General features: G+C 47.3%; 49 protein-coding genes (2 of these 49 cut by a window edge). 28 read left to right on the plus strand and 21 right to left on the minus strand.

The window, feature by feature from the left end:
• From HRI96_RS04420 to HRI96_RS04445, 6 genes are all read right to left on the minus strand, one after another.
• Positions 1-357, minus strand: the 5' end (the start) of a protein-coding gene (locus tag HRI96_RS04420) for an ABC transporter ATP-binding protein (protein WP_210118312.1). It extends 720 nt beyond the left edge of the window; only the first 357 of its 1077 coding nucleotides appear in the window; its start codon is at positions 355-357; its stop codon lies beyond the left edge, outside the window.
• A gap of 126 nt (positions 358-483) precedes the next feature.
• The gene (locus HRI96_RS04425; RefSeq protein WP_210118313.1) at positions 484-2220 is read right to left on the minus strand and encodes an ABC transporter permease; all 1737 of its coding nucleotides are present in this window, start codon (positions 2218-2220) and stop codon (positions 484-486) included.
• 73 nt (positions 2221-2293) lie between these two features.
• Entirely contained in the window at positions 2294-3334 is a 1041-nt protein-coding gene (locus tag HRI96_RS04430) for an ABC transporter substrate-binding protein (RefSeq protein WP_210118314.1), read from the minus strand.
• Between the two features lie 264 nt (positions 3335-3598).
• Complete coding sequence (locus tag HRI96_RS04435; protein WP_210118315.1) at positions 3599-4384, minus strand: response regulator; 786 nt, start codon at positions 4382-4384, stop codon at positions 3599-3601.
• Entirely contained in the window at positions 4381-6069 is a 1689-nt protein-coding gene (locus HRI96_RS04440) for a histidine kinase (RefSeq protein ID WP_210118316.1), read from the minus strand. Before HRI96_RS04440 ends, HRI96_RS04435 begins: the two co-directional genes overlap by 4 nt.
• Entirely contained in the window at positions 6062-7090 is a 1029-nt protein-coding gene (locus HRI96_RS04445; RefSeq protein WP_210118317.1) for an extracellular solute-binding protein, read from the minus strand. The genes HRI96_RS04440 and HRI96_RS04445 overlap by 8 nt, the downstream gene beginning before the upstream one ends.
• A 724-nt stretch (positions 7091-7814) precedes the next feature.
• Here HRI96_RS04445 and HRI96_RS04450 point away from each other — a divergent pair.
• Entirely contained in the window at positions 7815-10100 is a 2286-nt protein-coding gene (locus HRI96_RS04450; RefSeq protein ID WP_210118318.1) for an InlB B-repeat-containing protein, read from the plus strand.
• A 168-nt stretch (positions 10101-10268) separates the two neighbouring features.
• Here HRI96_RS04450 and HRI96_RS04455 read toward each other — a convergent pair whose 3' ends face one another.
• From HRI96_RS04455 to HRI96_RS04475, 5 genes are all read right to left on the minus strand, one after another.
• Positions 10269-10424 (minus strand): hypothetical protein, encoded by a 156-nt coding sequence (locus tag HRI96_RS04455; protein WP_210118319.1) that lies wholly within the window; start codon positions 10422-10424, stop codon positions 10269-10271.
• A gap of 8 nt (positions 10425-10432) precedes the next feature.
• Positions 10433-11128, minus strand: a complete 696-nt coding sequence (locus HRI96_RS04460) for an MgtC/SapB family protein (RefSeq protein WP_256729295.1) — start codon at positions 11126-11128, stop codon at positions 10433-10435.
• 2 nt (positions 11129-11130) lie between these two features.
• Positions 11131-12651: a tripartite tricarboxylate transporter permease gene (locus tag HRI96_RS04465; protein ID WP_210118320.1), complete on the minus strand. Its 1521-nt coding sequence runs from the start codon at positions 12649-12651 to the stop codon at positions 11131-11133.
• Between the two features lie 17 nt (positions 12652-12668).
• Positions 12669-13115 carry a tripartite tricarboxylate transporter TctB family protein gene (locus HRI96_RS04470; RefSeq protein WP_205074296.1) on the minus strand — a complete coding sequence of 149 codons (447 nt, stop codon included), beginning with the start codon at positions 13113-13115 and terminating at the stop codon, positions 12669-12671.
• Between the two features lie 117 nt (positions 13116-13232).
• Entirely contained in the window at positions 13233-14216 is a 984-nt protein-coding gene (locus tag HRI96_RS04475) for a tripartite tricarboxylate transporter substrate binding protein (protein WP_210118321.1), read from the minus strand.
• A gap of 327 nt (positions 14217-14543) precedes the next feature.
• Here HRI96_RS04475 and HRI96_RS04480 point away from each other — a divergent pair, with 327 nt between their 5' ends.
• From HRI96_RS04480 to HRI96_RS04490, 3 genes are read left to right on the plus strand one after another with little or no spacing between them, the layout of a single operon-like run.
• A complete protein-coding gene (locus HRI96_RS04480; RefSeq protein WP_210118322.1) occupies positions 14544-16049 on the plus strand; it encodes a DUF1538 domain-containing protein in 1506 nt (501 codons plus the stop codon).
• Positions 16046-16690, plus strand: coding sequence for a P-II family nitrogen regulator (locus HRI96_RS04485; RefSeq protein ID WP_210118323.1), 645 nt, complete (start codon positions 16046-16048; stop codon positions 16688-16690). The genes HRI96_RS04480 and HRI96_RS04485 overlap by 4 nt, the downstream gene beginning before the upstream one ends.
• Before the next feature lies 1 nt (position 16691).
• Positions 16692-17558, plus strand: a complete 867-nt coding sequence (locus HRI96_RS04490) for an SIR2 family NAD-dependent protein deacylase (protein ID WP_210118324.1) — start codon at positions 16692-16694, stop codon at positions 17556-17558.
• A gap of 199 nt (positions 17559-17757) precedes the next feature.
• On the opposite strand, the gene HRI96_RS04495 is transcribed toward HRI96_RS04490, so the two are convergent.
• Together HRI96_RS04495 and HRI96_RS04500 are read right to left on the minus strand one after the other, a co-directional pair.
• On the minus strand, positions 17758-18603 hold the full coding sequence (locus HRI96_RS04495; RefSeq protein ID WP_256729320.1) for an AraC family transcriptional regulator: 846 nt from the start codon (positions 18601-18603) through the stop codon (positions 17758-17760).
• A 21-nt stretch (positions 18604-18624) separates the two neighbouring features.
• Positions 18625-18903 (minus strand): hypothetical protein, encoded by a 279-nt coding sequence (locus HRI96_RS04500; RefSeq protein ID WP_210118326.1) that lies wholly within the window; start codon positions 18901-18903, stop codon positions 18625-18627.
• Positions 18904-18946: 43 nt separating this feature from the next.
• Between HRI96_RS04500 and HRI96_RS04505 the strand changes: the two genes are divergently transcribed.
• The 4 genes from HRI96_RS04505 to HRI96_RS04520 are packed head-to-tail and all read left to right on the plus strand — an operon-like array spanning position 18947 to position 22556.
• Positions 18947-19993, plus strand: coding sequence for an SAM-dependent methyltransferase (locus HRI96_RS04505; protein WP_210118327.1), 1047 nt, complete (start codon positions 18947-18949; stop codon positions 19991-19993).
• Positions 19983-20432: a MarR family winged helix-turn-helix transcriptional regulator gene (locus HRI96_RS04510; protein WP_210118328.1), complete on the plus strand. Its 450-nt coding sequence runs from the start codon at positions 19983-19985 to the stop codon at positions 20430-20432. The genes HRI96_RS04505 and HRI96_RS04510 overlap by 11 nt, the downstream gene beginning before the upstream one ends.
• Before the next feature lie 54 nt (positions 20433-20486).
• Positions 20487-21554 carry an ABC transporter substrate-binding protein gene (locus tag HRI96_RS04515; RefSeq protein WP_210118329.1) on the plus strand — a complete coding sequence of 356 codons (1068 nt, stop codon included), beginning with the start codon at positions 20487-20489 and terminating at the stop codon, positions 21552-21554.
• Positions 21555-22556, plus strand: a complete 1002-nt coding sequence (locus tag HRI96_RS04520) for a FecCD family ABC transporter permease (protein ID WP_210118330.1) — start codon at positions 21555-21557, stop codon at positions 22554-22556. It abuts the gene before it with no gap.
• On the opposite strand, the gene HRI96_RS04525 is transcribed toward HRI96_RS04520, so the two are convergent.
• The 3 genes from HRI96_RS04525 to HRI96_RS04535 form a co-directional block, all read right to left on the minus strand.
• Entirely contained in the window at positions 22501-23175 is a 675-nt protein-coding gene (locus tag HRI96_RS04525; protein WP_256729296.1) for a GyrI-like domain-containing protein, read from the minus strand. The genes HRI96_RS04520 and HRI96_RS04525 overlap by 56 nt on opposite strands.
• A 103-nt stretch (positions 23176-23278) precedes the next feature.
• Positions 23279-23554, minus strand: coding sequence for a DUF4160 domain-containing protein (locus HRI96_RS11910; RefSeq protein WP_210118331.1), 276 nt, complete (start codon positions 23552-23554; stop codon positions 23279-23281).
• A complete protein-coding gene (locus HRI96_RS04535; RefSeq protein WP_210118332.1) occupies positions 23554-23784 on the minus strand; it encodes a hypothetical protein in 231 nt (76 codons plus the stop codon). The genes HRI96_RS11910 and HRI96_RS04535 overlap by 1 nt, the downstream gene beginning before the upstream one ends.
• Before the next feature lie 353 nt (positions 23785-24137).
• Here HRI96_RS04535 and HRI96_RS04540 point away from each other — a divergent pair, with 353 nt between their 5' ends.
• From HRI96_RS04540 to HRI96_RS04575, 8 genes are all read left to right on the plus strand, one after another.
• Positions 24138-24362: an ATP-binding cassette domain-containing protein gene (locus tag HRI96_RS04540; RefSeq protein WP_210118333.1), complete on the plus strand. Its 225-nt coding sequence runs from the start codon at positions 24138-24140 to the stop codon at positions 24360-24362.
• Between the two features lie 266 nt (positions 24363-24628).
• Positions 24629-25573 carry a ketopantoate reductase family protein gene (locus tag HRI96_RS04545; RefSeq protein ID WP_210118334.1) on the plus strand — a complete coding sequence of 315 codons (945 nt, stop codon included), beginning with the start codon at positions 24629-24631 and terminating at the stop codon, positions 25571-25573.
• Positions 25552-26238 (plus strand): cyclase family protein, encoded by a 687-nt coding sequence (locus HRI96_RS04550; RefSeq protein WP_210118335.1) that lies wholly within the window; start codon positions 25552-25554, stop codon positions 26236-26238. Before HRI96_RS04545 ends, HRI96_RS04550 begins: the two co-directional genes overlap by 22 nt.
• Positions 26238-26693 (plus strand): NanQ anomerase/TabA/YiaL family protein, encoded by a 456-nt coding sequence (locus HRI96_RS04555; protein ID WP_210118336.1) that lies wholly within the window; start codon positions 26238-26240, stop codon positions 26691-26693. Before HRI96_RS04550 ends, HRI96_RS04555 begins: the two co-directional genes overlap by 1 nt.
• A gap of 177 nt (positions 26694-26870) precedes the next feature.
• Positions 26871-27743 (plus strand): dihydrodipicolinate synthase family protein, encoded by an 873-nt coding sequence (locus HRI96_RS04560; protein ID WP_210118337.1) that lies wholly within the window; start codon positions 26871-26873, stop codon positions 27741-27743.
• A 78-nt stretch (positions 27744-27821) separates the two neighbouring features.
• Positions 27822-28118 (plus strand): BrnA antitoxin family protein, encoded by a 297-nt coding sequence (locus tag HRI96_RS04565; protein WP_256729297.1) that lies wholly within the window; start codon positions 27822-27824, stop codon positions 28116-28118.
• Positions 28119-28543: 425 nt separating this feature from the next.
• The gene (locus tag HRI96_RS04570) at positions 28544-34549 is read left to right on the plus strand and encodes an alpha-2-macroglobulin family protein (protein WP_210118338.1); all 6006 of its coding nucleotides are present in this window, start codon (positions 28544-28546) and stop codon (positions 34547-34549) included.
• Entirely contained in the window at positions 34549-37104 is a 2556-nt protein-coding gene (locus HRI96_RS04575; protein WP_210118339.1) for a transglycosylase domain-containing protein, read from the plus strand. Before HRI96_RS04570 ends, HRI96_RS04575 begins: the two co-directional genes overlap by 1 nt.
• Positions 37105-37228: 124 nt before the next feature.
• Here HRI96_RS04575 and HRI96_RS04580 read toward each other — a convergent pair whose 3' ends face one another.
• Positions 37229-38752, minus strand: a complete 1524-nt coding sequence (locus tag HRI96_RS04580; RefSeq protein ID WP_210118340.1) for an FGGY-family carbohydrate kinase — start codon at positions 38750-38752, stop codon at positions 37229-37231.
• Between the two features lie 247 nt (positions 38753-38999).
• Between HRI96_RS04580 and HRI96_RS04585 the strand changes: the two genes are divergently transcribed.
• Positions 39000-39785, plus strand: coding sequence for a protein-ADP-ribose hydrolase (locus tag HRI96_RS04585; RefSeq protein WP_210118341.1), 786 nt, complete (start codon positions 39000-39002; stop codon positions 39783-39785).
• 73 nt (positions 39786-39858) lie between these two features.
• Positions 39859-41235: a sodium-dependent transporter gene (locus tag HRI96_RS04590; RefSeq protein WP_210118342.1), complete on the plus strand. Its 1377-nt coding sequence runs from the start codon at positions 39859-39861 to the stop codon at positions 41233-41235.
• Between the two features lie 87 nt (positions 41236-41322).
• Here the strand turns inward: HRI96_RS04590 and HRI96_RS04595 are convergent, their stop codons facing one another.
• From HRI96_RS04595 to HRI96_RS04605, 3 genes are read right to left on the minus strand one after another with little or no spacing between them, the layout of a single operon-like run.
• Positions 41323-42003, minus strand: coding sequence for an ABC transporter ATP-binding protein (locus HRI96_RS04595; RefSeq protein ID WP_210118343.1), 681 nt, complete (start codon positions 42001-42003; stop codon positions 41323-41325).
• Positions 42004-42005: 2 nt separating this feature from the next.
• Positions 42006-42740, minus strand: coding sequence for an ABC transporter permease (locus tag HRI96_RS04600; protein ID WP_210118344.1), 735 nt, complete (start codon positions 42738-42740; stop codon positions 42006-42008).
• Positions 42715-43692: an ABC transporter substrate-binding protein gene (locus tag HRI96_RS04605; protein ID WP_256729299.1), complete on the minus strand. Its 978-nt coding sequence runs from the start codon at positions 43690-43692 to the stop codon at positions 42715-42717. Before HRI96_RS04605 ends, HRI96_RS04600 begins: the two co-directional genes overlap by 26 nt.
• An 84-nt stretch (positions 43693-43776) precedes the next feature.
• On the opposite strand from HRI96_RS04605, the gene HRI96_RS04610 reads away from it, so the two are divergent.
• The 8 genes from HRI96_RS04610 (at position 43777) to HRI96_RS04645 (ending at position 53041) form a co-directional block, all read left to right on the plus strand.
• A complete protein-coding gene (locus HRI96_RS04610) occupies positions 43777-44439 on the plus strand; it encodes a Crp/Fnr family transcriptional regulator (RefSeq protein ID WP_210118345.1) in 663 nt (220 codons plus the stop codon).
• Positions 44440-44706: 267 nt separating this feature from the next.
• Positions 44707-45552 (plus strand): Rossmann-like domain-containing protein, encoded by an 846-nt coding sequence (locus HRI96_RS04615; protein ID WP_210118346.1) that lies wholly within the window; start codon positions 44707-44709, stop codon positions 45550-45552.
• A gap of 236 nt (positions 45553-45788) precedes the next feature.
• On the plus strand, positions 45789-46442 hold the full coding sequence (locus tag HRI96_RS04620) for a cupin domain-containing protein (RefSeq protein ID WP_210118347.1): 654 nt from the start codon (positions 45789-45791) through the stop codon (positions 46440-46442).
• Between the two features lie 48 nt (positions 46443-46490).
• Positions 46491-47276: a class I SAM-dependent methyltransferase gene (locus HRI96_RS04625; RefSeq protein WP_210118348.1), complete on the plus strand. Its 786-nt coding sequence runs from the start codon at positions 46491-46493 to the stop codon at positions 47274-47276.
• Between the two features lie 101 nt (positions 47277-47377).
• Complete coding sequence (gene gpmA, locus HRI96_RS04630; protein ID WP_210118349.1) at positions 47378-48124, plus strand: 2,3-diphosphoglycerate-dependent phosphoglycerate mutase; 747 nt, start codon at positions 47378-47380, stop codon at positions 48122-48124.
• A 282-nt stretch (positions 48125-48406) separates the two neighbouring features.
• Positions 48407-50791, plus strand: coding sequence for an efflux RND transporter permease subunit (locus HRI96_RS04635; protein ID WP_210118350.1), 2385 nt, complete (start codon positions 48407-48409; stop codon positions 50789-50791).
• Complete coding sequence (locus HRI96_RS04640) at positions 50788-51576, plus strand: outer membrane lipoprotein-sorting protein (RefSeq protein WP_210118351.1); 789 nt, start codon at positions 50788-50790, stop codon at positions 51574-51576. Before HRI96_RS04635 ends, HRI96_RS04640 begins: the two co-directional genes overlap by 4 nt.
• Before the next feature lie 142 nt (positions 51577-51718).
• A complete protein-coding gene (locus tag HRI96_RS04645; RefSeq protein ID WP_210118352.1) occupies positions 51719-53041 on the plus strand; it encodes a DUF1302 family protein in 1323 nt (440 codons plus the stop codon).
• A gap of 242 nt (positions 53042-53283) precedes the next feature.
• Here HRI96_RS04645 and HRI96_RS04650 read toward each other — a convergent pair whose 3' ends face one another.
• A complete protein-coding gene (locus HRI96_RS04650; RefSeq protein ID WP_256729300.1) occupies positions 53284-55230 on the minus strand; it encodes a ribonuclease catalytic domain-containing protein in 1947 nt (648 codons plus the stop codon).
• 142 nt (positions 55231-55372) lie between these two features.
• On the opposite strand from HRI96_RS04650, the gene HRI96_RS04655 reads away from it, so the two are divergent.
• Both HRI96_RS04655 and oadA read left to right on the plus strand, forming a co-directional pair.
• Positions 55373-55612 carry an OadG family protein gene (locus HRI96_RS04655; protein WP_210118353.1) on the plus strand — a complete coding sequence of 80 codons (240 nt, stop codon included), beginning with the start codon at positions 55373-55375 and terminating at the stop codon, positions 55610-55612.
• A 22-nt stretch (positions 55613-55634) separates the two neighbouring features.
• A protein-coding gene (gene oadA, locus HRI96_RS04660; RefSeq protein WP_210118354.1) for a sodium-extruding oxaloacetate decarboxylase subunit alpha crosses the window boundary here: on the plus strand, positions 55635-57671 show its 5' portion. It continues 48 nt past the right edge of the window; 2037 of the gene's 2085 nt are visible here — the first part of the coding sequence; the start codon lies at positions 55635-55637; its stop codon lies off the right edge, out of view.

Below are 57671 nucleotides of genomic sequence, written 5' to 3' on the forward strand. Positions count from 1 at the left end.
TTCGTCTTTAGCCACCTTTCTGATCTTTAAGCCGTAGGCGATATTGTCGAACACGTTGTAGTGCGGCAGGAGAGCGTAGCTTTGGAACACCATAGCCGTATCTCTCTTGTTGGGCGTGAGTTCGTTGATCGCTTGATCGCCGATGTAGATTTCGCCTTTGTCGGGGCTTTCAAAACCCGCGACCATGCGAAGCGTCGTCGTCTTTCCGCAGCCGGAAGGGCCGAGCAGGGTAACGAAGCTGCCCGGTTTAATGTCAAGCGAAATATCGTCCACTGCGGCGAAATCTTTTCCCGTCTTATAGTCTTTGTAAATCTTCGTTATATGATCCAGGCGCACGCCTTTTTGTTCCTTTGTCATGATACTTCCCCTTGTTGTCTTTTGGAACCTATAAAAACTGCAGTTTTTATAGGTCACTCTAAAAATGCGATGTTTTAACTCGCGATAACACAGCGAGTTAGAACTCGTCACCATCTCGAAAAGTCACTAAGAGTGAATTTTTCGAGATGTCTTTTGTTTACGGCTCGTGCCGAATCTTCCGGTAAACAGATTCATCAGCGTAATCGCCGTGTACGTGATGACGATCAATATCGTCGCGTATGCGCATGCGATTCCGTAGTTGCCTTTTTCCGCATGTTCGTTGATGCGCACGGTGATGAGCACGAACTGCGGAGTGACAAGCAGAATGATCGCGGAAATCGCCGTGATGGAGCGCACGAAAGTTGTAACGAGTCCGCTGAAAAACGAATCTTTAATAAGCGGAAGTGTCACCGTCGTAAATACCGTCAGGCTGTCCGCACCCAAATCGTAGGCTGATTCTTCGATCGATTTATCGATCTGCCTGAGTGCCGCGATGCCGCTCCGCGTGCCGATCGGAAGCGAGCGCACGATGAACACGATGACGAGGATCGCCCCGGTGCCGTACAGCCCCTGCATAATACCCGAATGAAAGAGGCCGCTGTTGAATCCGCGGATAAAGCCGACGCCGAGAACCGTTCCTGGAACCGCCATCGCGAGCATCGCGATGAATTCCATAAATCCCTTTCCTGCGAATTTCCGCTTTACAACGAGGTAGGCTATTATCATCGATATTAATGCGGTGATGGGAGATGCGATGAGCGAAAGCCAAATCGAATCGAGAAATACTTTGTACCCGTTGTTTTTAAACACGTACTGATACCATTTGAGCGACAGGCTGTAGTTCCTTCCCCAAATCTTAAAGAGAGAGCCGAATACTACAAGGAAGTAAAGCACGATAACGAACAGCGATATAAGGATGCTGATCGTGACGAGCGGAATGCGAACGCTTTTGTCTTTTATGCGCATGCGCTCCCGGGACGCTTTGCCCGTAAGGGTAGCCACCGATTTCCGTTCGAGCCAATATTTTTCGACAATAAATAAACCCATTGAAATAAAGAGAAGCACGACTGCCATTGCCGTGGCTCCGCTTTTATCGTATGCGCCGGTGAGCTGCAGGTAAATAGAAGTTGCGAGCGTATCGAAGTTTCCGCCGATGATCATCGGGTTTGCAAAGTCCGCAACCGATTCTATAAATGTTACGAGGAAAGCGTTACCGAGACCGGGAAGCAAAAGCGGGAGCGTTACCGATGTAAACACTTTCCACCGGGAAGCGCCGATATTGCGAGCCGCTTCTTCGAGCGAGGGATCTATGTTTTTAAGAAGTCCTTTGAGCATAAGGTAGCAGACGGGAAAAAAGGTAAGCGTCTGTACGAGGCAGATGCCCGGAAGGCCGTATAATTTTGTCGTACTTAAATTGAACAGGCTTCGTGTGATGATGCCGGTACGGCCGAAAAGCATGATCGCCGAAAGCGACAGAACGAAGGGGGGCGAAACGACCGGCAGCACGGAAACGATTCTGAACAGGCCTTTGACGAATTTGTTTCCGACGTTGACGTACATGTCGACGTACGCGAAGAGAAAGCCGACAAGAGTGGCGAGGATGCCTGAGATAAAACCTAGGTGCAGCGTATTTGAAATCGCTTTTCGGAAGCCCGACATCCCGAAGATGCGGGCGAATACGGAAAGCGTGATTTGATTTTCTTCGTACACGCTGTCGACGAGCAGAATCGACAGGGGATAGACGATAAATAAAACTAAAAATAAAAATATTGCAAATATTGCGGTGATGAGAATCGGATCGGCAAACAATTTTTTTCTTTCGAGTGTTTTACTTTGCGTTCCGGCGCTGTATGGCTTTGTCATAATAAAATCCACGAAAAAAGATGATGCGCTGCGGCACGGATCGCACCGCAGCGGTAATTGAAATTAATAATTATTATTTTGTCTTGACGCGGTCGTCGCTTGCAATGACTTTAAAGAAATCCTGCACGTATTGCGACGTGTGATATTTCGCGTCTTCGAAATCGTAGTTGATCGTTTTGATCTTATCGAGACCCGCTTTTACGGCGGCTTTAACCGGCTTTGCGTTGTCGATAACCAAGAACTGATACGAGCCGTTTTCCTGAGCAAGGTTCACACAGTCGGGCGAAAGCGCAAATTCGATGAATTTCTTTGCGTTTTCAACGTTTTTCGCGCCTTTGAAAATAGCCGTCGCTCCGATTTCGTAGCTCGTGCCGGATGCAGGCGCGGTCATGCCCAAATTGTCGTATCCGTTGTCAACTATCTGATAGACTACGTCGTGTAAAAAGCCGATGCCGATGACGATTTCGCCTGTCGGAACGAGCTTTGACGGGCCGGAACCCGATTTCGTGTACTGAACGATGTTTTTATCGAGCGCTTTAAAGTAGTCCATCGCTTTGTCGTGGCCTTTCATCTGCACCATCGTATTGACGATGAGTTTTCCCGTTCCCGCCGTATTCGGGTTTGCGAATGAAACCAAGCCCTTGTACTGCTCTTTTGTCAAATCGTCCCAATCTTTCGGCGGCTGGATGCCGAGTCGCTTCATTTCTTCCGTATTCCAAAAGAAGCCGAGAATGCCGCGGTAGATTCCGAACCAGTTGTTGTTCGCATCTTTGAACTGCGGCGCGATGATGTGTTTTGCATTTTTCGCGTCGTACGGGAGCAAAAGTCCTTTTGCAGCGGCTTCGTTGTACGGATCGGTCGTGCCGCCGAACCATACGTCCGCAGACGGCTTGCCGTTTTCTTCGGCAATTTTCGTGAGCACTTCGCCCGTAGAAAGCCGCTGGTAGCTCGTTTTAATGCCGGTGAGCTTTTCGAATTTTGCACATACGGCGCTGACGTATTCTTCTTCGCAAGAGCCGTAGACGACGAGGGAACCCGCGTTTTTGTTGCTGGCGGCAAAGAGCGCGCTGCCGGCGATCAAAAGAGAGGCGATCACTGAACAAATCTTTTTCATAATGAAAATCCTCCGGATATTTAATATCTTTAAGAAAATTCTAAGGCCGGAATTCCGTATCCGCAATGCCGATTTTATATAAAAATATCCCGAAAAATGAACCGGAATGAAGCGGGGGTGATGTAGGCGAAGTGCGGCGAAGCGCACGCCGATCGGTACCGCCGAAAATGCGAAGCGTGCGGCACAAGACGACGGCAGCCGACCGGATAAATGCTCCCTAAGCTGTATTTTCTAAAAAACGGCGCATTCACCTGGAGAAGCCGTTCAGCTCTTTTGCTTTCCGTCCTGCTTCGCGAGTTCCGTCGGCGGAAAGCCCGCATAGGATTTGAACACTTCGTAAAAGCGCTTGTACGACGAAAAGCCCGTCATCGCTGCGACTTCGTAGACGCGGTATTTTTGATCGGCGAGTAGGCTTACGGCTTTTTGAATCCTGTACGTGTTCAAAAAATCGAGGAAGGTCATGGACGTGTGTTTTTTAAATAATCTGCTTAAATAACTTGCGCTCACTTTGAGCGTTCGGGCGAGCGTTTCGATGTTGGGGTGTTCCGCGTAGTTTTGTTCTATCGCGCTCAGGCAGGCTGCGATATACGGATTGTCGGAAACCATCGGCGGAAGGAAAGGAGAGGGCGAGGCGCCGGCGCTTTCTGCACGTTCGGCTTTTTGTGCGATGCGGTTTTTTGCAAGCTGCTCTTGTGCGCGCAAGACGACTTCTTTGATCTTCGCTTCGTCTACGGGTTTTAAAAGATAGTCGAAGACGCGGAGTGCGATGGCGCTTTTCGCATAGTTGAAATCGGAATAGCTTGTGAGCACGATCGGGATAAAATCGATTTTTGCTTTTTGCGCTGCCTCTATCATATCAAGTCCGCTCATGCCAGGCATCTTTATGTCGGCAATCACGATGTCCGGTTGCAGGCTTTTGATCTTTTCGAGTCCTTCGGAACCTGTTGCCGCAGAGGCGACGACAACGGCGTTCATGGAAAGCCAGTCGATTGTGTACAAAAGCCCCGAACGGATGATATCTTCGTCTTCGGCGATCACAATGCGTATCATGTTTTGCTCCGAATGAATGGCAGACTTATGCGCACTGTCGTTCCTTTGCCTGCAGCGCTGTCGATCGTCATGCCGTATGTGCTTCCGTACAAAAGTTCGATGCGCCGCTCGACGTTGTACAATCCGATGTGATTCGTTTTATTGCTTTGTGAACGGATGAGCTTCCGCATCGCTTTCAGTTCTGTTTCGTCCATGCCGGCTCCGTCATCGCTCACGACGATATGCAGTTTTTTCCCGACCGTGTGCGCGCTGATCGAAACTTTCATGCGCTCTTTATCGCCGAAGCCGTGTTTGACGGCATTGTCGATAAGCGGCTGCACGATGAGTTTCGGCACGACACAGTTTTGTACGTCATCCGGCACGTCGATTTCGTATGCGAATTTTTTGCCGAAGCGGAGTTTTAAGATGTACAGATAATGTTCGATGCGGCGGATATCTTCGCCGATCCGAGCAGTCGACGCATCGTTGTCGATGCTGTAGCGCAAGAGTTCGGAAAGGCGCAGAATCGTTTTTTGCGCTTTATCGGGATCGAGTTTTATCAGGAATTTAATATTTTCAAGCGTGTTGTATAAAAAGTGCGGATTGAACTGCATTTCCAGCCGTTTGATTTCTGCGACATAGCGTTCGTGCGTTTCTTTTTTATTTTCATCGATGAGACGCTGCACTGTGTCGAGCATATCGTTGTACGCGTTTGCGATCTTTTGGAATTCGACAGTGCCGGAAACCGAAAGGCGCTCTGCGAGATTGCCGCGTTCGACTTCGCCGCACGCTTGTGCGATCTGCGTGAGAGCGCGCGATTCCTTTTCGGCGATTTTAGCGGCGCTGACGAAAAGGCCGCCGATGACAAGCGCGAGAACCGAAAGCGTCGTCAATGCGATTATTAAAAAAGCGCTTTGCATCTGCTGCGTATTTTGAAAGGTATAGACGTCGAAGACGCCGCCCGCCGTCGCATCCCGAAATACCGCTTCGTTTTCCGTAAAATAATATCGCCTGTCGCTTCGATAGCCGTCCGCGAGCTTTCCTGCCGCGTTTCCCGCATGCGGAAGAGAAGCTGCAAAGAGCGTGCCCTTGTCGTCGGTGATCGCAAAGGGGAGCGTCGGATTGAGAGCCGTGCGCACGGCATCTTCATCTATCGTAAAGACCATGTAGCCGTCGATTCCGTTTTTCGATTCGAGCGCACGTCCGATGACGATTTCGCTTTTTCCGGCAGTATTGTACTCCGACGACAGTTCGATCACCGTTCGATTCGGTTTTTCGTGCATTCGGCCGAGCGCGCCCCATGTAAATTGATTTTGCCATTCGGGAACGATAAAGTCGTCGTCCGCGCTTCCCTTGAGCACGACGGCGTACGACGGGGAAAGCAGCGTAAAATCAGCAGCGATCTTTTGCGCATGGATAAATTCCTTCAGCGCGGTATATGCTCCGGAAACGGAAAACGCGTCGTCAAAGATTATTCTTTCGGGCGAAAGACTTTTTTCTTCGATAAAAGCGCCGTATGCGTTTACGGCTGTGCTCAAGGCCGTCGCAGTCTTTTTATTTTCGTGCGCGAGGGTGCGGTAGAGATTGACATTCCACAGCAAAACGGACGTTACGATGACGACGCTTGCAAGCGTGATCGAAGGGATGAGCGAGTGCGCTATAAACGAGCGGCGTATTTCTTCTCTAAAATATACATTGTCATTCATCGTTTTGCCTCGCGCTTTCGAAGATATCGAGAAAGCGCTCGACCCATTCGCTTTGATGCGATGTCGTATATGCGTAATCGACGGAGATGCACTTGATGCCGCTCTTTGAGGGAAGCAGGCTTTTTGTTTCGACGTCGCTCCGCACTGAACGCCGGTTCATTTGCTTTGCGATATAGCTTTGCACGTTTTTTCCCGTAACGTAATCGATAAATCTGACGGCGTTGTCTTTGTGCCGGATTTTTTTCGGTATGTAGACGCCGTCGGGAGTAAAGACTACGCCTTCATTCATGTAGACGAGGGCTATGTTGCCGTCTTTTTCGGCAAAATTGGCTCCTCCTTCTTCGAATGTCAAACCGACTGCGAAGCGTCCGTCCGCAACTCCGTTGTACACCGCGCTCGAAGAGCCCAAGAGATTTCCGTCGAGATTTTTGCACAGCCTCTTTACGTAATCCCAGCCGTCGTCGGGGTTTCCTTTGCCTTCGGCGTAGAGCATATTTATTAAATGTTCCCATGCCGACGAAGACGTTTCCGGATTTCCGAATGCAATTGCGCCTTTTAGTTTCGGATTGAGGAGATCGCTGTAGCCTGAGACTGCGACATCACCGAGCCGCTTTTTATTGATCATTAAAACGCTCGGCACGTCGGAAAATCGGTTCAACATGCCTTCGACGTTTTTGTATTCGCTTCTGATATACGCTTCATTCGCACTTGTATAGGAATCGAAGAGTGAAGATGCGGGAAGTACGGATGCGTACGAGCCGCCCCACAACACATCGTACGGAGATGAGTCGGGGTGCATTTGAAGAGTTTTAAGTATTTCTTTTGTGCCGCCTTGTACGAGTTCGACGGCTATCCCCGTTTCGTTTTCGAAATTTTCTATGACGGGAACGATGAGCACGAGCGGGTGAGGGCTTGCGACGACGAGAGTGTTAGAATCGTCTCCGCCTTTAGCCTTTTTAAAACAGCCCGTAAAAACGAAAAACGCGACGAAAAACAAAAGGGCGCGATAAAGAGTACGCATGGCACCAGTATAGCACGGATCGTCTTCGTTTGAAACGGGGCGTAAGGTCGTTTATGCCCGCAGTTGAAATTTGCAAAGGAAAAGGGTATGATAATACCGCTAAAAATCTGACCAAGTTTTTAGAAGTGTCCATCAGTCATCTTAAGGCTGTCCCGCAAATTTTTACGACGAGGATTTATGAACAATACCTCCGGTGCCGGCACAACTCTATTTTTAACCCAAAACGCACAAAAGCTGCTCGCCCAGGCACTTGACAAAGCGCGCGGGTACCGTATAATCGTTCGTTCGTTCGTTCGTTCGTTCGTTCGTTCGTTCGTTCGTTCGTTCGTTCGTTCGTTCGTTCGTTCGTTCGTTCGTTCGTTCGTTCGTTCGCGTAGCGTAAACTATACCCGAAACACAACAACATACTCTTCTCAAATAAGTACCTTTCGCACAACAAGCGTACCGAAAGGAATTCATCCGTCGGCGCGCTTTTTTTATTTTTATCTCACACAAAAGGAGGTACGATAAAAAGCGCCGTCTGAAATATCGCCGTCGCTTTTTATCTCGAGTTTGCGCGGATGTTTGCAGAAGACGTGTATACGTGGCGTTTCGATAAAAATCGCATGAATACGATATACTTTATTTTGCAAACTCGACTATTGAACGTGTGCGCGCACGCGCACGGCTAAAAACTTTTTCGGAAATTGATATTTCCTGCAAAAGTTTTTATGGGAGTATTGCTATGAAACAAAGTAATGTAAAGGCAAATGTATGTGCCTTTGGAGGAGCGGCGGCGCTCATCACAGCCGCACTTTTGACGGCGGCGCTGCTGTTTACCGGCTGTTCGAACGCTGCGGGCGGCTCGGATTCCGGCGGCTCAGGCGGAGGCGGAACGCCGCCCGCACCTCCTGGCCCCTTTGCCGTAACCTTCAGCGTAGACGGCACACCGGCAAACGGCACGCTCAAAGCAAAGGTCGGCGGCAGCGAAATCAATTCGGGAGACAAGGTTGAAAAAGGCAAAACCGTAATCTTTACGGCAACGCCCGCCCCAAATTACAAAGTAAAAGAATGGAAGGTAGACGGTACCGTTGTTACAGGCAACACGACAGATACCTATACCCATCCCGTAACAAAGGAGCATGATGTCAAGGTTAGCTTTGAAGCACTTCCTGCCGGATATGCCTCTTACACGGTAAAACACTATCAGGAAAAAGCGGAAGGCGGCTACCCTGAAGAACCGACGGAAACGGAAACTTTAAGCGGTAAGGTCGGAGAAAGCGCCGCATACACGCAGAAAACCTACGAGGGCTTTACCTACAAATCCTCTCTTACCGAAGTAAACGGCAACGTACAGCTAAGCGGCACGATAGAATCCGACGGCTCTACGGTTATAAAACTCTTTTACGAGCGCAAGACGGTACACGTAACCTTTAATCTTGCAGGCGGTAACGTCGGAGGCAATGCGGGACCTATCGTAAAAACGGGCAAATACGGAGCGACTTTTACCGCTCCCGCCGACCCCGTTAAAACGGATGCCGTTTTTAAAGGATGGAATCCTGTCCTGCCGTCCCCGCTTCTCTTTCCTGTAGCCGATGCCGAATACACCGCACAGTGGACACCGCGTTATACAATCACCTTCGGCGTGGACGGCACACCGGCAAACGGCACGCTCAACGCAACGGTTGACGGCAACGAAATCCATTCGGGCGCCAAGGTTGAAGAAGACAAAACCGTAACCTTTACGGCAACGCCTGAGTCGGGCTACAAGGTAAAAGAGTGGAAGGTAGGCGGCGCCGTCGTTACAGGCAGCACGTCAAACACCTATACCCACCCCGTAACAGAAGCGGTAGCCGTTACGGTGAGCTTTGAAGTCGGCTCTGCCGTGCTTACCCTGAGCTCCGGTACGACCACCGTCAAAGTTACGGCAAAAACCTTTGACAACTCCGCCATAACAGTAGAGGGCTGTAACGAAGCAAGTCTTGCAAGCAGCTACACGGAAACCACACTGCACCCGAAAGGTACAACAGTAGTCCTTAAAGGCAAAATCATCGATCTGACCTGTAAGAAGAATAATCAGCTTACCGCCCTTGACGTACAAGACTTAAGCGCTTTGCAAAGCCTGGCCTGCTACGGCAATCAGCTTATCGCCCTTAACGTACAGGGCTTAAGCGCTTTGCAATGGCTGAACTGCTACGACAATAAACTTACCGCTCTTAACGTACAAGGCTTAAGCAATTTGAAAGAGCTGAGCTGTGACAAAAATAAGCTTACATCCCTTAACGTACAGGGCTTAAGCAATTTGGAAGAGCTGAACTGCAGCAAAAATCAGCTTACATCCCTTAACGTACAGGGCTTGAGCAAGTTGCAAAAGCTGAACTGCTACGGCAATAAACTTACCGCTCTTAACGTACAAGGCTTAAGTGCTTTGCAAAAGCTGAACTGCGAGGCTAATCAGCTTACCGCTCTTAACGTACAAGGCTTAAGTGCTTTGAAAGAGCTGCACTGCAACATAAATCAGCTTGAATCTCTTAACGTACAGGGCTTAAGCAATTTGAAAGAGCTGAGCTGCGCCTTTAATAAGCTTAAATCCCTTAACGTACAGGGCTTAAGCGCTTTGCAACAGCTGTACTGCGGGCCTAATAAACTTACCACTCTTAACGTACAGGGCTTAAGCGCTTTGCAAACGCTGAACTGCAGTGGCAACGAGCTTCCCGCTCTTAACGTACAGGGCTTAAGCAATTTGAAAGAGCTGAGCTGCGCCATTAATAAGCTTAACGCACAAGCGTTGACACAAGTTTTGACCGATTTACTGCCGCGCACTCCAGAGGACAAAGCAAAGTGCACTCTTTACTTCGAAGGCCCCCCCCTACAAGACTACGAGGGCAACCAAATCCCCGAGGGCAACTATACGGACTTTACCTCTCCGTCTGCACTGAAAACCGCCTTCGACAGCGCAAAAACAAGGAACTGGAAGATGTATAAATATATAAACGAAAATGGGAAACCGAAGGAGGTGGAGCTTAATTGATAATTGTATGAAAATTGCACCTTCGTGTGTAATTTCCAAAGCGAGTTTGCTCTGCAAACTCGCATACTGACGGTATCCCGTTGTCCGTGCCGCATATTCAAATTGTCCGGCAGGAGGCCGGCATCAGTCGCACATACACCTAAAGAAAACCTCTAAAAACTGAAGCTTTTAGAGGTTTCCCTTTATTTTAAATGTTTTTACTTCCGCTGTTTCTAAAAAGTATGCGCTGTCGTCAAGTTTTTTATAATCTCCCGGCGCTTCCCGTATCAATTCGATACGGATTTTTTTATTTCCTGCCGTCACGTCGTTCACCTTTGACCGCATCCCGCTTGTTATAATTCTTCGATATATTTTACGCCTTTGAGCGCTCCGAACTCCTGAATGACTTCGGCGTGATTTCGCCGTTTCGGAAGAGAAAGCGCGATGTTGGCGCCGATATAATCGCTATCGAGCAACGATTTTTTCATTTCGATGTCGGACAGAGTGTAGTTCTTTTTGCGAGCTTTTTTTACGAACGACGTAAGCGCTTCCGTCGATTTGAATTCGGCGAAGATAATCATGGAGCGGGACGTAGAGTTTATCCGCGCGTCGATCCTGCTCATAATCGTCATGATGATAAGCAAAAAGACTCCGGCGATAAATGCGCCGATGTAAAATCCCGCGCCGATCGCAAGACCCAATCCCGCCGATCCCCAAAGACCGGCGGCGGTAGTAATGCCTTTGATGCGCATATTGCTTATCATAATGCTGCCTGCGCCGAGAAAACCGATGCCGCTGATAACTTGTGCGCCGAGTCTTGCCGGATCTCCCGTACCGTAGAATTCGACGAGGTATAAGTCCGTGATCATGATGAGCGCCGAAGAGAGACAGACGATCATGTATGTGCGGAAGCCCGCAGGCCGGTGTTTCCTGCCCCGCTCGAGTCCGAGTATGCCTCCGAACGCCACGGCTAACCCAAGGCGAACAAATACCGAAACGGTATTCAGCGATGTCAGTATTTCCGGCAAATCAAAAACAGCATTCGTCATTATCAGTCTTTCGGCATATCCGCTTCCGGATCGCGCGCCTTGTATTTGTTTTCCAGTTTTTGCATGAGCGCCGGAGAGAATATACTGAATACGCACAAAGCTATCAATACCCAGCACACCGGCGTTGAAAACAGAATGGCAGGATTTCCCTTCGAAAGTAAGAGCGAACGGCGAAGTCCCCTCTCTCCTATCGGGCCGAGAATGAGCGCGAGGACGATCGCTGCGGAGTTCAGCCCGAAGAGCTTTATGAAATAGCCGATGACGCCGAACACGAACATGATGACAACGTCGGCCATACTGTTACGGATCGCATAAGAGCCGACGACACTCAGCGCGAATATGATCGGGATCAAGATCGCGTCGGATACGCGTGAAATCTTTGCAAACCATCTGCTGCCCCACAGTCCGAGAGCGAGCATAAAAAACTGCACGAATACGAATCCCGCAAAAAAGGTATAGGTGACGGCAGCGTATTTGTTGAAGAGGTCGGGGCCGGGCTGCATATTATGAATCAAAAGACCGCCCATGAGAACCGCCGTAACGCTTTCGCCGGGGATGCCGAGCGTGAGCGTCGGAATGAGAGAACCTCCGGTAACCGCGTTGTTCGCCGCTTCGGAACCCGCAACTCCTTCGATGCTCCCGTGTCCGAACGCTTCTTTATGTTTCGATGCGCGCCGCGCTTCGTTGTAGCCGAGAAACGACGCGATCGACGCGCCCGCTCCGGGAAGGATGCCGATGACGTTGCCGATGATCCACGAGCGCAAAATCGTCGGGGCGATCAGTTTCATCTCTTTTCTGTTGAGGAGAACTCTGTCGTCGAACTCGACCAATTCTCCTGCTTTGCGGATTTTGTGGTCGGCGAGCACGAGGACTTGCGACATCGAAAAGAGTCCGATGAGCGTCGCGGTAAACGGAAGCCCTTCATACAAGGCCGCCTGTCCGAACGTAAAGCGGAACACGCCGTTCATGGTATCCATGCCGATTGTCGAAAGCAAAAGACCGAATGCGCCGGAGATGAGACCTTTTATCATGGAATCGGAGCTGACGCCGGCGATGATCGTCAAACCGAAAATAGAAAGCCAAAAATATTCGGGGCTTCCGAACGCCATCGCGAGTTTTGCAAGCGGCGGCGAAAAAAAGTAAAGGGAAATACAGCTTAAAAGCCCGCCGAAAAACGACGAGATAACCGCAGTTCCGAGGGCTTTACCCGCTTTGCCTTGGAGCGTCAGCTGGTAACCGTCGATCGCGGTCGCTGCGGAAGCGGGAGTGCCCGGCGTGTGGATCAATATGGCCGAAATCGATCCGCCGAAAATCGCACCGCAGTAAATGCCTGCAAGCACGATAAGACCGGTCGAAGGCGGCATACCGAAGGTGATCGGGATGATGAGCGCGACACCCATAGCGGCTGAAAGACCGGGAAGCGCTCCGATCATGATGCCGATCGTCGTGCTTAACAGCATGGCAAGCAGATTGAGCGGCATAACGGCGTTGACGAATCCCGCGCCGATTAACGAAAAATCCATAAAGTACCTCCCGCCTTTTAGAGCAGCAGACCGCGCGGAAGCGGAACATGCAGGAACGTTGAAAATCCGCCGTAAATCAAAACGAGGAATACGGCGGTCGTTATGACGATGTACAGCGGTTTGATCTTAAAAAATATAAGCGTTCCCGCGATGAACAAAAGACTCGAAATATAAAAACCGAGTATGTTTATTAAAACGACGTATGCGAACAGCATTGCAAAAACGGTAAAAAATTGCTTGGCTTTAAAATGCTCGAAGAGAAGGGGCATATCGTTTTCGATTTTTTTCTCCCGTGCGAATTTTACGAGACACTCGATCAAATGCATTGTGGTCAGTACGGAGAGCACCACCATAATAAAGATAGGGTAGATGCGCACGTCGCTCGGATACTGCAGCACCATAACAAAGAAAAAAGCGGTAATCGCATAGACCGCCGCAACCAAAATGATGTCGCTTTTTTTCATGTAACCTCCGAAGATGGAGACGATAAAGCCGCGGCTGCATAAAACAGCCGGCCGCAGCTTTTCGAAAACGCCGATCGGCGCATATGCGCTTGGATCGGCGCTTTACGGCACGCTTTGTCAGTTGAACAATGTGGGAAGCGTGTTTTTGACGAAATCTTCCTGCGCGTCGATAAACCGGCCGAGCGCATCGGGCGACATAAAGTCGAGAGCGAGACCTGCGTTTTTGCTCTTTTCGATATTGTCGGGATCGTTTATCGTCTTTTCGAACGCGTCGACGTAGAAATCGATAGCAGCCTGCGGAGTACCTTTCGGGGCGACGAGGGCGCGTGCCGAACCGTAGACGAGGTTGTAGCCTTTTTCTTTCAGCGTCGGAACGTCCGGCATTTCTGCGATACGGTTTTCCGTGTAGGTTGCGAGCACTTTGAGTTCTCCGTTATCTCCGATGAGCGACGCAACGTCGGCCGATTTCGGAACGGACATATCGACTTCGCCCTGTCTCAGCGCGAGGAGCTGGTCGGCGGTTCCGCCGTAAGGGATGCAACTGATTTCAAAACCCGCCGCTTTTGCCAAAAGCTGCGCGCCGATGTGATTCGACGCTTTGACGCCGTTCGTCGAGCACTTGACTTCGTTTTTATGCGCTTTGCAGTATTCGATCAATTCTTCGATCGTGTTCCACGGCGCATTTTTGCGTACGACGACGACCGACGGTTCGAACAAGTGATTGCAGATCGGAACGATCGAATCTTTCGTAAAGGGGCTGTTCGGCTGGATGGAAAGAGAACTGAACGTAGGCAGATTGATAAAGCCGATCGTATATCCGTCGGGCTTCGAAGTCGCGAGTGTCGTATATCCGATTTTCCCGTCGGCGCCTTCTTTGTTAGTAACGATGAGCGTTTTACCGACATACTTTTCAGCGACGGAACACAGAATGCGCGCTCCCGTATCCGTGCCGCTTCCGGCTTTATATGCGACGATAACAGTTACGTCTTTTTCGGGCTTCCAGCCCGCGCTCGATGTTTCCGCGCCGCTTCCGGATTTCTTCGAGCAGCCTGCGAGTACGCCGGCGGCAAGAATCACCGTTAAAATAATATTTCGTTTCATAGTGAATACCTCTTATTTATTAATTCTAATTCCACTTTGTTAATAACGCAAGTCCTACGCATGTGTTTGTGCGCCGTCCTGTGCAGTTTATCTGATTTGAATATGTCCGTTTTGATATTGATTATGTGTGTCGGTAACTGCTATAACTTAAGATAACCTGAATGTTGAGTTTTACGCGGCAGGGATTGTGTATTAAGAAAAACGTCCTTGTTTTTCTTAAACTGACAGTTTTTTTCAAAAACTGTCGACATTACTTGTAAGTCGCACATCCGTGTGCGACTGCCGCCCTAAAATTATAAAACTTGAAGTTCGAGTTGTTGGGCTAAAATGAATATCATACAAAAATTTAAAGAAACGGCGTCTTCCGTTTTGCCGGTTATGATCATAGTGCTTGTGCTCGGGGTGACGGCGGCGCCTTTGGGCAAAGAGCTTTTATTCAGATTCATCGTCGGCGGAATTCTTCTTATAATGGGACTTACGATATTTTTGCTCGGAGTGGATATCGGTATCCTCCCGCTCGGTACGTACGGCGGTTCCGAACTTACAAAAAAAAGAAACCTTCCCCTTTTACTCGCTGCATCGTTTGCGATAGGTTTTCTTGTAACGGCTTCCGAGCCTGACATACAGGTTCTAAGCGATCAGGTGCGCAGCATTTTTCCTCTTGTTAATAAGAGGGTCTTTATAATGATGATCGCATCCGGAGTGGGATTTTATATAGCCTTAGGGCTTTTGCGCACGGTTATGCGCCTTCCGCTTAAGATATTTTTTGTATTTTCGTATTTTATAGTCTTCATGCTTGCATTTATAGCTCCTCATAACTTTATAGGCATAGGATTCGATTCCGGAGGGGCTACCACGGGGCCTATGACGGTTCCTTTTATTATGGCCCTTGGAATAGGAGTTTCGTCGGTACGCGTAAATTCGGCAAATTCAAAAAAAGGCGGAAGTTCTCAAAGCGACAATTTCGGTCTTACGGGAATGGCGTCCGTCGGTCCGATTCTGGCGGTTCTTCTTTACGGAGTTTTTCTTTCAAAACATGCGGCCGTTATTGCCGATCAAGAAATTTCTCATGCTGCCGGAGCGGATCTTAAAGGGCTTTATGTGTTTTTAAGCATATTACCCCATGTTGCGCGTGAGGCCGTGTATTCGCTTACGCCTGTGGTTATACTTTTTATTGTTTTTCAAACAACTCTTCTTCACATGCCTCCGCGCCGCTTAGCGCGTATGATCTTGGGCTTTTTTTACAGCTATATCGGACTTACGATCTTTCTTGTTGGAGTGAACGGCGGCTTTATGACCGCCGGCCGCCGGCTCGGAGTCCTTTTAGGAACTCTTGCTCTTAATAACGGCGGATTATGGACTTTTATGCTTGTAGGAACAGGTCTTTTGATCGGAGCGGTGGTAGTTTGTGCGGAACCTGCCGTGTGGGTTCTTACGGATCAGGTTGAATTGATTTCAGGCGGAACTATAAAACGCAAAGTTCTGCTTGTCTTCCTTGCTTCCGGGGCTGCGATAGCGATTGCGTTTGCAATGCTTCGCTCCTTATTCGGTTTTAATATCATGTATGTGCTTATTCCCGGCTATGCGGTAGCTCTCATTCTTATGATCTTTTGTCCGGATCTGTTTACGGCGATCGCATTTGATTCAGGCGGAGTGGCTTCAGGACCTATAAGTTCCACGTTCGTTCTTTCATTTACGCTCGGCGCTTCTCAAGCTTCGGGCGCACACAACGACGCGTTCGGCGTAATTGCTCTTATCGCTATGACGCCTCTGATCGCCATTCAAATTCTCGGACTTGTATTTAATTATAAAAAGAAAGGAGGGGCAGAATGACATCGTATAACTTAATGGTATGCATTGTCCCCCATGACGGCGGCGAATTTATTATAAAGGCGGCCTGTTCTGCGGGCGCCGGCGGCGGTACCGTAGTTATGGGGCGCGGAATTTCGGAAAACAGATTTCTTCATGTGCTTGCGTTAGGCGAAACGTCAAAAGATATCGTGTACATGCTTGTTCCTTCGGAAGAGCGGTCGAAAATTGCGGATGCGATAGCCAGAGCTTCAGAGAGAAAAAAGAAAAGATTCGGAGTGTTGTTTTCCTTGGATTCGATAAGATTGATTAAAACCGGTAATATATTTGGGGGTGATGATTATATGACTTTTAACGCTGCTCATCATATGGTAAGCATTATCGCAAACAGAGGTTATGCGGATGATATAATGGCTGCCGCTCGTAAAGCAGGCGCCGGCGGCGGCACCGTGATCAAAGCGCGGGGAACGGCAAAACCCGGAGACGCAAAATTTTTCGGCATGGAAATAGTTCCTGAAAAAGAAATGCTTTTGATGATCATAGATTCTGAAAAATTGGACGACGTTCTTGAAGCCGTGCGTACGTTACCTTGCCTTGCTTCTCCGGGAAGCGGTATTGCCTTTTGCTGCCCCATAAGCGACTTTATGCTCTTAGGAAAAAAATAAGATGAAGAGCGACTTTGACGCCGCCGCTTACCGAAAAAAAATCGAACGTTTAAAAGACGCTTTAAAGAACGCGGAAGCCGTTCTTGTGGGAGCAGGGGCGGGGCTTTCGGCTGCCGCAGGTTTTACTTACTCAGGCAAAAGATTTTTGCGGTATTTTAGTGATTTTTATGAACGATACGGTTTTACCGACATGTATTCAGGAGGATTTTATCCTTATAAGACGCTTGAAGAATTCTGGGCGTATTGGAGCCGGTTTGTTCATTGTAACCGTTATACCGATCCTCCAAAACCGCTATATGACGAGCTTTTTTCTTTTCTAAAGGAGAAGAACTATTTTGTTCTTACTACAAACGTGGATCATTGCTTTCAAAAAGCAGGTTTTAGTAAAGAGAGACTTTTTTATACTCAAGGCGACTTCGGCCTTTTTCAGTGTTCAAAACCGTGTCATTCAAAAACATACGACAACGAAAACGCCGTTAAAAGCATGCTTGCAGCCCAAAAAGACATGAAAATTCCTTCGGAATTGATTCCTCTCTGTCCCGTGTGCGGATCTCCCATGTCGATGAATCTGCGTGCGGACGAAACTTTTGTGGAAGACGAAGGATGGCACGCCGCTTCTTCAAGATACGAAGCCTTTGTTGAAAAATTTAAAAATTCACGGCTGTTATTGATGGAACTGGGAGTAGGGTACAATACTCCCGGGATAATAAAATATCCTTTTTGGCAGATGACGGCGGCAAATCCTAAATCCGTATTGATCAGTGTAAACAGCGAAGAAAATTATGTGCCTGAAGAAATTTCAGACCGCACCGTTTCTTTTAAAGGCGATCTTGCGTCCGTTATCGGCGATATGACGTCCGCCCGGTAGCCTGACCGCAGCGTGCCTGCGTAGTGTTTAAATGAATGGGAAGATTTCCAGCATTTTATAGCCGAACAGATAGACCATTTGTGCGACAGGGGGGGCAGTTCATAAAAAAAAGCACCAGTGCTGGCTATAAAGACCGCCCCCGCAGGGGGCGGTCTGCCGTTTGCAGTGTTCTTTCAGCCTGCAGGATTCCGTTACATCTTCACTCTTTTACGATCGGCACCCACAGTTCCATTTTGTAGGCGGGCGAGTCCATATCGCCTTCGGAATACACTTCAAAGTCGGGGCTGCCGGCGTGGCGGAAACCGTGTTCGGGAAAAAAGTTTTCCATAACGAATTTCCAGCCGGCGTGAATACAGCCGGGGACGGCGCCTTCAAGCGTAACGACCGCGTATTCGGCTTGAGGAATTTCAAGCACCGACAATCCGAGTTCGCGCGCCTTTTCTCTGCACTGTGCGCCGCGAAGATCGTAGGCCGCTATATACGTAAAATCTTTGCAATCGCTTACTTCCGTACATACGCCGAAACTTTGTCCGTTGCCGAGCTTTGCCAATTGCGAATGCGGTATGCGCGAATACAGCTTTTTCCACAGCGAAGGGAAATCGGTCGTTGCCGAAACCGTTTCCTTTAAGCCTGCGACAGTGAATGCCTCTTTTTTTTCGATTTTTACTTTCATCATATTACCTCCCGTAACGGTTAACGACAGGCGAAGCGGCAAAAACGATGTGAATTCTTTTCCCTCTTTTATTTCGCTCGGCGACGCGTTGTGGAATTTTTTAAACGCGGCGGCAAAAGAATCGGGGGACTCGTATCCGTATTTTAAAGCGATATCGATGACTTTTTCGTTTGTGTTTCGCAAGTCGGCGGCCGCCCGGCTCAGTTTTCGAAAGCGCACGTATTCGCTGAGCGTATACCCCGTCAGTATCGAAAACAACCGCGAAAAAAGCGCAAACGAATAGCGTGAAATGCGCGCGACTTCCTTTTCGTCGATTTCATCGTCAAGGACGCTTTCAATATAGTCCATCGTCCTGTTAAAAGAATTGAGCATGTTCACTCGGCTTCTCCCGTCTTAAAATTTTTCGAGCTTTCCGAAACCGTTCCGCCGCATTGAAGTATCAAAGCGCAGCAGTTGTCCGGCCAGTTCCATTATATAAAGCATAGGATGTTTTACCGGCGCCCGCCCGATATTTTTTGTACGGATTTTACAGGCAGTATCGTCCTTTTTTCTTTTATTTGTCAACATTCTTTGCAGTACGAATCGGCCGCTCGTTTTTGTACCTCTTCTGCCGATTTCCTTGTATTCTTCCAGGTTATTAACCACCATGCCCCTGCTTGATAAAATATTCATTTCCGATTATATTTGTATGCCTAGCATACAAAAAGGATGGAGGATGAAATCTGTTTTAAAATATTATACAAAGCTCGACGCACTATTGGATGCGCAGATTTTTTTCATAGCGTTGGAGCTCGATATGTTTACCGTATTAAGTAACGGTAAGACGGCTGAGGAGCTTGCTGAGGTAATATCGTGCAATGCTGGTAAATACGGCAGTCTCAATCTTGGCAATGCACAATCTCTAAAGGTATTTTTAGATGTACTCACCGCTCAAGGATTGATAATCCTTGACGGAAACCGCTATTGCAATACCGGCAAAACGCAGCGGTTTTTATCCCGTTCGAGCCTATCGTATATAGGCGATGTACTGCTTTATCGCAAACGATTGTCGGATATATGCAATGAAGCGGAAGTCGTATCCGATAATCCAAGCAGCTGCCCCGTCTTTGATTTTACTGAAATGGCACGGATTACCGCCAAGGAAATAAGCATATTGAGAAAACAGCCCTTACTTACACTGATTAAAGAACTGGGCATTATGCCGAAAAAGGTTCTTGATTTAGGAGGCGGTTCAGGAGCGCTGCTCATTGCAATAGCCGAATCGTATACAAAATGCGAAGGCGTTCTTTTCGAGCAGAAAGACGTTGCAGCTATCGCACGGCGTTTCATCGCCGATTCTCCGGCCAAAAACCGCATTGCAATCATGGAAGGAAATTTTCTTTCGGACGATATCGGCGGAGGCTATGACTTTATTATTGCCTCAGGTATTTTTCCATTTGTGCCGGAGATGATCGAGCCGTTTGTTAAAAAAATAAGCGATGCGCTCCAAGAAGGCGGACTATTATTGGTATATGATACTGCTTTCGCCGCAGAGAAAGACAAGGCGCGATATGCGGCGCGGTGGCTAAAGGGAAATCTCAGACGAAAGAACCAACAACTTCGACGCAGAGCACTGAGGGATGAAAACTTCCGCATAAATAAAGCTCTGTTAAAAGAGATACTGATCTCCGCTTTAAATTCCGTTAGTCTAAAAGCGATAACAAAAGGCACCGACGGCTTATATCCTTTTATTGTATTTAGGAAGGTGTGTGATGACAAGTAAAAACACCGTGATTGAACGGTATATAGCGCTGATAGAAAAAATTGCAAACGGAAAAAATAGCACGCTCTCCTTTGCCGGGAAGGATATGACGTTTTACCGCGGCGAAATTCATATCATAAAAAAGATAGGAGATAATCCGGGAATATTCAGCTCGGAAATTGCCCGCGATATGGGGATTACCCGTGCGGTTATTCACAAGACTTTGCTGAAACTTGAGGAACGTGGGTTTGTAGAAAAAGAAGAGGATATGGAAGATAAAAAACGAAAGAAATTATTTTTAACAAAGAGAGGGAAAGCGGCGTATATCGCACATGAGAACTACCACCAAACGTATGATAAATCTTTTTTCGATTTTATCGATTCGCTGAATGAGCAAGAATGCTCGCTTATCGATCGCTTTTTAGAAAAAGCTAATGAGATGATAGCAAATCATTTTTGAAACTTGTAAAAGTTTTTACTATTATTGTGAACGAGTATTTTTATGGAGGAAAATATGAATAAGAAAATTGTATATGCGGTTTTTATTTCCGTATTAGGTCTCAGTCTTTTTGCTGCGGGACAAAAAGAATCGCATGGTGCAGAAACAGCCGAACGAGAGCAACAGCATACCCGTATCGTTAATTTATCACCGCCGGTTTATTCGATGCTGCTTACTTTTCCGCAGCTTGCGGATTCCGTTGTCGGTGTAAATCCGCGGACATTTTCAACATCAAATCCGCAGGTGCTGCATATTGTAAATTCCACTGCGAAAAACATCGACACCTCGTTTGTCAATAACGATTTTACAATCAATGTCGAAAGTCTGGCATCCTTACATCCTTCACTGATTATCTATTACGGGGATTTTGAAAAAAAGAATTTGGCGAATATCGATACACCGCTGTTGAATATGCACCTGAAAGATATGAATCCCCAAACGCTAACGGAAAAATGGGAAGCGCTGCTTGCAGATACTTTCCGCATAAAAAATCCCGAACGGTTTAAAAAGCAGTGGCAGGAAACAAATATACTCACTGAAAAAATTTTACATACAGGTGAACATAAAAAATTAAAAGCGCTTTTTATTTTCAGCTATCTTGGCGGGAAGATTACCGTAAGCGGAAAAAATAGTTATGGAGATGCATTTTTAAAGATGGCAGGTTTTGAAAATAGCGCGGCAGTAGAAGGCTTTGCTGATGGAGCAGGACAGGCAGCCGTTTCTATGGAACAGATTCATGCGTGGAATCCCGATGTGATTTTTATCAATAACATGCGAGTCGGAAAAAACGTAATCGTCGCTGCGCATATTTTACAGAACAAAGTAGACGGCTCCGACTGGTCGTTTATTACTGCGGTAAAAGAAAAACATGTATTCGATATTCCGCAAGGCACATATAGCTGGGGAATGCCGTGTGCCGATTCTCCTTTGCTGCCGCTTTGGATGCTGCTGAAAGTATATCCCGATAGGTATACCGAGGCTGAATTTAAGGCAAGAATAAAACACTATTACAAAGAAATGTATGCTGCCGATTTACCGGATACTGTTATCAGCGATATGCTTAAACCGATAGCGATACAGTAAATGTACAGGTACGGTCATACCTCATATCGCAAAATACTTATTGCCGGTATAGTGCTTTTGACGGCAGCAGCAATTGCCGCTTGTTTTATCGGACGGTTTCAGATTATGCCGTCCGATATTGCAAAGCTTGTTACACGGCAAACGGTCGCAGACGGTGATGTAAAACGGCATATCCTCTTCGATATCCGTCTTCCGCGAGTGATACTATCGATTATGGTAGGCGCTGCACTTGCTCTGGCAGGTACAGCGATGCAGGGTATTTTGCAAAATCCGCTTGCGAGTCCCGATGTGTTGGGAACCGCTTCCGCTTCAGGATTTGGCGCTGCAGCAGGGATTCTGTTCTTCGGCAATAATCTCTTCGCAACACTTATACTCTCCTTTACTGCAGGACTGCTCAGTATCTTTTTTGTGGTTGCATTATGTAGATTGAAAAAAGATTTTTCTGTTTTATCTATTGTTTTAAGCGGTATCATTACTTCATCATTATTTGTTTCTCTGCTGTCCATTCTAAAATTTGCAGCAGATCCGAACGATACCCTGCCTGCAATTACGTTTTGGCTGATGGGCAGCTTTGCATCCTCCGGCTCGGCGCAAATTACTTTTATTCTGCTTCCGTTCTTGCTTGGAACGAGTCTGTTATACCTATTTCGCTGGAAGTTAAATATCTTATCGCTCGGAGATGATGAAGCAAAAATCGCCGGTGTGCATCCAAAGCTCGTTAAAAGTATTGTGCTTGGTGCAGCGACTGTACTGATCGCTTCTGCCGTTACGGTAAGCGGTATGATCGGCTGGGTAGGGCTGGTAATTCCTCATGCAACTCGAAAAATTATCGGCTCGAATCACGGATATGTACTGCCGCTTTCAAGCGTATTCGGCGCTTTGTTTATGCTGCTTTCCGACACCTTTGCTCGAACAATCGGCTTTTCGGAAATTCCCATCGGCATTATCACCTCACTAACTGGAGCGCCGCTTTTCGCTTTGCTTTTTTTATCGGATGCCTGATGACTGTTTTCCATTTTTCAGGAGAACTTTTTCTGGGATCTGAAAGATAAATCTCATGATGCAACCGTTTTTCCGTCATATCGTTTTCATATCCATTTGATCGAATGAAATCATCCATAATTTTTACGCTTGTCGGTTCATCGTCATAAGAACCGTTATGCATTATCTGAACGCACAGGCCTTCTTCAATCGATAGAAATTCCGCAGAGGAGCAATCGATTTTTTTCTTTTCAGCAGCAGTCTTTACAGCCCAATCAAAATCTTTTTTTGTAACAAAATCTGGAATACGAATTACCGAAATCCAATTGAAGCTTGATTTGTCTGAATAGTCTACGCCGTCAATCTCGGCCTGCCACCAAAAACCTTCCAACGGAGGAACAACATATTCAAAAAATTCGTTAATTTTATAATCAGTCTTGTAACTCATTTTTAGAGTATACGCTACCGCATATAATACTCCAACTGCCCGCTGATAAGCGCCGCCTGCTTCATTTGGATTTCCTTTTCCCCTAACTGCAATATAATTCATTTTTGGAACTGTTACAATTTCTGGTTTATTTTTGGGAAGATAAAATTCCCGATATTCTTTCTTGAAATCAAATGCCATTCTTTTCTCCATAATAGCTGCCCACTGGGCAGTCCACATAACATTCGCTTAACCTGCATTTGCGGCTTGTCCGCAATGTCAGGTTGAAGCGAGTGTTAGGTTATTTCCTATATAATCAATTATAAAATTGCACTTCTGCACTATGGTACGTCTTCCAAAAATTTATAAAGTCAAAATAGTAACTTTGCATAGCAGAAAAAATGCGGGATAAATCTTTTGCAGGAACTTTACCCTTGTTATGAGCCAGTTTAAAAGAGCCGTTCGATAAAACCCAAATTTTTGTATCGTTTTTACTTGGATCGCCTTTCGTAACATGAAAATGAATAGCTTCGCCGCGTTCATTTGTCCAAAAGTAAATTTTATAACCTGCCGTACGGAGATATATGGGCATCAGGCGCTCTCAAGTGCATCAAGATTGCGGAATGCCGTTATCGCCTGATAAATCTGCTTGAGATAATTTTTAAAATATTCATTCTTTTCTACATTAAAATTAGAATGAATTACTTCTCCTTTATTTGTAAGCAAAATCGCTTCGGCTGTTTGGGAATCTTCAAAACATACATCGTTATCGGTATAAGTAATTAAAATTCCATCTTTTTCACAAAAAACTTTACGACTCATAATAGGCTCCTATATCCTAATTATACAGTACATAGTCGAATAATGCTATGTATGGGCCATTCATTTTATTTTAGAAAGATCCTTTTCTATTAATCGGCCAATCGGATAATAACGGTAAAATAGTCTCATCCCCCTCCCGCTTTCTCTCCCGTCCAAAATATATCGCTTCTGTTTATAGCCACCGCCATCTGTGGATGTCATGAACTGTCGAGTTTCGGGCGAAGCCGAAACGTCGCAGATTATATGTGCGCTTTTCGCGCACGAATGCAACAGTTTTCGAGAATTGATATTCTCTCAACTGCTGCATTTTAAGGAACTTAGACTTTTATAATCAGTCGCAACTTTTAAAAATATTGCAAACGCTTTCAAAATCCCGCCATGCCGCCGTCATCATTAATTCGCATTATATTCAAAATATCATCCGCATTGCGGATAAGGGATTGTTACTGTCCGGACAAACCTATCTTTTCGGTGATATCCGCGATGTCATCACGCAAGAAAATGTGCGTTCTTTTTTCAATGCGAATGTGGAAATTGTGCGCGTTAATACCGCAACTGCATTGCTACTGGAAATATGATGGAGAAGGGCGTTCCGTTTTCAAATTTTCACTGCAAAAGTGTGTCTTTTGAGTCCTCCTAAAAGAGAAGTTTCAATTTATTGCCTGCTTTCACTTTCAGCCAGAACATATGGTTAGAGGATGACAATGTGTTAACCTGCAGCATTTCAAAAAAATATTAAAAAAATGCTTGCATTCGCTGAGAAACCGTGCAATACTATTTTAGTTATGTTTGAATTCGATTGCAATAATAATTGCAACAAAATGCGGGAGCTTCGGAGCAAAACATGAAGATTGCGGTATTGGGCGCAGGTGCGATGGGCTCCCTGTTCAGCGGTTATCTCTCAAAAAACAATGAAGTTTCTGTCATTGACGTAAGTCATGCGGTAGTCGACGCGATCAAAAAACACGGTGTCAGAATTAAAGAGAAAGACGGCTCCGTAACTCAGTGCAGTCCTAACGCATTGCTCAAATCCGAAGGGCTGGGGGAACAGGATCTTGTGATTGTCTTTGTGAAGTCCATGTTCACAATTTCAGCGCTTGAGGGCAACAAGAATCTTATAGGGAAAAACACATATCTGATGACGCTCCAGAACGGAGTAGGTCATGAAAGCAAGCTTTTGAAGTTCACAGACAGAAAGCATATCATAATCGGATCCACCCAGCACAACAGCTCGGTAATTGAGCCGGGCTTCGTCAACCATGGCGGAAGCGGAATCACAAGCATCGGGCTTTTGGACGGCGGTTCAAAGGCGATTGCGTTTATCGCAGAGAATTTCACAAGCTGCGGTTTTGAGTGCCGCACGGAAGACAACGTTCGGAGACAGGTCTGGAATAAAATGTTCACAAACACGGCGGCATCTTCACTGACCGCTTTGTTTCAGGTTCCGTTCGGATTCATACACACGGATGCAAACGCGAACTTCCTTATGAAGCAGCTGTGCAGAGAGGCCGTTGAGGTTGCAAACTCACTAGGACTCGGATTCGATCTTGAGGAAGTTGTAAAGGATGTTGACACAGTTTGTGCCAACGCACCGGGCGGATACACTTCAATCTATGCGGATATCAGAGACGGCAAAAAAAGCGAAGTTGACACGATCAGTGGCAGCGTAGTGGAGACCGCACATGACCGGAAGATAGAAGTTCCTTATCATGAGTTTGTCGTCAATGCGATTCATGCTTTGGAAAACAAAAACAAGGAGAACAGAGAATGCAGAGTGTTTACGAACTGAACGGACTTAGAGTCATTGATTTGACAAAGTACATTGATCCGGCCACAGAGACCAGAAGATGCAAACTTGACAGATTCAACACGGGCGGGCCGATTCCTGACTTCCACACAAACGTCGACATAATGACCCACCTTGGAACTCACTGCGAGTGCCCGTACCATCACTTTGAGGACGGAGCAAGCGTTGCAGACCTTCCGCTTACATCATTTATCGGAAGAGGGCTGTACCACGAATTCAAAGATCTCGCGCCGCTTTCTCACATCGGCGCTGCAGACCTAGACAAGGCGATCGGCGCCAAAGTCAAGCCGGGCGACGTGGTTATCATTGATTCAATCTACAAGCTTGCTCCGTTCACGCCTGAAACTAACGGGCCGAACGACAAGAGACTTCTCGTCAACGGCGAAACGGCTCAGTGGTTTGTTGATAAAAAGGTAAAGTGCGTCGGCTTCGGCGACGGCGTCTCGATTGAAAACTGTAACGAAGATGTAAAGCCGTTCCACGATATCTGCATGGCTAAAAACATCACTTTTTTGGAAGTAGTCAAAAACCTTGACCAACTTAAACAGGAGACATTCTTCATCAGCTTCGCGCCGATGTACATAAAGGGGCTGGACAGCTGTCCTGTCAGAACCTATGCGATTGAGGGTTTGAAGGAGTTCTGCTGATGATTAGCACAAAGCTAGGTTTGGAGTACAAGTACGATTTTTCGGCAAAAAAATTCCGGCTTGCTTTTGAGTTTCTGAAGCGAAAAGATCTTGCAGAACTTTCGGAATGCACAATTGAACTTGGAGAGGGTGTTAAGGCGAGCATTCAGCATTATGATTCTATCAACGCAGAAGACGGCCGGTTTGAAACTCATGAAAAATTTTTTGACGTTCAGTATGTCATCGAGGGTATGGAGTACTGCGGAGTTTGCAGCAGAGGCGAATTGGGCGCCGTTGCAGTTCCATACGACGAGGCAAAAGACATCACCTTTTACGAGGAACCTAAACACTATAGCAACGTGTTTCTCAATGCAGGTGACTATGTTATCCTTGGACCGGAGGATGCCCATAAGCCGAGAATCAAGGTCGATGGCAATGCCCCCGTCAAGAAAGTTGTGGTGAAGGTTCCCGTCTGAGACAGGATGTTGTGCTCCGGTTTAATATGCGGCAATTTTTCAACGGAACGATTAGTTACTGCATGCTTTGAGTCTCCGAAAATGCGGTATTGATAGTCCTTGCTTTCCGGCTTATCGCATGCAATAATTAACTTAGCGAATCTGCGGTGAAATTATTGATTAAGGAGAAAACTGACCATGAACGGAATCTATGTAGCCTCTCTTACTCCGTTTGACCGGAATGACAATTTCAATCCGAAAGCTCTTATCGCCTTGATGGAAAGAAACCTTGCAGAAGGAGCCGCCGGATTTTTTATCGGAGGTTCAAGCGCAGAATGCTTTCTCCTTAGCCATGAAGAGAGGCTGGAAACCTTTGAATGTGCATCATCCTTTAAGAACAGAACCGACCTTATCGCTCATTGCGGAGCGATCGGCACAAAAGAGGCAATCGACTTTGCATGCAACGCAAAGAGAATGGGATATCGGCATATAGCGACCACCCCTCCGCTGTACTACGGCTTTACCCCCGGCGAGATTGCCCGATATTACTACGACATTTCTAAAGCTGTAGATATGCCTGTGATTGTGTACAACTTCCCGGGAAACACAAAGAAGGAATTTGATTTGAACAATCCGATCTACAGAGAGCTTTTCAGCTCCGATGCAATTGAAGGCGTGAAGCACACTAATCAGGTAGTATCCCAGCTGGAAAGATTTCTGGAACTGAATCCTAAGCTTTGGGTTCTGAACGGCTTTGATGAAACAATGGTAGCCGGACTTGCATTAGGTTCACAGGGGTCTATCGGCAGCACATTCAACTGCATGCTCCCCCACTATCTTAAGATATACAATGCCTTCAATGAAGGACGAATTGCCGAGGCACGCGCAATGCAGCACAAGGCGAATAATATTATGGAAGTCTTCTGCAAGGTGGGACTAATCCCTGCAGTGAAGTATGTCGTATGTAAGCAGGGCATCGATGTCGGAATTGCAAGAAAACCGTTCGGGAAACTGTCGGAAGCAGCCAAGTCTCTCATCGACAGAACATTGGAAGAGAATTTGATAGAATAATCATTTATCTTTGTCATTGATCGGCGAAGCGGATAACACATATTATTTCTGCAAGGAAAGCAACAGCGGGGGAGATAAATGGCCATAAAAACAATGACCTTGGAAGAAGTTAAAAGCCTTCCGCCGCTTGAGGAAGAACGGTTAAATGAAATTGAAAACTTTCAAAACACCGACTTTTCTGACTGCCGAAAACTGACCGATTTACAACTGAAAAATTTAAAACCGGCGCGTATGCTTCATCCCGAATGGTTCAATGAAAAGAGCAACACCGTACAGGTCGGCATTGATAGAGATATCATAGAAGCATTACACGTTGAATCTCAAGAGTACCAACTGCGCATAAATGCTATTTTGCGAAAAGTCGTTTTTGGATAAGGTATTAGGATCGATAATCCAATGGTAGGGGCATTTTTTCGTATATATATACGATAGATTCATAAGCAGCGTTATGCCGCCCGGAATGCTACAAAAGGAGAATTGACGGCAACTCCTTATAGTATTCTAAACGTCGCTGTAAATCTTTCCGTCGGTACCGTCAAATTCGGAACATCGCTGCGGATTTTTCCATCACGTCCGTTTTCCGATCCCGTTCCTGCAAGTGAAAGCTTTATTTCTCCGCTTGCGTTCAGCGTAAATTCGTCATATTATACTGTCTGATAAAACGCGCGTTTTCAGTGAGGCATGCCCGCGTGCGGCGCAGCCTTGCCGGCTGTCGGCGCTGTTGTTTTGGGGCGAGGCCGGTTCGCATTTGCGGAGCTGTGCCCGCGTATACGGCGAGGTTGGCTTTCAGAGGTATTTCCGTGAAAAAAAATATGCTTGTGCCGCTTTCGGCGGCGATGTTGGTTTTTGTGCTTTTTTTTGCTGCAGGCTGTTCGAAAAATAATGCCGAAGCAAGGCAAAGCGAACAGACGCGATCGGATGAAGACGGCGGCGATTTTGCCTATATTCCCGATTTTGAACAGGCGTTTATTCCCGTGTATGAAAAGACCGAACCGGAACCCGATCGGCCGGCAAAAAAGCGGAATGTGGGCGGCCAGTCCGCGGCCGCCGGCAAAAAGAGCGCTTCCGGCGTCTCTTCATCGGCGGCGAGGGGAGGGGCTTCCGGCACAACCTCTTCGACCGTGCGCCCCTTAAAAGAATATAAAACCGCATATACGACAACGCGGCCCGCTCAAAGCGCTCTGAGCATTCCGGCGGGTGTTTCAGGATATGTCCTTCCCGCAGCTGAAGAAAAGGGCGATTTAACCGTCGCCGATTGGGGGCCTCAAAAAGAGCTGCCTGCGACAATCCGCCAGCCGTCTTTTTACGTAGTGTTTTCGCTTCCCGTAAAGGCGATAAGCGCGCTCGAAGAACCGTCCTCAAAGTCGGAGTATATGAGAGTTGAGCCTGCGGTCGAAGGCGTGTTCCGCTGGTACGGTTCGCGGCACTTGGCGTTTGAAGCGAGCGAAAACATAAACCCCTTGCAGGAATATACGATTACCGTTCCCGATACGGTAAAATCTCTGAGCGGTAAGCCGATTACCGGCGAGCGCGTTTTTAAAATCAAAAGCGAAGAATTACGTATTACCGGTTTTAACGTCGGCTATTCGTTTGCAAAAAAAACCGGCATGTGGATCGACACTGACGACGTTGTGCCCGAAGCGGCAAACGAAGTGCTGCTCGTGTTCAATTATCCGGTTAAAGCGCAGGATTTTGCAAGCCGCATCCGCGCCGAAGTTGACGGAAGCGTTTTACCCTGCACGATAAGCCAAAAAGACGACAAATCGCTGCTTGTCACGGTAAAGGGAAACATTCCTTTCGACACCGACGTGTATATTTATGTCGATAAACTTAGCGTCCGCTACCACACGCTTTTGCCCTTCCAGCTGGAGGATATCGATGTCGAGCGTTCGGCAGGGCGCTTTTTAAATCCGGTGTACCTGCGCTTTTCGCACGATGTCGAGGCGTCCTCTGTTTCGGCGAATCTTTCGACCGAACCTGCGATGCCTATAACAAAAGAAAATATCGAAGTAAACGGCGGTACGGTCATTGTGTACGGCCTTCCCGTCAGCTTTAATTCAAAATATACGCTGACCGTTAAAGACGGTATAAAAGATGTGTACGGCAGGAAACTTAGAGCAGGGAAATCAGTTTCGATTCGGGTTCCAGAAGCGGCAAGTTATGTGAGGTTTTTGGACAGCGGTACGAAAATGCTTGAAGCCGCCTATCCGCATAAGTTTTTGTTCGAATATCAAAACCTGTACGAACCGTCGCGTTACAGCGTCGTAAAAACCGATAACCCGCTCGCTATAACGTCGTGGGAAGCATATATTTCCGATAAAAATGCGGCGGAACCGAACATAAAAATACGCAACCAAAGACAGTTTGAAGTTATCGATTTGGATCCGCTGTTGGATAACGGCAAAGGCTTTGTGCGCTTCGATGCGGAAATGACCGTTCCGTCCTATTGGGACAAGGGCAAATTCTATACGCAGGAAAACTGCACGACCATTCAGGTAACCGATTTGGGCGTTACGGTCCGTTACGGAATAAATAAGGCGGTCGTGCTCGTAACAAGCCTTGCGACCGGCAATCCCGTTGAAGGCGCAAACGTATACATGTATAACGGCGAGAGTTCCGTAAACACTGCGGCGGCGACCGCGCTCGGTTCGGGCACGACGGATAAAAACGGACTTGCCGTTTTGCGCTTCGGCTCTTCAAGCGCGGCGTTTTTCAACGGGAACAGAGAAGCCGTCTATGTTGAAAAAGCAGGCGATCGCGCGGTGTTTTATCCGAATACGCACCGCGAATGGCGTTCGGTTTCTTCGGTTGACGATATTGATACCGGCGTGCAGGCTTTTCAGCGTACGTTTATGTTTTCCGACCGCGGCTTGTACCGGCCCGGCGAAACGATTACGTTCCGCGGCATCGACCGCACGCAAAGACTCGGCTCGTTCACTCCCTATACCGGCGATTATACGGTAACATTAAAAGAAAACGTGTGGGGCGATGCCGAAGAAGTTGCGCACTTGAGCGGCACTTGTTCCGAATCGGGCGGTTTTTGGGGTTCGGTCGCACTTCCCGAAAACGTAAAGCCCGGGCAATACGTGCTTATCTATGAACGCCCCGGATCGAAGCGCGAAAGCCGCAGAATCAATATTACGATTGCGTATTTTGAACGCGTAAAATTCCAAGCCGAAGTCGCTTTGAGTGATGCGACCCTCGTTGCCGGCGACACGATAAGCGGTTCGGTTAAAGCGTCGTATTTGTCCGGCAGCTCTTTGGCCGAAGCGACGTACACGGGCGGCTGGGTGCGCCAAGGCTGCGATTTTACAAGCGACGACCCGGCGCTCAAAAATTATACGTTCGGCCCGCGCGAAATCGAGCGCTCAATGGAACAGCTTTCTTCGTTTGAAGGACGGCTTTCCGCAGACGGCAGCGCGCGCATTTCGTATACGACCGCCGAAGAAGGCATTGTCGGTTCTCCGTACCGCTATTTTGCAGAGGCGTCCGTAACCGATGTAAGCAATCAGCTTATTGCGGCGCGTGGCGCGGTAACGGTTCATCCCGCATCTTTTTACATCGGAGTTGCCAAACCCGACGGTATTGCGGGCTTCGCGAAAAAAGGGCAGGAACTGAATTTTCCGCTTATGCTCGCTTCGGCCGACGGAAAGGCGCTTGCTTCTTTGGATTTTGTAAAAGGCAATTTGTCCGCCGAACTTATACGCGACGATTGGCATTTGGTGCAGCAGTACGGTTCGGCCGGCAGTGTATACGCGAGCTACGAAAAAGAAAGCGTCACTGAATATACGGTGTCCGTAAAACCTTCGCTTAAAGGTTCGGTAAAAGTTACGCCTAAAAACGCCGGCTATTATACGCTCGTGCTGAGCGGAACCGACAGAAACGGTAAAACCGCAAAAACCGAATATTCCTTTTTCGTAACCGGTTCGGGCGCCGTATTTTGGAACCGCGATTTCGAATCTTCGCTGCGCCTCACTCCCGACCAATCGCAGTACAACCCCGGCGATACGGCGCGCATTCTGCTCGAAAGCCCGCTTCCCGCCGGCAACTATCTTATCACCGTCGAACGCGAAGGAATATTCACCGAACAAGTGCGCCGCTTTGAAGAAAGCACCGCGGTGCTGGAAATTCCGATTGCGCTCAATTACGTACCGGTTGTATACGTGAGCGTGTGTTCGTATTCCGTGCGTTCGGGAAAGCCGACCCATCAATACGGCGAAGCCGACATGGACAAGCCCAAGGGCTTTTTCGGTTCAACCGCCGTGTTCGTGAACCCGCGCGTAAAGGCTTTTTCGATCGATGTTGCCGCCGACAAACCGTCATACCGCCCCGGCGAAAAAGCCGTTATCGTGCTGAATGCGACAAAGGGCGGCAAACCCCTTGCCGACGCCGAACTGACCCTTATGGCGGTAGACCGCGGCGTACTGGATTTAATCAATTACCATGTTCCGAATCCCGTAGACTTTTTTTACAACGAGTATAATTTCCCGCTGTGCGTAAAAGGCGGAGATTCGCGCTCGCTGCTTATGGATCCGGTAACCTATGAGATAAAGAACCTGAAAGGCGGCGACGCTTCCGATGAAGAAAAAGAGCAGGAACGCAAAAAATTCGACCCGACCGCCGTCTTTATACCGGTTTTAAAAACCGACAAAAACGGTCAGGCCCGCGCCGAATTCACCTTGCCCGATACGCTTACAACCTACCGCATTACGGCCTTCGGCGTTCACGACGATTTACTTGCTTTGCAGGAAGACGAAATGCTCGTTCAAAATCCCGTAAACGTGCTTGCCGTAAAACCGCGGCGCTTACGCGAGCGCGACACGGCCGAATGCGGCGTGCTGATTTCGAACCTCGATTCGCGCTCTCACAGCATAACGGTAAAAGCCGAAGTGCGCTCTGTACAAAATGCCGATCCGGCAAACGGCGGCAAAAAACCGGGCAAAGCCTTTTTCGACGGCAGTGCGCAAAAAACGGTTAAAGTAGAAAGCGGCGCTCAGGCGACCGTGTATTTCGATCTTGCCGCACAAAAAGCGGGTGAAGTCGAAGTCGTGTTTTCGGTATCGTCGGATATCTTAAAAGAGAGGCTCGTGCAGCCGCTTGTTATCGAGCACCCCTTTGTGTTCGAAACCTTTACGTCGACGGGAACCGTCGAGCGTTCCGCTTCTTCGACTTCGGAGGCGGTAGCTCTTCCGTCCTTTGCCGACTTGAACGCCGGCTCTTTGTCGGTTACGCTGGATGCAAGTCGATTGGCGACGCTTTCGTCGGCGGTCAACTACGTGTTCAATTATCCGTACGGCTGTATGGAACAGCAGAGTGCGCGCTTATTGCCTCTGGTCGTTTTCGGCGACTACATCGGCACCTTCGGCCTGAAAACCGAAGTTCCCGACGTAAAAAAAACCGTAAAGGAAACCTTCGCTTCGTGGAAGCAAATCCAGCTTGACGACGGCGGCTTCCCGTATTGGCCGGAAGGCACGAGGTCGAGCTTTTACGTGAGCTTGCGTATCGCCCATCTGTGCGCTTTGGCAAAGGAGCGCGGTTACGGCAGCGCGGATATCGCGCTCAATACGGAAAGACTTGCGTCGTTTATTGCTTCTTCGCTGTATAAAGACGGAACACCCTCAAGCGGGTATCTTCGCGCATACGCGTGCTATGTGCTCGCGCTCAACGGAAGAAGTTTTCCGGCTTCCTGGCTGCCGGGAACAGCCGACAAGGACACCGATATTTCGGTTTCGGCCTTGGCCGGCTTGGCGTGCCTCGAGCGCAATTCCGCCGGCGACAGGGAAAAAGCGCAGCAATACGCTCAGGTTATACGGCGCTATCTGCGTCCCGATACGCGCGGCGTCGACATAACTTCTCCCGACGAATCGCGGTATTGGTATTGGTATGCGAACGACAAATCCATGGATTACGCGCTGACGGTAAAACTGTTTACGCTGCTCAACGCCGACGATGACATGATTACCAAGCTTTTGTACACGCTTTTGCAGCGCCAAAAAGCCGGCTACTGGAAGAGCACGGCAGTTACCACCTTTGTGCTTGATTCGGTATACACGGTCATTAAAACGTCCAAGCTCGATAATTTGAATATGAGCGCTTCGGCATCGGTGGACGGAAAGGAATTGGTTTCCGGAAGCTTTAAAGGCGCGGGAGCGCAAGCGCTTACGTTTACCGCCGATTTTGACGAAGAGCCGTTGAGTACCTTAAAGCGCGATACGCTGCTTCCGCTTACGTTTACAAAAAAAGGCTCAAACCCGCTGTATTATACGACCTCGCTCAAGTACGCCATTCCGCAGGAAATGCAAACGTCGCGCGACGAGGGCTTGGGCGTTTCGTATGTTATCCGCGATGCTCAAACCGATAAAATCGTAAAACCGTCTTCGGCTTCTTCTTCACTTATCGAACTTGAAAGCGGCAAAACCTACGAAATGGAAATCAAATTGTCGTCGGGACGCGACCGCACCTTTGTCGCCCTGCGCGCTCCGGTGCCATCCGGCGCCGAAATTATCGATGCCGCCTTTGTTACGACCGCTTCTCTTACCGGAAGCAACCGCGCTGAAGACGAGGAGGACGACGATGAAGACGATTGGTATAGCTGGTTTTACGGCAGAGCGATGAGCAGTCAGCGCATTTACGACAACGAAGTGCAGTATTTTTGGAACGATTGGGCAAAGGGAAGCGACGCGGTGCGTTTTAAATTCCGTGCGGTCAGAAAAGGAGTGTACCCCTGTCCGCCGCTTACCGCCGAATGTATGTATGAAAACGAAATATTCGGCCGCACCGACGGATACTTGTTTGTGATAAAATAATGAAAGACGTTTCGAAGATACAAAAAAACATTCGGGACGCCGGCCTGTGTACGGCAGGTTTGTGTGCCGCCGGCGCTCTGGTTTTGTTTGCCGTGCTTGACCTCTTTGTGCTGCCGTTCCCTAAACTCGACGCGTTCAAAAAGCGGGATTGGAGTACCCGTGTTTATGACAGGCGCGGCACCTTGGTGCAAGTGCTCGCCCTCGAAAACGGCGTGCGCCGCGAGTTTACTCCGCTTTCGGCTATGCCGCATCAAGCCGTCGATATTTTTTTGGCGGCGGAAGACAAGCGTTTTTTTTCGCACTGTGGAGTCGACTTTTCGGCCGTTGTACGCGCGGCGCTGCAAAATATACAAAGCGGTCAAAGAGTGAGCGGCGCATCGACCGTTACGATGCAGCTTGCCCGCCTCGTCGTTCCGGCGAAAAAGCGCAATTTTGCGGCAAAGCTGAACGAAGCGCGGAACGCGCTGCGCATAGAGCGGCGCTTAAGCAAAAACGAAATACTCGAACTCTATTTGAATACGCTGCCGTTCGGCTTTCAAACCGAAGGCATTACGTCGGCAGCGAAAACTTTTTTTGCTTCTCCGCTTGAAGAATTGAGCGCCGAACAGCTGTGCTGCCTTGCCGTTATACCGCGCCGCCCTTCGGGCAACAATCCGCTGGAGCACCCGCACGTTTGCGCCGAGCGCGCTTACGAGCTGTACCGTTCGCTCCCCGGTCCGGCCGCCGGCGGCTATTTTGCAGCTGGCGGCGGAAACGGGCGCTCGCCTAAAACCGACATGAACTTGCCCTCCGACACGCTCGGTGCAGATGCCGCCGATTCCGGTAACGGCGCATCAATCGATTCCGCGCCGCTTGAACACTTTGTGTGCGTTGCCGAAAAAGCAAAGCGCGCCGAATATCCGTTTTATTTACCACACTGTGTGGACTTTGTAAAAAAGCGGTACGCGCGGGCGGAACTGCCCCTTCCCGCCGAATGGCACTTGACCGCGGATGCGCTTTTTTCTTTTCAAGCGGAAAACCTTTTGGCAAACGAACTTGAACACAACTCTCATGCGCGCGTATACAACGGCGCGGTGTTCGCAATCGAAAACGAAACGGGGAACATTATCGTGTGGGTCGGTTCCAACTCATATTTCGACCGCGATCATCAGGGGCAGCTTGACGGCGTTACGGCGATGAACCAAAGCGGTTCAAGTTCAAAACCTTTTTTATATGCGCTCGCGCTGGACAAAGGCTATAAGCCCTCCGACGTGCTCCCCGACATCCCGCTGCGTTTCGGCTCCGATGAAGTGTACATTCCGCGCAACTTCAACAACCGCTACAACGGCCCCGTCCGCTTTCGTACCGCCCTCGCGTCCAGTTTGAACGTGCCGGCCGTAAGCCTTTTGGATTCGATCGGCGAAGCCGCTTATGCCGACACGCTCGACAAACTGCACTTCGATTCGATACGCACAAAGGGACTCGACGCGGGACTTGCCCTCGCACTCGGAAGCGCACCCGTATCCCTGTATGAATTGGTCAGGGCGTTCAGCGTTTTTCCGCGCGACGGAACGGTTATTCCGCTCCGTTTGCTCGAAAAATCCGCTTATGCCGGTGCTTCGCTCCGATCGGCCGATTTGCAGTCCGACGGCACGGGAACAAGCTCAACTGCCGCAAACGGTGCTTCGCTCCGATCGACCGAGCCGCCGCCCGCTTCGGTAAACGACGTTTTTTTTGCTGATGACTTTTTGCCCTCGCGCGTATACTCTCCGGACAGCGCGCGCATTATCTGCTCGATTTTATCCGACAGCGAAGCGCGCGTTAAAGGTTTCGGCTTTTCATCCGTATTTAAAACGGACTTCCCTTCGATATTTAAAACGGGAACGGCAAATCAATATCAAAGCCTTATCGCCCTGTGCGCAAGTTCGGCGTACACCGTCGGCGTGTGGCTCGGAAACTTTTCCGGCGAAACCGTTATCGGTAAAACGGGCAGCTCGATTCCCGCGTACATCGCAAAGGAAGTGCTCACCCGATTGCACGCCGCTGCGGACGGGAACGGTAAAATTCTTCCGGCCCGCGCTTTTGCCGAGCCGGAACACTGGCACCGGGGAACCGTGTGCGCGCTTTCGGGCATGATCGCTTCTCCCGATTGCCCGAACACGATACGGGAATATCTTCCCGATTCTCTTACCGCCGAAGATAAAAAAAAGCTTCGCTGCACCTGGCATACAAAAGAAAACGGAAGGTTAAAAACCGTGTATCCGGAGGAATATCGAAACTGGTTTTTATCGGCCGAACGCTACGGTGCCGTCAATGCCGGCGGTGCTCCGCTTGCTATAGTCCGCCCCGTGTCGGGTAGCCGTTTCCTCTACGACAGTGCGTATAAAAACATTGCCGTCGTTCCGCTTGAAATAAACGGCGGGCACGGCGATACGGTGCGCGTGTTTTTGGACGGTGCGGAGTATGCGGTCTTGGAACGCCCGTTTTTTATAAATCTTAGCGCGGGTAAAGGAAAACACCGCGTGCGTGCCGTGTGCGAAAGCGAAGAGCAAACCGTCTTTTTTACGGTAGAGTAGGGATTAGAGAACTTGTGCTCCTATTGGACATCTCTAAAAGCTCGCCTTTAGCGATTTTTCAAGCCGATAATTTGGGAAATCATAACCACCCGTCAAACGGATTGTCATGCCTTACCGGCCATCCTTATGCGTCTTTACCGAATTCTTCCCATACCGGCTCAAGAGCGCTTATGCATTTTTTATACAGCGAATATTTTTTGTCATAATATGAATAATTGTCTTTATTCGGAGTTACTACACGCTTCACGCGGCTCATGTTTTGTGCAGCCTGAGAGAGCGACGAGTACGTGCCTGTCGCCGCGGCTCCTATTACGGCGCAGCCTAAAGTGCCCGTTTCGTTCACATCCATAACTTCAATAGGAATTTTCATATTATCCGCAAAAATCTGCGTCCATGCGACCGAATTATTTGCTCCTCCCGCAAGCCGGATGAGATCGAAAGTTTTTTTTGCCGATCTTTGTAATTTTTCAAAGTGGTATCTGTGCGAGAACACTATGCCCTCGAATACCGCTTTTAAAAGATGAGCTCTCGTGTGGTATTTGCTCATCCCTATAAAACAGCTTGAGGCCAGAGGATGGACGTTGCTTCCAAGCAAAAACGGCAAAAAAACAGGACAGTTTTCATCGCTTGGAAGGGAACGTATGGAATTTTCAATAAACTCGTATATGCTGCTTTGATTTTTTTTACATTCGTTTTTCAGCTCCGGCATAAGATTTTGTATGAACCATTCCAAATTTCCGGCGCTCGTAGGACTGCATTCCTCTACAAGAAATTTTCCGGGTATACAAAAGAATGAATTCATCAAAATTTCGCCCGTTAATATGGGAAATGAAGAAACGTATTCGTTTATGCTCCACGTACCTGCGATCATACAGCAGCATTTGTCGTCAAAAACCTTCAGTGCGAGCGCGCACGCATCTATGTCAAAGGCGCCGCCTGCTACTGCGGTTCCTTCTTTAAGACCTGTTTCCTCTGCGGCTTTTTTTGTCACTCTACCGCATATGTCCGCCGAATTTTTTAAAGCGGGAAGTTTATCGTAACATTCTTCAATTCCGAATAAGCTTAAAAGTTCCTTGTCGTATTCCCCCGTATCTAAATTAACGAAATTTGCTCCGGACGCGTCCGTTTTTTCATTAAAAGCCTGATCTGTCAATCTGAAGCGGACGTAGTCTTTGCAGCTGAATATGTATTGGGTTTGGGGTATTACATTCGGTTCGTGGTCTTTCAGCCATGCCAATAACGACACGGGCTGACACGCAAGTATGTGCTGTTTTGAAATTTCAAATACTTTTTTTTCAGTTCCGTCCTTTGCCCATTTTTTAGGATATTCCCATGCTCTGTTATCTATCGAACATATTCCCGGGTACGAAGGTTTTCCATTTTTTCCCCAAAGGTAAACGCCCTTGCCGTGTCCGGAACACGCGATACAGGCGATGTCGCAGGGATCTATTTTCGCCTTATCTATGCTCTTTTTAATTACGGTGCAATTAGCCTGCCACATTTCTTCCATATCGCGTTCTGCAAAACCTACCTTTGGAACAATAAGATTTGTGGAAGTTTCCGCTACAGACAGTTCTCTGCCGTTTTCATCGTAAACCGCAGCCTTCGTGCTCGTTCCGCCGTTGTCAATTCCTAAAAAATATTTCATTGTAAAACGCTCCGTTGGATAATTGTAAATGTTTTTTCAATAAAATGATAGAGACTGCATTACTTGCGGACACAGCTTTGAGGTTATTGTAAAACGCTCCGCTTTTAATTCTTCCAGCACAAAATATTTGCTTGCGGATTCAAGCAATGAAGAACTCGGTATTCAGCTTTATATTGTGTGATTTCCGTGAAATTTCGCTTTTGAAAACTCGACACTCATCCTCAATAATCGTATACTTAGATCTGTTATGGATCAAAATAAACGCCGGTTATTTTTAATAAATAAATTGATTTATGAAAATAAAGATTACAGCGATGTGCAAATTCCTTCCGATGAAGAGGGACAAAAAAAACTATTGCGCTCGCTCATGAATGTGCGGGAAGCAGTGCCGCTTGAACGCGACGTTCTTAAAGTTCAAGACGAATATCTTGCCGAAGAACTTTCACATAAAAATGTGGTAAAGCTTCAGGATCTCGATCCTATTCAAAAGGATATTTACGTATGGCGAGGCGATATTACTTTGCTGCAATGCGACGCCATAGTAAATGCGGCGAACAGCGGAATGACGGGCTGCTATGTTCCTTGCCACCTTTGCATCGATAACTGTATTCACACGTTTGCCGGGATGCAGCTGCGTCTTTATTGCGGCGACATGATGAAAAAGCAGGGACATGAAGAACCTACGGGGCAGGCAAAGATCACTCCGGCCTTTAATCTTCCGAGCAAATACGTGATCCACACGGTCGGCCCAATTATCCGCGGAACGCCCACCCAAAATGATAAAAAGATGCTATCTTCCTGCTATTCGTCTTGCTTAAAAGTTGCGGAAGAAAACAAAGTTTTAAGCATCGCTTTTTGCTGCATTTCTACGGGAGTGTTTCATTTTCCTAAAGAAAGCGCGGCAAAGATCGCCGTAGAAACGGTAAATTCTTATAAGGCAGCCTCAAAAAGCGGCATAAAAGTCATATTCAACGTGTTTTCAGAACAGGATGAAATTCTTTACAGGAAAATTTTATCCGAAAAAATTTTATAATCTGCGGCGCTTGTTACTTTTGCATTACTTGCCGTTCTTGCGGTAAACGTGATAATAGTTTTGGAGATGTTTTATGAAAGAAAGAGAGACTTTAGGTTCCCGGCTGGGTTTTATTTTGCTTTCTGCGGGATGCGCCGTAGGAATCGGTAACGTATGGAAGTTTCCGTACATAACGGGATTGTACGGCGGCGGCGCCTTTGTTTTGGTTTATTTGTTTTTTCTTGTGATCATGGGAATCCCGCTTATGACAATGGAATTTTCCGTAGGCCGAGCCAGCCGCAAAAGTCCTCTTTTAGGCACAAAGGTTTTGCAGCGTCCGGGGCAAAAATGGCATTTGCAGGGATATTTTGCGATGGCGGGCAATTACCTTCTCATGATGTTTTATACGACAGTTACCGGCTGGATGCTGCATTATTTTTATCTCACTGCGACGGGAAGTTTTAAAGGCGAAGACGTGGAGCAGGTTGCAAATGCTTTCGGAAGCATGCTCGGACAGCCGTCCGTAATGGTTTTGTGGATGGTCGTAGTTGTTGTGGCAGGTTTTTTGATATGTTCCATGGGATTACGCAGCGGCATAGAAAAGGTTACAAAAGTCATGATGTCTGCTCTCATAATTTTAATCGTAGCTCTTGCCGTAAACAGCATACTTTTGCCCGGCGGCCTTGAAGGATTGAAATTTTATCTTCTTCCCGATTTTAAACGCATGTATCAGGTTGGAATAGGGGCAACGATCGTCGCAGCGATGAATCAGTCTTTTTTTACTTTGAGCTTGGGCATCGGCGCGATGGCGATCTTCGGAAGCTATGTGGATAAAAAATACACCCTTTTCGGCGAATCCGTCCGCGTTGCGGCTCTCGATACCTTTGTGGCGGTTTTTGCAGGCCTTGTGATCTTTCCCGCATGCTACTCTTTCGGTGTAAAGGCGGACAGCGGCCCGAATCTTGTTTTTATAACGCTGCCCAATATTTTCAACCACATGCCTTTAGGGCGTTTTTGGGGCAGCTTGTTTTTTATCTTTATGGCGTTTGCGGCATTTTCCACCGTTATCGCGGTGTTCGAAAACATAATTTCCTGCTGTATGGATCTTACGGGATGTTCCAGAAAAAAAGTTTCGTTTGTAAATATCGCTATTTTAACCGTACTTTCTCTTCCGTGCGCGCTGGGATTTAACGTGCTTTCAGGTCTTCATCCGCTCGGAGGAAATTCTTCCGTTCTGGACTTTGAAGACTTTTTGGTAAGCAATATAGTTTTGCCTTTGGGGTCATTGATTTATTTACTGTTTTGTGTGTACAAGGGCGGATGGGGATGGAAAAATTTTATTGACGAAGCGAATACGGGCGAAGGAATTAAGATGCCGAAGTGGCTGCGTCCTTACATGGCCTATGTTCTTCCGATCATAATAATATGTATTTTCGTCATAGGAATAAAAGATACGTTTGGGAACATTTAAAAGACGCCGCCAAATGAGCGCGACGTCTTTTAATTCCGAGTTTGCTGCGCAAACATCGCTAATTAACGTATGCACTATCGTGCATCTTTAAGCTGCGATAAGTTTTAGAATTTTCTCTTTTAATTGCTGTTTTTTTTCGGCAGACCACGGCGATTTTGTTTTCATGTTTATCGTGTCCGCCAGCCGGCACGGGTCTTTTCTTAATACGAAGACAGTGTCGGCAACGGCGAGAGCTTCTTCAATGTCGTGAGTGACGAACAATATCGTGTTTTTTTCTTCTTTGTGTATTTTAAGGAGATCCGAAATCATTTTTTGCCTTATCACATAGTCGAGCGATTTAAACGGTTCGTCCATAAGAAGAATGTCGCTTCCGTAATACAGCGCCCGCGCGATGGAACATCGCTGCCGCATGCCTCCGCTCAGTTCGTCGGGATAGTATTTTTCAAAACCGGTAAGACCTGCCGCATCTATAAAATGCTGAACTAGGGCGTCTTCTCCCGAAGGATTTACGGATTTTATGTTCTGAAATACCGTAAGCCACGGCAGTATACGGTCTTCCTGAAAAACGTATCCGATCTTTTGGCCTGAGGTTTGCAGATTTCCTTCATAATTTTGATCAAGACCCGCGATTATGTTCAAAAGCGTCGATTTTCCGCAGCCTGACGGGCCTACTATAACCGCCAAGTCTCCGGCGTTTACTGAAAGAGAAAGATCTTCGATGACGGTTTTGCTGTTGTATGTTTTTTTTATGTTTACGACTGAAACCATTTTTAAGTTCTCCTTGAAGGAAATAAAAGATTGACCGCTGCGTCAAGAAGATAATACATGCACACGGAAATTACCGTCCACGCTATTATGGTTTCAGGTTCGATATTAAGCCTTGCGGTAACGATCTGCCCTCCGATGCCTGTGGAAGTGGTTAGAACTTCTCCCATGACGACGGTTTTTGAAGCCGTTCCCAATGCGATCCTCAAGCCGGAATAAAAGCGCGGTTTTATGGACGGCCACGTGATCAGAAAAAGTTGCTGTTTTTTAGTATATTTGAACACCTTGCCCATTTCGATAAGTTTTCGGTCGATGTGAAGAATGGCTTCCTGCACCGTAATGGCCGTGATCGGGAATACGGAAACCGCAGCGATGACAACGGCGGGCTTGCCGTTAAAACCGAACCATATTATGGCAAGCACCAAGAGCGCGACCGGCGGCACAACCTGCAAAACGCCCAGCACCGGTTTAAATAATTCCCTGCATGTTTTGCATACGCCGCATACGTAACCGGCGATGCCGCCGGCCGCCATACCGAAAAACAGCCCCGCTAAAAGCCGGATGAGAGTCCTGCCGGCTTCTTTTACGGTGTCTTTATCGGAAACAATTTGCACAATTTTTTCGGCAACCTGAGAAATATCCGGTATTATCAGCGGCGGGTACGCCAACGAGAGTACCCACCACACGAAAAACATGAAAAGCGCGGCTATAATTCTATTTCTTATAGAGGAGAGTTTCATCTGGAACCTTGCCGCCTATTGTCGTAGGATCAAAATCGACTAGGAGCTGCCAAAACTGCTTGAGGTCGGCTTTTGCGTCATACGCGTTTTTATACATAAGTCCCATGCGCGGAATTGCTTTTTGCACTACGGGCGCCTTTAGACCAAGCTTTTCTTCCGCAAGAGACGCCGCTTTGTCGGGATTCGCGAGCACCCAATTCAGAGCCTTTTCGTATTCCTGTTCGAACCGCTTTGTGAGCTCCGGATTTTCTTTTACGAATTTTGTTTTGGCGCCGAAACCCGCGTTAGGAATTATAGTGTTGTTGTCGGTAAATTTCTTCCATTCATCTTCAAAAGAAAATGCGACCCGCGCGTTTTTATTTTGCATAAGGACGGAAGTTACCTGCGGTTCGATCATAGTGATATACTGCGCCTTTCCTGCCGCCATCATCTGGCCGACTTCCGCTATGGAAGCGTAAATAATCGTAACGTCTTTTTTGGGAGTGAGTCCCGCTTTTTTCATAAAAAACTGTGTAATGACGTCCGGCGGAGAAGATTGCAGAGGAACGTATACGGTTTTGTTTTTCAGATCGGACCAGTTTTTAAAATTCGGATCCGTCGTCATAAAATATGTTACTCCCCACGTGTTTACGTTCGTGAGCGTTACGGGAACGCCTCTGTTATACAGCTTAGCCACTACCGTCAACGGAAAGGCGAACATGTCGAAGTCGCTGCTTTGCACCATCGCGATAAGTTTTTCAGGCGCGTCCCAGATCGTAAAATTTATGTCTACGTCCTTTCCCATCGCTTGAGAATCTATCATGCGAAGAATCGGCAGAGCCGGAGGCGCCTTTGGAATGCCTACGCGAATAGTCGTCTTTGCGCCGCCGTTTTTATTTTCAGACGCTGAAAATCCTGCAAAATCCAACGCGATAAAAAGCGTGATTGCCAGTAAAAGTATTTTTTTCATCATAATCCTCCTGATTATTGACATCAATCTAAAGTTAGCATAAGCTAACGATGTGTTCTGTTGCCGTTGCAACAACATGGGCCGAAAATGCTGAATATTTACAATTTGTTTTTATCTCATACTGCAATATTTAAAGGAATTCCCGTTCAAGATATTGATAAAGCTGTTTCATGTTTGCGCGGTTTTTATAAGTCTTTTGAGGACGGACAGGAAGTGTACAATTTTGACGATACGGTTTCGTACATGGGAATCCTTGTAAGCGGGGAAGTAAACATAGAGCATGTGGGAATAGACGGCAAGATCGTGCTTTTAAAGCAGGTCGGTAAGGGGGAATTGTTCGGCGCCGCTCTGTGCTATCTGCGGGAGCCCAACCGTTTTCTTAGAATCGTAAGCGTTGGAAAAACAAAGGTGCTTTTTATCCGCATGCCGGGCGGCCAACAATACGAGCGCTGCAGCTGCCCTTATAGAGTTATCGTTTTGGAAAATATTTTAAAGGAAATGGCGCTCGACGCCCAACAGCTTAATATGAAAATACAGCTGCTCATTCAAACTTCGTTGCGCAGTAAAATTTTATTTTATCTTAACGTTACAAGCCAAGCGCTGAATAAAAATCCGTTTGTGATTCCCTTTACGCGTGAAAAACTTGCCCAATTTCTCTGCGCGGACCGGAGCGCCGTTTCAAGGGAATTGGGGCGCATGGACAAAGAAAAGATCATTAAGCTTGAAGGAAAAAAAATAACTTTATTGTAAAATTTCAGTTTGCAGCCGGAGTTTATGCAGCTTATCATAGTCAAATCGCTGCAAATCGCCGAAAATTGTTAAAAATCGCTAAAAACGCGCCGTTTGTTGCACAGGCAACGGATTCTCTTCGTTAAATCTGATATTAGTTAATTACGGCTAACTTACGCGCATTTTGCGTAAGAAAACGGATATACGTGTGCGGTGCTCGAAATTTCGCGCTTATGCGTTCGTTGCAGGGCTCGCGCACCAAAATCTTAGCAGGGAGTGCGAAACTTTATGGATGATTTAAAAAGAATACTTGATATAAATCGGAGCTGCTATAAGAGATTTGCATTGGACGTGCCGGTCTTTGACGAACTTATCGTAGGGTTCCGCTGGATTATGACGGCGGATATGTCAGGCAATATGAGCCTTGCGCTTCGTGCCGTGCCCGCCCTTGACTTGGAACTATACGAAAAAACTGCAAAAAACCTTTACGGAAAGCCCGTAGACTTATGCATTGAACGATTGCTTGAAGAAAACGATGTTCGCCTAAGGAACCTGATCGTGAGTTTAAGCTGCCTTATGAGCAAGCCTTTAAACAATGTAAAGCTTTTGGCGCGCCGCGGAATTTTCAGGACGGAAGGGCTTAATTTTAATTATCCTACGGAGGGCAAAAAGATAGGACTGATAGGATTCGGCGTTTATATCAGCCGCTTTTTAAATAGATGCGGAGAATTTCACGTATTTGACTTGCGTCCGCCGGAGCAAATTTTAAGCTACAGGTGCAAAGACGGCTTACGCTGTTATCCGGACGGCATTTTGTGGCACTTGGGACGCAACGCCGTAGAATTTGCGGATCTTTTGGCGGAACTTGATATCGTAATAATGACGGGCAGCACGATTGTAAACGATTCGTATGTGAAATTGCTAAAAGCTTGCAAAAACGCAAGTATAATAGGAATTTATGGCCCAAGCTGTGAACTTTGTCCCGATTATCTGTTCGATATCGGTTTTAACTATATTTTCAGCACTTCGCTGGCCGATAAGGAAAAATATCTTAAAGCGGCGCTTGGCCCGGATCAGTCGTATAAAGAATTTGATTATATGAATATATATGAGCTTGAAAAAAAGTTTAATTAACCTGAATGTCGAGATTACTTGTAAAGTCGCACATCCGTGTGCGGCCGCGGCAGGGATTACAGGGGCGCGTTAGCGTTGGCGGCTTGCCGCCAATGGAGTGTTAGCGGAACCCCGGAAAGCGTCGGTCAGCAAGCAGACCTGAACGAGTTTGCTTTGCAAACTCGCAGTCATAGAAAACTGCAAAAAGCCGCCCTACAGGGCGTTCTTAATTTTGAATTTTAATTTTAGGAGGAAACATGCTGCACAGCGGACAAGTATTTTCTATAGCCAGAGATAACGAGATCGTGGAAGGCTGCACCGTATCGGAAACCGTCTTGCAGGGAAGTTCCTGCTGTATGACGGTGTTTTCTCTTGCGGCTATGACGAACATAAGCCCTGAAAGCTACGGCTATCCTAAAATTTGGAAGATCGAAGAAGGCGGCGCAAAAGTCCTATATCTTTCGGACGACGGTCAAGGCCTAAAAAAAGGAGACATTTTTGTCGTACCGCAAAATATACCGGTAGGAATAAAGACTGAAAAAGGATGCGTGTATTCTGAAATAATATTTTTTAAGGAGTGTGCTATGAACAGTATTTTAAAAAGCGCAGAAATTTTTAAACTGAAGGATCTTCTTCCCTATAAAGAAGGGAAGGTTGTGAACATGGATCTTGTTGACGATCAAAAGGCTAAATTTGTGATCATGTCCTTTGACGAAGGAACCGGTCTTCCCGAACATTCCGCTCCGGGCGACGCTATCGTGTTCGGGCTCGAAGGCGAAGGTATAATCGGTTCCGGCGGAAAAGAATACCGCATTCACGAAGGAGAAAACTTTAAATTCGATAAAAACGGAAGCCATTATGTAAAGGCCTCAGGCAAATTCAAAATGGCGCTGCTGCTTATCCGCGGTTAAAAATTCGAATCGGTTTACGTCGGTTTACGAGCGCGGGCGGAGTGTTTTATGATAGAAGCGGGTCATGTATTTTTAGCGCGGCTGGGCAAAACCGTATTGCGCCCCGGCGGAACGGCAGCTACCGAATGGCTTATCGATCGGGCGGATATACGGGCGGATACTGAAATTCTTGAAGTTGCGTGTAACACGGGCAGGACGATGATCCGTCTGAGTAAGAGGTTTAACTGCAGCGTTACAGGCGTCGATATTGATAAAGCCGTTCTTGCAAAAGCGGCTGAAAACATCAAAAAAAACGGCCTTCAGAATAAACTTTCCGCAGTCTACGGCGACGCACAGGCTTTGCCGTTTAAGGACGGAAGCTTCGACCTTATCATAAACGAGGCAATGCTTACCATGCTCTCTGATAAAAATAAAGATAAGGCTCTCAAAGAATATTTTCGCATATTGCGCCCCGGCGGAATGCTTTTGACACAAGATGTGGTCTTTACTGTAAAAGATCCGTCGCTGCAAAAGTATCTTCGCTCCGGGCTGAGCAAGACGATAAATGTGAGCGTCGAACCCCTTGATCTTGACGGCTGGAAAGAGAAATTCCGTTCAAACGGATTTGACGTTACACAAAAATACGGAAAAATGACATTGTTAAGCCCGTCGGGGATGCTGCACGACGAAGGCTTTTTGCAGACTTTGCGCATAATAAGAAATGCAATAAAAAAAGAGAACAGATCCGCATTCGGCAGGATGTTTTTGTTTTTCAACAAGAATAAAGATACTTTGGGCTATGTTTGCAATGCGTGCGTAAAACCGGCGAACGTCATGACGCCGCCGGGCGCGTAGTCTTTCTTTACCGATACACGGCAGTCAGATACACGGCAGACGATTGACTTTTTTAAATCAAATAGTTAGCATTAATCGATTTTATAACACGGAGAAAAACAATGACAAAGCTGGTTTTGGTACGTCACGGTGAAAGCGAATGGAATAAATTAAATCTTTTTACCGGTTGGACGGATGTGGATTTAAGCGAAAAGGGACATGAAGAGGCAAAGGCCGCAGGAAAGCTTTTGAAAGCGGAAGGATATGATTTCGACGTTTGCTACACGTCGTATTTAAAGCGGGCGATCCATACTCTTAATCATATACTCGACGAGATGGATAGAAACTGGCTTCCTGTCGTTAAAACATGGAAACTTAACGAGCGCCATTACGGTTCTTTGCAGGGACTCAATAAATCCGAAGTTGCGGCCAAGTACGGTGAAGAGCAGGTAAAAATCTGGCGCCGCGCATTCGATATAAAGCCGCCCGCTCTCGAAGACAACGACGAGCGTTCCGCCAAAAAGCAGGCCATGTACAGGGACGTGGATCAATCCCTTCTTCCCGCAAACGAAAGCCTTGAAACGACGATAGAACGCGTCGTTCCTTATTTTGAAGACGTGATCAAAAAAGACATGAAGGCCGGTAAACGCGTAATCATTGCGGCACACGGAAATTCATTGCGCGCTCTCGTAAAATATTTTGACGGTTTGAACAAAGATGAAATTATAAATGTCAATATTCCTACAGGCGCCCCCTTGGTATACGAATTTGACGATAACTTTAAAGTAGCAAAAAAATACTATTTAGGCGATCAGGAAGCTCTCAAGGCAAAGATGGAAGCCGTCGCCAACCAGGGCAAAAAGAAATAAATTTGATTTTGATATTTGGTAATGAGGCTGCCTAAAAAGTAGTTGACTTTTGAAGCAGCTCCGTCTTCTTTGGTATAATCTCTTAATATAAGCCCCCGTCTACCGGCGGGCTTGTTTTTTTTTGCACGGAATTTCGCGCGCAATAACAGGAACAGCGGACAAGAAGTGTGAACAGGGGAGTGGAAGATTTTTCTTTTAGGTTGTATAATGCTAACAAGAAGTAGCAACGGCTTTTATATCCCGCACACACCGTAAAGCATTGCCGCTTTGACCGGAGGTTTCATGCAAGTTTTAATTATAAACCGCTTGTTCCGTAAGTTCGGGGAAATTCAGATAAAATTCAGATGGCTTTTTTTGATCGTCATGATTGCTATCACCGCCGTCGGATTTTTAGGACTTAAAAAACTTGTGATAGAAGACCAGCAGGAAAGCTGGTTTGACGACAGAGAAAAAATAACGCAGGCGACTAACCGTTTTGAAGATACTTTCGGCAACGAGGATGTCATCACGGTTTTGGTTCAGACGGAAGACGTTTTTGATACCGATGTTCTTAACATGATCAAAGAGCTCGGCAACGAAATGATGGAAACAATCCCTTACGCCAGGGACGTAACTTCCATAGTGGAAGTTTCCGTCGTAAAAGGAACCGATGACGGAATGCAGGTTGTAACTCCGTTTGAAGACGGAATTCCCGACACCGGTACGGCCGAAGGCAGGGCGCAGATGGAATCGATCAGAAAATTTCTGCTTTCCCGCGAAGCGCTTGCAAACAAACTTGTTTCCGAGGATTCAAAAGAAACGTGGATAATTCTTTACCTTTATGATTACGGTGAAGAAGACGATAACGCGCGTACCGGCATGTATAAGGCGGGGCGTGCGGCGCACAAACTTTTGGACGATCCCAAATGGAAAAATCCTAAGTGGAATTTGCTTTGCGCCGGCATCCCTTATACGGAATGCGAAGAAACGGATACAATGCGCGTGGAAATGTCAAGAAGCCTTTTGGGCGGATTTTTAGCTATGATAATCTGCCTTATCCTGTTCGTTCGCTCCGTGAGAGGTCTTGTAGTTCCTATATTTTCAACGATAGGCGGAATAGGCGTTGTGTTCGGTTTTATGTCGCACTTCGGCATAACGGCCGACCAAAACATGATGACAATTCCCATTTTGCTGGGCATGGCGCTGTCCGTCGGCTATTCTATACACTATATAAATTCGTTTAAGCTGCATTTCAGGCAGACGGGGCTTAGAAAAGAAGCCGTCGTGATGTCGGTGGAAGAGACAGGCTGGCCTTTGTTCTTTACGGCGCTCACAACTATAGCTTCTCTCGTCTCTTTTGCCTTAGTGGATATAGGGCCTCTTAAATGGCTGGGCGTAGTATCCTCTTCGACGGTATTTGTCGTGTTTTTGTATGTGATAATCCTTATTCCTATATTGCTTTCTTTCGGCAAAGACCGAAAAAAAGACGACAAAACCGAAATTCAAAAAAACACTAAGGCGGATTTTGCATTTGAATCGTTCGGGCAAAGCGTTTTAAAATACAGTAAACCGATTGTCGTGGCAGGGCTTTTTGCGGTAGCCGTTTTTGTGCCGGGGATTTTCAAAATATACGTAACCCTTGACTATATCCAGATGGCGGGGTTAAAGATCCCGTATATCGCGCGTCTTGCCGCACTTCAGGATACTCAGCTGGGATCCGTCTATTCCTATAAGATTTTGATAGAATATCCTGACATAGACGAATTTAAAAAGCCGGAACGCATGTTTGCGCTTGAAAAACTTGAGCAGAGACTTTCGAATTTAAGCCTTACAAGAAAGACAAACGGAATTCCGCGCGTAAAGTCGGTTCTCGACATAGTAAAAGAGACAAACCGAATGCTTAACGGCGACGATCCGGCTTATTATACTATTCCGGACGATGAGGATCTGCTTACTCAGGAACTGTTTTTATATGAGATCACGGGAGGCGACAGACTTTATGATTGGCTCAACGCCGATTATAATACAGTCTATGTGACGGTAGATCTTTCAAATTACGATGCTACTAAAATGGTATCCGACATTTCCGAGGCTGAAAGAGCCGCTGAAGAGCTGTTCCCCGGCGCTGAAGTTTCTGCGATCGGTTCCGTTGCGGAATTTGCAGAGATGAACGGAAAAATCGTAAACGGTGAAATAAAATCGTTTACGGGTTCTTTTATAATGATCGCGATTATGCTGATCCTTGTGTTCACAAGTATGAGGACGGGACTTATAGGAATGATTCCGAATGTCGTTCCCGTGATAATTCTTGCGGGAATTATGGGATACCGCCGCTACCAGCTCGATATGATGACTATGACTATAATGCCCATGATCTTAGGTATTGCCGTCGACGATACTATCCATTTTATAAATCACGTAAAGTATCTTTACGAAAAGAGCGGCAACTATAAAAAAGCGATCCTTCGTACCTACCGCGAAATAGGAAAGACGCTGGGTATGACGACAGTCATAATATGTACAATGTTCTTTGTTTACGTGTTAAGTCCGTTTAACACCATGCACCGTATCGGCCTGCTTGCGATAATAGGTCTTTTGACGGCGCTTTTGGCGGATTACCTTATGACGCCTACACTGATTTATCTGACAAAACCATTCGGAAAAGAATTTGACGGAGAAGAGATATGACTTATTTAAAGAAAATTTTACTTGTATGCGCTTTTGCTTCGGTTTTTGCAGTTTTACCGGTTTTTTCTCAGACGGCCTACGATATAATGAAGGCCAGCCGTGACAGGTACGAAGGCGATACCGCGGTTTACGAGATGCAGATGACGCTCATAGCCAAAAACGGCACGAAACGCTTGAGAGAGGTTTCTTATTTTTCTAAGGATTACGGAGACTACAAACGAACCGTTATGTTTTTTTTAACGCCTAAAGACGTTACAGGCGTAGGCTATCTTGTCTGGGAATATGATGAAGAAGGCAAGGACGACGACACGTGGCTTTACATGCCTGCCATGAAAAAAGTTCGGCGTATCGCAGGCTCCGGAAAAGACGACTATTTTATGGGAACCGATTTTACCTACAACGATATGGGTAACCGTGAGCTTTCAAAAGATGATTTTTCGATTTTAAACGAAGAGACTGTTGACGGCTTTGCCTGCTGGAAAATACAGTGCGTTCCTCATGATACGACGGAGCGCAACAGCCGCCGTGTCTATTGGATCAGAAAAGATAATTATATAGCGATAAAAGGCGAGCTTTATAACAGACAAAAAAATCTTGAGAGAGTCCTTTCCGTAAAGGATGTGGAGCAGATCGACGGCATTTGGACGGCAAAAACGTTTTCTATGGAAAATCTGGCAAGCGGACATTCTACCTTGCTCGAAATTAAAAACATAACGTATAACAAGAGCCTTGACGACTCGATTTTTACGGTGGCGTCGCTTGAAAAAGGCCGGATGGGTAGATAAAAAAGATAATTATGCAGGTTGCGCACGAGCTTGGCGGCATAGTAAGTTTGGGTGCAGATGCGGTGCGCCGGTTTCTCCGTAAGCGTGCGTCGATCTGCAGCGTAAGTGCCGCCGCGGTTTTTAGAAGATGTCGGGAGGTTTTATGAAAAAAAGTACGATATTTGCGGCAGTCTTCCTTTGTATACTGTGTGCGCCGGCATTTACACAGGATACGGGATTTTCCGTAAGCGGCTTTGTCGATACGTTTCATTCCGTCCAGTTGTTCAAACCCGATAAAATATCTTCGGGAGGCGGCGGACGTCCCGTAAGCGACACCGATAATTCGGACAGACAAATTTTAGACTCAAGGACCAGGGTTCGCATGGAACTTTCCGCCTATGCGGACGACTGCAGCGTGTTTATTTCTGGCAATGCGTCGTATGACGGAACGTGTAAAAGCCGTACCGAAATTGAGCTTAAAGAAGCCTACGCAGATTGGACTTACGGCAGCTTCGGCATAAGAGCCGGTCGGCAAATAATTGTCTGGGGCAAATCCGACGGCGTTCAGATCGTTGACATCGTGTGCCCGCTTGACAACACAAGTCTTACCGGATCGGATATAACCGACCAGAGGCTTCCCGTAAACGCGCTTTCCTTTAACCTGCGCTCCGATATGCTTTCGCTTGACGTAACCGCCATCCCGGTTTTTACGCCTGCAAAAATGCCGCAAAAGGATAATCCGCTGTACGGCGTCCTTTTTCCTTCATATTCATCAGGGAATGCGATGACTTGGAAAGAGCCGGAAGAAGTCCGCTTTTCGCTTAAAAACACGGAATACGCGGTAAGACTTTCGGCATGGCTTCCGTTTGCGGATCTGGCCGCAAGTTTTTTTACCGGGAACGACGACACGGCCGTGTACGCCATGAAAAGCGACGCCTCCGGCATAACTCTAGACGGCTCTTATGACAGAATCTATATGTCGGGCCTTGAGTGCGCAATACCCTTAAGCGATTTTGTCCTTCGTGGAGAATGTGCTTTTATAGGAGGAAGACGCTTTTCAGGGAAAAAATGGGAAGTTTTACCGGACGGCTACATGCTTTGTTCTCCTGTAAAGAAAAATCAGATCCGCGCTCTTTTGGGATTGGACTGGAACCGCAGCGGCTGGACTTTTACGGCGCAATACATAGAAGATGTTATTCTAGCCTACGATGAAGATGAAATTTCAAGAAAACAAAGAATTCCCGCTGCAACTTTAAGCATTGAAAAATCGTTCATTCACGACACTCTGACGTTAAATTTTTCCGGGGTCGTCGATATAAACGATTATGACTGCGCCTTGTATCCTTCGGTAAAATATTCCGTAAATGATTCTATAAATGTAAAGTGCGGGGCGTATGTCTATACTTCAGGCCGTGAAGACTCAAGCGCGTACGGCAGAATGAAGGACGCGAGCTGCGCTTGGATAAAGATGGTTTACAGCTATTAGCCTGAATGTCGAGTTTTGAAAGTATTTCTAAATATTCTTTCGGCGAGAACGCCGTCTGCTTAGCCGCGGTCGAGCTTTTAGGGCAGAATTCTGTAAGTATAACGCTCGAAGCGTCACGCAGCCGGAACCTCGCCTTGAGCATCATTTTATTTATTTTCTCGCCATTCATTGATACATGAAATGGTTGGGAATTTCGAGTTTTAGAAAACTCGAAATCTAGGCTATTATTAGGTTTTCGGACGTTATTTAACTTGCCTGTACGTTACCGTAAGATTTACTATGTCGATCTTTGCCGCTTGTACCGTTATCGATCCGTTTAGCGCGACGGGCGACAGAGGCGTTAAAAGCGTTTCCTGCGCAAGAGACGGGATTATAAACACACCTTGGTTTCCTTTCTGTTCTACGCACACGGCTTCGCCCTTCCAATCGGGATTTTGTAAAAGGTATACCAGCGTCCAGTGCAGGTTGCTGTTGCGCTCGGCGTTTTTACAGGCAGCGGCGGCCGCGTCGCCTGCACTTATGCGTTCAAGCATGACGTCCTTTGTTAAAAGTTCCTTTTTGTCCAAGAACGCGTGTAATTGCTCGTGCGCTACAAGATCTCCGTAGCGGCGGAGCGGGCTTGTTACCTGCGAGTACATGCTTATTCCAAGTCCCGAGTGCGGCGAAGGAGTAACCCCTACGTTGCGCTTCCGCATACATCGTCTCAGCTTGAATTGCCCTGCAAGGCCTTGTGGAAGATCTTTGGGGATTTCAGGTTTGTCCTGGCTCACATAGGGAAAAGGAATATTGTTTTTAAATGCAAATTTTGCAGCGCCCTCTCCGGCTAAAAGCATGGCTTCCCGCACTACGTCTTCGGATTCGTAACGCTCGTCCTTTGTGATTTCTACTTTTTTAGTATCCTTGTCTACACTTATGTGAACTTCAGGCAGCGTGATCGAGACGGCTCCCGCTTTTTTACGGCGTTCTTCGTTCCGTTTTGCGATTTCAAAGAGCGGGTGCAATTCTTCGCTTTCTTTCATCTCGTCCGCCTTTGCAAATGAGAGGCGTTTTACCCTTACTGCGGTCTTTAATACTGAGCAGTCTTCTACCGCTCCTTTTTCATCGAATTTTATGCGGAACGACAAGGCGTAACTCGCATCGTTTAATCCAAGCGCGTAATCGGAAAGAACGGATTCGCAAAGCATGCGGCTTGCTCCTTCGGGAATGTAAAGAGTTGCTCCCCGCGCGCGTGCGGTTTTGTCTATTGAGCTTTCGGGAATAACTGTTGACGCGGGATCGGCAATGTGTACCCAAAGGTATGTTCCGTCCCAGCAGACGGCGTCGTCAGGATCGTTCGAGTATTCGCTGTCTATGGCATAGGCAATGCCTTCTACGGCCAGCCGCTCTTCTTTTTTGGGAGAGAGAAGCGATTCAGTAGCCGACTGCATGGAAAGTCCCCAGCGGACAGGGTAGGGGTTTCGCGTTATTTCCCAAATGCCGGTATCCAAAAGAATTTTATGCGCGTTTTCCTGTGTCTGTTTTATTCCCGCATCCTGCAGGGTTTTTGATTTGTCGCTTTTACCCAACGCAAGAGCTTCCACGTCGACCATGAATTTTGCGTCGTCCGGCAGTATAAGCTTTTTTTGTTTGAGACGGCTTAAAAATTCTTCGCGAACTGCGGCGGATTTTTCTTTTTCTTCAAGTTTCTTTTGCATGGATTTTATAGAATCTTCGGTTTGTAAAAAAAATCGGAGATTGCCGCGTTTCATTTCCTCTTCGTCAAGTTTAAACTCAAAAGAATTTAAAAGTGCGTCGTACAAAAACCATGCGCCGTCGGCGGGAAAGGCGGAACTTACGAGTTCTTTCAGATCGGAAAAAGAAACGGCTTTTGCCGCCTCCTCTTCGTCAGAAATTATAAGCTCATAAATTTCTTTTATCTGCTTTAATATGTTTTTGTCTTCGAAAGACAAAACGCTCTGAATGGAAGAAACTCCGTCGCTCAAAAAAATTATGTCTTTTTCCCGTACTTTTTGCACTGAAAATTGCGGTGCTTTTCCTCCGGCTGCAGAAGGTGCAGCTGCGGAAGCTGTGCGGAATTCTATCGTATATTTGTCGCCGTCGGCTTCGGTTACTACGGCCGGTTGTCTTTTATATAAAACCAAAGATTTTTTTTGGATCATGGCAATATCATAGCTTAACGGATTAGGCATGGCAATATAAATATTTTAACAATTTTGCGGCGCGAATTGAAGATTCTGCCCGATTGATACAAAACATTTATTTCTTTATAATGACCGCAATCTGTTATTAAATTTTTTAAGATTTAAATACGATTTATTTTCAGGGGGAAATATGACAATAACGGAAATGCTGGGACAAAGTCTGATTCTTACCGTCCTCGGTATGGGTGCCGTTTTTGTTTTTCTGATCATCATGATTCAGGCTATGATTTTAGTAAATAAGATCATTCGTGCCTTTAAACTTGATGTAGAAAAGCAGGATACGGCAGTTCAAACTCAAGCCGCACCTGCTGCTGCTTCGGATAATTCAATAATTGCCGCGATTGCCGCTGCATTGCGTGCTAAGCGCTAATAATCATTAGGAGAGTTTTTTCATGGCTAAGAAAGTTCAAATTTCAGAATTGGTTTTGCGCGACGCACACCAGTCTCTTCATGCTACCCGCATGACAACGGCGGATATGCTTCCGATCGCCCCCAAACTGGACAAGATCGGTTACTGGGCGGCAGAAGCTTGGGGCGGGGCTACCTACGACAGCTGTATCCGTTTTTTAAATGAAGACCCTTGGGAACGCCTTCGCAAATTACACGCGGCTATGCCAAATACCAAGCTCATGATGCTTTTACGCGGACAAAACCTTTTAGGCTATCGTCACTATGCGGATGACGTAGTGGATAAATTCGTAGAGTATGCGGCAAAAAACGGTATAGACGTATTCCGCATTTTTGACGCCTGCAACGATCCGCGCAACCTTGAACGCGCTACTAAGGCCGCAAAAAAGACGGGCAAACACGTCCAAATGGCAATTTCCTATGCGACTACCCCTTATCACACAAAAGAGATCTACGCCGATCTTGCAAAAACCTACGCGGAATTCGGAGCCGATTCGATCTGTATAAAAGATATGGCGGGTCTTTTAAAACCTTACGAAGTCTACGATCTCGTAAAGGCGATCAAAAAGAAGGTAGACCTTCCCATTGAAATTCACTCGCATTCCACGACGGGACTTTCAGTCGCGACGCTGTTAAAGGGAGCGGAAGCAGGAGCTGAAATCCTTGATACGGCAATCTCTTCGATGTCTATGGGAACTTCCCATTCCCCGACAGAAACTGTGGTTGAAATGTTCAAGGGCACCGAATACGACACGGGACTGGATATCAGAGCCTTGCTTGAAATCGCAGCTTATTTCCGTGAAATCCGCTTGCACTACGCTTCTTTGGAATCCAAATTCCTCGGAGCGGACACCCGCATCCTTGTGTCTCAGGTTCCCGGCGGAATGCTTTCGAACCTTGAATCCCAGCTTAAACAGCAGGGCGCAGCGGATAAGATCGACGAAGTTCTTAAAGAAATTCCCCTTGTGCAAAAGGACGTAGGATACGTTCCCCTTGTTACTCCTACTTCTCAAATCGTAGGCACTCAGGCGGTATTCAACATACTTTTCGGCCGATATAAAAATCTCACTCAGGAATTCAGGGATCTTTTGGTAGGCAAATACGGAAAACTTCCGGCCGCTCCGAATGCGGATCTTGTAAAATTGGCCCTCGAGCAAAACAAAATGGATGAAGTGATTACCTGCCGTCCTGCGGACAAGATCGAACCGGAATGGGATAAAATGGTTGCCGAATCTAAGGCTAACGGAGGCAACGGTTCCGTAGAAGACGTGCTCACATACGCCATGTTCCCGAAAGTTGCGTCCAAATTCTTTGAGACGAGAGCAAACGGCCCCGTCGACGCTGAAAAAATGTTCGGTGAAAAGAAAGTTGCTCCTTCAACATCTTCGGCAGGCGGAAGCTATACGGTTACGGTAAACGGTTCTTCGTACGACGTTACGACCGGTCCTTCCGGCGATTCAATGAACGTGACTGTGAACGGTACGGCTTACAATGTGACGTTCGGCAAAGCGGGAAGCGCTCCTTCTGCGTCCGCCGCCTCAGGCGCCGCTGCTGCGGTTTCGGGCGGGCAGGAAATCAAAGCTCCCGTAGCGGGAACTCTGCTAAGGCATGTCGTCTCTCCCGGAACGAACGTTACAAAAGGCCAGACTATCATAATGCTTGAATCCATGAAGATGGAACTTGAAGTAAAAGCCCCCTGCGACGGAAAAGTTTCGTTTACGATACAGCCCGGAACACAGATCAAAGCTGGTGACGTGCTCGGAAACATAGGCGGCGCTCCTGTAGCTGCCAAACCCGCAGTTCAGGCGGCGCCTGCGGCACAGCCTGCTCCGGCGGCAGCGCCCGCATCTTCGACGGGTGGAAAGGCTGTGAAGGCTCCCGTTGCCGGAACCTTGCTTAAGTATGTAGTGGCTGAGGGCGCTGCCGTAAAGGCGGATACGACCGTTATAATGATAGAATCCATGAAGATGGAGCTTGAAGTAAAAGCGGGGGCTGCAGGCGCCGTGCATTTTGTCGCCGCG

The organism is Treponema parvum (assembly GCF_017893945.1).
In the GTDB taxonomy this organism is placed as follows: Bacteria; Spirochaetota; Spirochaetia; order Treponematales; family Treponemataceae; genus Treponema_D; species Treponema_D parvum_A.

Bases quoted from the DNA above. Each gene is read 5' to 3' on its own strand.
- HRI96_RS04425 (WP_210118313.1), bottom strand. From the start codon at position 2,220: ATGACAAAGCCATACAGCGCCGGAACGCAAAGTAAAACACTCGAAAGA.
- HRI96_RS04430 (WP_210118314.1), bottom strand. From the start codon at position 3,334: ATGAAAAAGATTTGTTCAGTGATCGCCTCTCTTTTGATCGCCGGCAGC.
- HRI96_RS04435 (WP_210118315.1), bottom strand. From the start codon at position 4,384: ATGATACGCATTGTGATCGCCGAAGACGAAGATATCATCCGTTCGGGG.
- HRI96_RS04440 (WP_210118316.1), bottom strand. From the start codon at position 6,069: ATGAATGACAATGTATATTTTAGAGAAGAAATACGCCGCTCGTTTATA.
- HRI96_RS04445 (WP_210118317.1), bottom strand. From the start codon at position 7,090: ATGCGTACTCTTTATCGCGCCCTTTTGTTTTTCGTCGCGTTTTTCGTT.
- HRI96_RS04450 (WP_210118318.1), top strand. From the start codon at position 7,815: ATGAAACAAAGTAATGTAAAGGCAAATGTATGTGCCTTTGGAGGAGCG.
- HRI96_RS04455 (WP_210118319.1), bottom strand. From the start codon at position 10,424: ATGCGGTCAAAGGTGAACGACGTGACGGCAGGAAATAAAAAAATCCGT.
- HRI96_RS04460 (WP_256729295.1), bottom strand. From the start codon at position 11,128: ATGACGAATGCTGTTTTTGATTTGCCGGAAATACTGACATCGCTGAAT.
- HRI96_RS04465 (WP_210118320.1), bottom strand. From the start codon at position 12,651: ATGGATTTTTCGTTAATCGGCGCGGGATTCGTCAACGCCGTTATGCCG.
- HRI96_RS04470 (WP_205074296.1), bottom strand. From the start codon at position 13,115: ATGAAAAAAAGCGACATCATTTTGGTTGCGGCGGTCTATGCGATTACC.
- HRI96_RS04475 (WP_210118321.1), bottom strand. From the start codon at position 14,216: ATGAAACGAAATATTATTTTAACGGTGATTCTTGCCGCCGGCGTACTC.
- HRI96_RS04480 (WP_210118322.1), top strand. From the start codon at position 14,544: ATGAATATCATACAAAAATTTAAAGAAACGGCGTCTTCCGTTTTGCCG.
- HRI96_RS04485 (WP_210118323.1), top strand. From the start codon at position 16,046: ATGACATCGTATAACTTAATGGTATGCATTGTCCCCCATGACGGCGGC.
- HRI96_RS04490 (WP_210118324.1), top strand. From the start codon at position 16,692: ATGAAGAGCGACTTTGACGCCGCCGCTTACCGAAAAAAAATCGAACGT.
- HRI96_RS04495 (WP_256729320.1), bottom strand. From the start codon at position 18,603: ATGCTCAATTCTTTTAACAGGACGATGGACTATATTGAAAGCGTCCTT.
- HRI96_RS04500 (WP_210118326.1), bottom strand. From the start codon at position 18,903: ATGAATATTTTATCAAGCAGGGGCATGGTGGTTAATAACCTGGAAGAA.
- HRI96_RS04505 (WP_210118327.1), top strand. From the start codon at position 18,947: ATGAAATCTGTTTTAAAATATTATACAAAGCTCGACGCACTATTGGAT.
- HRI96_RS04510 (WP_210118328.1), top strand. From the start codon at position 19,983: ATGACAAGTAAAAACACCGTGATTGAACGGTATATAGCGCTGATAGAA.
- HRI96_RS04515 (WP_210118329.1), top strand. From the start codon at position 20,487: ATGAATAAGAAAATTGTATATGCGGTTTTTATTTCCGTATTAGGTCTC.
- HRI96_RS04520 (WP_210118330.1), top strand. From the start codon at position 21,555: ATGTACAGGTACGGTCATACCTCATATCGCAAAATACTTATTGCCGGT.
- HRI96_RS04525 (WP_256729296.1), bottom strand. From the start codon at position 23,175: ATGGAGAAAAGAATGGCATTTGATTTCAAGAAAGAATATCGGGAATTT.
- HRI96_RS11910 (WP_210118331.1), bottom strand. From the start codon at position 23,554: ATGCCCATATATCTCCGTACGGCAGGTTATAAAATTTACTTTTGGACA.
- HRI96_RS04535 (WP_210118332.1), bottom strand. From the start codon at position 23,784: ATGAGTCGTAAAGTTTTTTGTGAAAAAGATGGAATTTTAATTACTTAT.
- HRI96_RS04545 (WP_210118334.1), top strand. From the start codon at position 24,629: ATGAAGATTGCGGTATTGGGCGCAGGTGCGATGGGCTCCCTGTTCAGC.
- HRI96_RS04550 (WP_210118335.1), top strand. From the start codon at position 25,552: ATGCAGAGTGTTTACGAACTGAACGGACTTAGAGTCATTGATTTGACA.
- HRI96_RS04555 (WP_210118336.1), top strand. From the start codon at position 26,238: ATGATTAGCACAAAGCTAGGTTTGGAGTACAAGTACGATTTTTCGGCA.
- HRI96_RS04560 (WP_210118337.1), top strand. From the start codon at position 26,871: ATGAACGGAATCTATGTAGCCTCTCTTACTCCGTTTGACCGGAATGAC.
- HRI96_RS04565 (WP_256729297.1), top strand. From the start codon at position 27,822: ATGGCCATAAAAACAATGACCTTGGAAGAAGTTAAAAGCCTTCCGCCG.
- HRI96_RS04575 (WP_210118339.1), top strand. From the start codon at position 34,549: ATGAAAGACGTTTCGAAGATACAAAAAAACATTCGGGACGCCGGCCTG.
- HRI96_RS04580 (WP_210118340.1), bottom strand. From the start codon at position 38,752: ATGAAATATTTTTTAGGAATTGACAACGGCGGAACGAGCACGAAGGCT.
- HRI96_RS04585 (WP_210118341.1), top strand. From the start codon at position 39,000: ATGGATCAAAATAAACGCCGGTTATTTTTAATAAATAAATTGATTTAT.
- HRI96_RS04590 (WP_210118342.1), top strand. From the start codon at position 39,859: ATGAAAGAAAGAGAGACTTTAGGTTCCCGGCTGGGTTTTATTTTGCTT.
- HRI96_RS04595 (WP_210118343.1), bottom strand. From the start codon at position 42,003: ATGGTTTCAGTCGTAAACATAAAAAAAACATACAACAGCAAAACCGTC.
- HRI96_RS04600 (WP_210118344.1), bottom strand. From the start codon at position 42,740: ATGAAACTCTCCTCTATAAGAAATAGAATTATAGCCGCGCTTTTCATG.
- HRI96_RS04605 (WP_256729299.1), bottom strand. From the start codon at position 43,692: ATGATGAAAAAAATACTTTTACTGGCAATCACGCTTTTTATCGCGTTG.
- HRI96_RS04610 (WP_210118345.1), top strand. From the start codon at position 43,777: ATGCTGAATATTTACAATTTGTTTTTATCTCATACTGCAATATTTAAA.
- HRI96_RS04615 (WP_210118346.1), top strand. From the start codon at position 44,707: ATGGATGATTTAAAAAGAATACTTGATATAAATCGGAGCTGCTATAAG.
- HRI96_RS04620 (WP_210118347.1), top strand. From the start codon at position 45,789: ATGCTGCACAGCGGACAAGTATTTTCTATAGCCAGAGATAACGAGATC.
- HRI96_RS04625 (WP_210118348.1), top strand. From the start codon at position 46,491: ATGATAGAAGCGGGTCATGTATTTTTAGCGCGGCTGGGCAAAACCGTA.
- gpmA (WP_210118349.1), top strand. From the start codon at position 47,378: ATGACAAAGCTGGTTTTGGTACGTCACGGTGAAAGCGAATGGAATAAA.
- HRI96_RS04635 (WP_210118350.1), top strand. From the start codon at position 48,407: ATGCAAGTTTTAATTATAAACCGCTTGTTCCGTAAGTTCGGGGAAATT.
- HRI96_RS04640 (WP_210118351.1), top strand. From the start codon at position 50,788: ATGACTTATTTAAAGAAAATTTTACTTGTATGCGCTTTTGCTTCGGTT.
- HRI96_RS04645 (WP_210118352.1), top strand. From the start codon at position 51,719: ATGAAAAAAAGTACGATATTTGCGGCAGTCTTCCTTTGTATACTGTGT.
- HRI96_RS04650 (WP_256729300.1), bottom strand. From the start codon at position 55,230: ATGCCTAATCCGTTAAGCTATGATATTGCCATGATCCAAAAAAAATCT.
- HRI96_RS04655 (WP_210118353.1), top strand. From the start codon at position 55,373: ATGACAATAACGGAAATGCTGGGACAAAGTCTGATTCTTACCGTCCTC.